Raw genomic sequence first — 57,671 nt, 5'->3', positions numbered from 1 at the left:
CACCGGTTTCAGCCAGATGACGGCCGTCGTAGATCGTTTGGGCGGCGGATCCGAGGCAGTAGGCGCCGCCGTGAATCCACACCATCACCGGTCGCGGCGTGCCGTCGGGTCGCGGGGCCCAGACGTTGATCGACAGGCAGTCCTCGTCGATTTTGAAGGCCCGATCGATCGGAACCGCCGGACTCTGGCCTTGCGGCGCGATCGGCCCGAACTCACGACAGTCGCGCACCCCGTCCCACGGCTGTGCGGGTTGTGGCGCTCGGAACCTCCGCTCACCCACCGGCGCCGCTGCGTAGGGCATGCCCTTCCACGCGAATACACCGCCATCCGGATACCCGCGGGCTTCTCCGCCTCGCGCCCGGATCACCAGAGTTCCGTCCTCGCCGAGATTTGGTCGAACGTCGGTCTCCATGTCTGAATCCCCTCCCGACCCGCGCGTGTGGCAATCAAGACCAAACCTACCAATCTCGGACGGGTGTGCGCCGAGTACACAACCCCTCGGTGTTAAGGTCGCCTAGTTCTGACACGGGGTGCTCCGCATGGGCGGGGCTGAGAACACACCCGGGAACCTGATCAGGTAATGCTGACGAAGGGATGTCATGGCTACTACGCAGCCTGCATACAATTCTGCCGAAAACTCGGTGGCCACAGCGCCGTCGACGGATCGGTTCACAGATCGACTCTGGGCCGAGACGAAGGCCCTCCGCGAGTCGATCGACTCACTGGAGTTCCTCCGCCGCCTCGGCGACGGAACATTGCCTCTCGACGCGTTCCGCACGTACATCGAGCAAGACAAGCTTTATCTCGAGGGGTATTCGAAAGCGTTGTCCCTGGTCGCGGCCCATGCCCCGGATCCGCAGTCCGCGGGCTTCTGGTCGAATTCCGCGTCCACGGCAGCGACAGTGGAATCTGCGCTTCACGACGGACTTCTCACCGGTGGAATTCTTCCAGCGGGATCGGGAAGGCTCGAGCATTCGCAGGCCTGCCTGGGATACGTCTCGTATCTGACGGCGACTGCAGCAACTGCGCCTTACCCGGTCTCCGCAGCGGCAGTACTCCCCTGCTTCTGGATCTACGCCGAGGTCGGCCGCGATCTTGCCGCTTCAGCGCGCGAGGTACTCGACGCCGATCCGTCGCATCCGTACGCACAGTGGGTCACGACCTACGACGCACCCGAATTCCACGAGTCGGTGGCGCAGGCCCGCGTACTGGTCGATGCTGCGGCCGAAGCTGCCACCGAGACAGAGCGTGAGGCGATGAGTGAAGCATTCCGCATCGCCAGCCGCTATGAGCTGATGTTCTGGGATTCCGCACTCCACCAGCAGCCTTGGCCGGCGTCGTGATGTCGTTTGCGGCGCTGCGCCGCACGCTTGCCACGTCTGCCGCGATCGCAGCCGCGTTCACAGTTCTGACCGGATGCGCCTCTGACACCGGCTCTTCCGACGGGACCATTCGGTTCGCACTCGACTGGACACCGAACACGAACCACACCGGTTTGTACGTAGCACTCCAAGAGGGCTACTTCGAGGACGCCGGCCTGGACGTCTCGATCCTGCCGTACAACAACACCTCGCCCGACACCCTGGTCGATGCCGGCAATGCCGAGTTCGGCATCAGCACACAGAGTCAGGCCACGTTCGCCCGTGCAGCCGGCGCCGCCACGACGTCCGTCATCGCGCCACTTCAGCACCGCGCCACCGGCATCGGCGTGAAGGCGGATCGTGCGGACATCACGCGCCCACGTGATCTCGACGGGAAGACGTACGCCGGGTTCGGCGATCCCGGCGAAGTCGAAACGCTGCAGCAGATCATCCGCAACGACGGCGGGACCGGGAACTTCACGACGGTCACGCTCGGAACTTCCGCGTACGAAGCCGTGTACTCGGGCCAGGCAGACTTCACCGTCTCCTACTTTGCTTGGGAAGGCCTCGAAGCGGAACGAAACGGAACTCCGATGCGGTACTTCCAGTACACCGATTACGGCTTCCCCGATGCATATTCGATCGTGATCAACGGCAACCAGCAGTGGTTGAAGGACCATCCCGACGAGGCACGCAAGTTCGTCAAAGCCGTTCAACGCGGATATCAGACTGCTGCCGACAACCCGGACCAGGCCGCGCAGGATCTCATCGACGCGAACCCCGGAGCATTCACCGACGAAGACCTCGTGCGTGAGAGTCAGCGGATGCTCGCCGCCGACTACATGAAAGACGCCAACGGTGTTGTGGGCGCCCAGAATCTCGAAACCTGGTCGGGCTACTCGGGATTCCTCTTCGAGAACGGATTGCTCGCCGGACCCGACGGGAAGCCGTTGACCCAGAAGCCGGACTGGTCGGAGTACTTCACCAATGAGTATCTCGACGCGTCCTGACGTGAGCGGACGGTTGGTCTCGACCATGCGGCGGGCGCTTCCCGCGCTCGCCGTGGTGGTGCTCCTCGTGGCGGCGTGGCAGATCTACGTCGAGATCAGTGGGATTCGGCCGCAAGTACTTCCGTCTCCGGGGCGCGTTCTGTCCCAGGGGTGGGACAACCGCGAGATCATCTCCGGCCACGCCTGGTCGACATTGCAGGTCACGTTGGTCGGCTTCACTGTTTCATTGGTGTTGGCCTGGATTCTTGCTGTGGTCGTGGACTTTTCGCCGTGGTTGTCACGCGCGCTGGTACCACTTTTCGTCGTCTCGCAGACGCTGCCGATCATCGCCATCGCGCCGCTGATGATCATCTGGTTCGGCTTCGGGCTGTTGCCGAAGGTGTTGGTGATCGCCCTTGCGACGTTCTTCCCCATGACCATCGGACTCATCGAGGGATTTGCCGCGGCCGATCGGGAAGCGGGCGCTCTCCTGCGCAGTATGGGCAGCACTCGCTGGCAGGAGTTCCGATACGTTCGCCTTCCTTCGGCAATTCCGCGATTCTTCACTGCCCTGCGCATCGGCATCACGTATGCGGTCGTGGGTGCGGTGTTCTCCGAATACGTCGGCGCTACTTCCGGTTTGGGTATCTACATGAGCACCCAGAAGAACTCCTTCCGCACCGACCTGGTGTTGGCGGCCGTACTGGTGACCGCGTTGATCAGTGTCACGCTGTACTTGCTGACGTTCGCCATCGAGCGCATCGTTGCACCATGGGCGATGAACGAAAGGTCGCGGACATGACTGACCCGATGGTCGAGGATGCAATGGTCGAAATCCAGGACCTGACCAAGAGGTTCGACACGGCCGGAGAATCGCGTCTCGTGCTCGATTCGGTGTCCTTTGGCGCCGACGCGGGCGAATTCGTGTCGGTGATCGGGCCGAGCGGCTGCGGCAAGAGCACGATCTTCAACGTCCTGGCCGGGCTCGAATCCCCGACCGCGGGTTCGGTCCGTGTGGGCACGCGCGCAACGGAATCCGAAGCAGCCGCCGAGGTGCACACCGCGTACATGCCGCAGAAGGATCTTCTGTTCCCTTGGCGCTCGGTACTGGACAACACGGCCCTCGGTTTGGAAGTGCAGGGAGTCGGCAAGAAGGAAGCACGCGAGCGCGCTCGCGAGTTGTTCCCGGCGTTCGGACTGTCCGGATTCGAGGACGCCCGGCCGTCACAGCTGTCCGGCGGCATGCGCCAGCGAGCGGCGATGCTGCGCACCGTTGTTCAGGGCAAACCTGTCCTGCTGCTCGACGAGCCGTTCGGCGCACTGGACTCGTTGACCCGCACCGAGATGCAGGCCTGGCTGCAAGACGTGTGGCAGCAGTACCGGTGGACCGTGCTGATGATCACCCACGATATTCGTGAAGCGATCTATCTGTCCGATCGCGTGGTCGTTCTGTCGGCGAGGCCGGCAACGGTCAGGTGCGTCGTCGACGTTCCCTTGCCGAGGCCACGCGAACTGGACATGATCACCTCGCCCGAGTTCGCCGACGTCGAGCGTGAACTGCTTGCCGTTCTCCACGACGAGACGCGCAAGTCGCTACACCCCTAGCGGTTACTGACAATGCGCTGAGAGCGCGCCGATTTCACCTGCCGTTCAAGAGAAAGTGCATCGCAACGGTGCAACTTCGCGTAGGATGTCGCGGCGCGTTCGCCCAAAACGCCTTAATATCAGCAAGATCCGAACGCTCGACACGCAATCCGTCAACGCTGCACAATTCTCTGTACTCTTCGGTAACGTACACTCGGTCGCCTACGAGACCAACGGCCAGAAGGTAACTGGACGGTAAAGCGGAATCGTGGAGGCACAGTCATCGCAACAGATTTGGAAAGGGACAGCGTGAGCACACTGCAGTCAGGTCAGAGCCTCGGAGTCGGCCAGGAACTCAAGTCCGACAACGGCGCATACACCCTCACCTTGCAGGACGACGGCAACCTGGTTCTGTCCGAGGGCGGACAGGCTGTTTGGGCCGCAGGCACCAACGGATCCGGCGCCAACCGCGCCGAGGTGCAGGCTGACGGAAACTTCGTCATCTACAAGGACTCCGACGCCGTGTGGGCATCGCAGACCGCAGGCAACGACGGTGCCTCCCTCTCGGTTCAGGACGATCGCAACGTCGTTCTGTCCGCCGGCGGAAATGCTCTGTGGTCTTCGGACACTGCAATCGCAGCGCCGGCCGCCGAGGCTGCCCCGGAGCCCGCTCCGGCACCCGAGCCCGAGCCTGCCCCCGCCGCTCCGGCAGCGCAGAGCTACACCGTCGAAAGCGGCGACACCCTGTGGGCGATCGCAGAGCGTTTCTACGGTGACGGCAACCAGTACCAGCGCATCGCGGATGCAAACGGCATCCCGAACCCGGATCTCATCAACGCCGGTCAGGTACTGACGATCCCCGCCTGATTCACTGCTTGACCTGGCCCTGGGTGCCGACGTCCGCGTCGACACCCAGGGCCTTTTGTGTTCTACGCCACACAGATTCGCGTCCCGCCCAGCAGGCCCTGATACTCCATTGCGGCATCTTTTCGCCTACAGTACTTCCGTACTGCTCCCGAAGGACAGGTGTGCATGAAAGACAGAACAGTCATGATCGGCGCTGTCGCAGTGGCCGCTCTTTCTCTGACATCAGGCCTCGTTTTCGGCGGAGCAGCCGGCGCATTCGGTGCCGGCGGCCCTGTGGTGAAGCCTCCCACTCTGGTCTCGTCGGTTTCCGTGGAGTCCGTCGCCGGGATCGAACCGGCCGCGTTCTACAGCTCGGTTGCAGTCCCCACGGTTGTCATCCCGCCGACGCCGACCTGGCGAATCGCCGACGAGACGACCGCTCCTCGCAATCAGCCGCTTGTGGTGACCGCGACAAGCACGAGCTCCGCCACCTCGACTACGACGGCCACCAGTACGACAACACCCGTCTCATCCACCACAACTGCGTCGGCTACCGCGACCTCGTCACCGACCGCGACGGCCACAACCACCAAGACCAGCACCACCCCCGTTGTCACGACCGGGTCCACGCCGCCCGTCGTCGAGGTCTCGCCCGTTCTCGCCGGATAACCCTCGCTCTTTCGCCCGCACACCGCCTGGCGTGACGGCGGTTACAGGCACACTTCAGTCGCCGCTCTCGAATAACCGATCTACCTGCGACTACCTTCCTCGCCGTCACGGTTCGTGGTCCGCTGCAATCCGGTCGACCGGAAAAGGACAGCAGCATTGTCGGAGCCTCGCGATACCGTATAGGTCTGAGCTTTTGCGGAAGGAGGTGGCTGATGAGCGCAATGGGCTTCGATCTCGATGTCAGTGTCGACCGGGCGTGGGCAGAATTTCAACGTCGCCTCGGCGATCACATTTCCATCATGGTCGACGGCGACGTGCTTGCCGTGGAATCGTCCACCGGCGACTTCGATCCAGCTGACGGCGCAGCGCCATGCGTTCAGTTCCTCGTGTGGGACAAGAACACAGTCCGCTGCGAGGTTCCTTCCAACGACTTCCTTCATCCACGCTATCGACTCGAAGATGCCGACGAACAAAAGTTGATCGCACTCGGCTGGAATCCGCCTTCCGAGAATCTCGAGGATCCGAACAACTCCCCCGCCTTCTGCGTCGACAAGGCACAGAACTGGGCCGATCAGCTCGCAGCGATGACTGTCGCTGCATTCCGTGATGTGTTCGGTGTGCAGCACCCGGCTTTTCTATCCAGCGATCTCACCGGCAACGAGCAGACTCCGGATTTCGATCCGTCGGTCGTCGAGTCGACAGAACTTCCGACCCTCGACCCCACCGCGGCCTACATGCCCAACGACATCGACCATCTCAAGGAGTTGGTCACTCTCGCTTTGCTTCCCATGCTCGGCACTCTTCCCGAGCGAGACAGCGACGGCGACATACCCATTCGTGTCGGTTCGACTGTCATGTTCGTCGGTCCACTTTCCGAGTCCATGGACGTGCAGTTGTTCTCGCCGCTCGTTCAGGACATCAGCAACCGCACCCGTGCAGCCGAGGTCATCGCCGATCTCAACCGCAAGTGGTCGCGCATCAAGTTCGTCTTGATCGACGACCGTCTGTCGGTGTTCCTCGAGGTGGCGGGTTCGCCATTCGTTCCCAAGCAACTCACCGATACGTGCGCCGCCCTGACGTCGTTCCTGCGTACCGTGGACGACGAGTTCGCCGCACGCGTCGGCGGAGACCTCTTCTTCGCGAACAAGAGCGGTGACTCCTCCTCACTGCAGCCCGATCTGACGGCCGAGGACCTGCCTCCCGAACTCGAGACCCTGCTGCACCTCGATCTGGACGTGGCCGAGGATCTCGACGCGGTAGCCGATGTCTGTGGTCGTGATCGCGATCTGATTCTTCAGCTCCTCCACATCAGCAACGAATGGCAGATTCAGCTGCGTAGTCAGGCTGTGGACGCCCACAGTCGCGGAGACGCCGAAGAGGCTGCGGGATACGAGGATCAGATCGGCGGGTGGGAACTCATGGTCGACCGTCTGCGCGGGGCTTTGCGACTGGTGGTCCTGCCCAATTCTCGAACCGAGACGCCGGCAAAGCCGCAACCTGAGCAGATGGGCTTGTTTGCCGATCCCTTGCAACAGAGCCTCTTCGACGATCCGTCCTGATAACACGGATCGGCTTTCCCGCTATTCGAAGTGGGATTTGAAGATCTGTCCGTGGACGCCCACGGTTCGATCGACTACCTGCGAGACCGTGAAATCGGCTGCGGCAGAAAGATACGCGTAGGCCGTCGCTCGATCCATACCGCGATCATGCTCGAGGAAGTCGAGTGCGTTGACCACCGCACGTCGCATGGCACCGTTGAGGTCACTGTTCTGCCCATCGACCGAACCGTTGGGGTCGGACAGGCCGATCGGAATCCACGCCTCCTCGGTCTCGGCGAACGGGTATCCGAAAGCCACCGATGGAGCGTCACCGGAATCCTTCTTGCACACGCTGAGTCGGAACGTGCCGCGCAGCGATCCTTCCATCGCCGTCAGCGCCGCCTCACCGTCACCCATGGCCATGTGGGGGTCACCGACGTAGAAGAGGGCGCCTTCAGCGAATACCGGCAAATAGAAGGTTGATCCGACACCGAGATGCCTGATGTCGATGTTTCCGCCGCCCAGGGTCGGAGGAATGGAGTTCGACGACGGGGATGTCGGGTCTGCATCCGCAGAATAGGCAACTCCCATCATTCCCATGAAGGGCCGCAGGGGAAACCGCACCTTCGACTGTCCGAAAGGCATCACGCCCTTGCCGTCTTCGATCGCCGTGAAAGTGGAAACACCGCCGTACTTCAACGGGTCCTTTGTTGCGCGCCCGTCTGTGGCGACCGGCGGCATGACTTCGTCCAGAGTGATTCCCGCTGGAGCGGTTCCGTCTGCTGTGACGGCGAGAGCGCCCTTGCCGTGTCTGCTCGACACAACGCCGTACGGCACGCGGGGAATGGCTTCGAGAGTCTCGATCTTGAGTACGTCTCCAGGCTGGGCGCCTTCGACGAAGACCGGGCCGGTGACGACGTGCGGTCCGTCCTTGTCGAAGTTTCGTTCGGTTCGGTTGTATTCGGCCGCAACGGCAATCGCATCCTCGAGCACGTCCTTCTCGGAAACGCCTTTGCTACCGAAGTATTCGAGAGGATTGCGCCCTTGATCCTCGAGAATTCCCTCGTGCGAGAGGGCGTCGATGGTGACGGTCTGGCCCGACTTCATCCGCATCACTTCGCGGGTGTGGACGTTGGGCACATAACCCCACATGACGTCCGACGGATCCGAACTCAGATAGTGATCGCCACTGACGTTTCCGCTGCCCGGTTGCAGAATCGGAATGCCATCGGCGAACGGTAGTGCAGAGGAGGACGATCCAGCCGGTGACGCGTTCGAGTGCGCGCATCCCGAAGCCACACCGACTACTCCTACGCCCGCACCGAGGGCAGCGACTGCCCTTATGAATCCGCGTCGGCCAAGACCTTTCGTCAGATCTTCGGCTGCGTTGCGGGCAAGAGTGTTTTCCATCGAGATTCCTCCGGAGTGCGTGACGATGTGCGACTGCGAAGAAAGCTAGACCCGATTTGTTACTCGTTCATTACCATTTCATGGCAAGGAAATACCGCTGACTGAGAATGAGTTCAGCGACGGCGAAGCCGCCAGAGCGAGGTCGTCTCTCGTGCCCGGGCAGCGTGAAGCGCATCGGTTCGGTCACTGACCTTTGCGTGCGTCGGTTTGACGTCCATGCGATCGACAACAGTGAGCCCACCGGCCGCAATCAGATCGTGCAGTTCGGATCGCGTTCGGAGACCGAGGTGTTCGGCAATGTCCGAGAGGATCAGCCACGCTTCTCCCCCGTCGTCCAGATGCGCTGCGACACCAGTCAGGAAGCCCTTCAGCATCGCTCCAGCGGGGTCGTAGACGGCGTATTCGATGGGCGAGGTGGCCTTGGCCGGAATCCAGGGAGGATTGCAGACCACCAACGGAGCGATGCCTTCGGGAAAGAGGTCTGCTTCCACCACATTCACCTGATCGCCGTAGCCAAGCCGCGACAGGTTGGTGCGCGCGCATTGCAATGCCCGGGGGTCCTGGTCGGTGGCCGTCACCGTCTGAACTCCACGCAGCGCCAGGACGGCAGCAAGAACGCCGGTGCCGGTGCCGATGTCGAAAGCCGATTCCGTCGACGGCAGTGGCGCAGACGCGACAAGATCGACATACTCCCCGCGGACGGGTGAGAACACTCCGAAGGCGGGATGCACTCGTGCGTCGAGAGCCTCGATGAAAACACCTTTGCGGTGCCACTCGTGAGCGCCGATCGCGCCGAGGATGTCACGCAACGAGCGAACCGAAGGCTCACCGGTAATCCCGAAAGCTTCGGTCAACGCGACTTGCGCGTCCGGGGCTCGCCGGAGTGGAATCGACAGATCTGCATCCAAGGGAATTAGCAGCATGCCGAGGATCTGCGCGCGGCGTCCTTGGGTCTGCCGGTGGAGATGGAAGGCTTTGGCTGGGTCGTCGGACGCTCGGCGCGGCTTGCGGTCGATGCGCGACGCGACGGCCTTCGACAGTTGGCGAGCGTTCTGAAAATCTCCGCGCCACAACAACGCCGTGCCTTCGCATGCCAAGCGATAGGCGTCGTCGGCCTTCATCGTGTCGTCGGCGACAACGATGCGCTTGGGCACCGGGGCATTGCTCGTCGAACCCCAACGGGCCGATTGCTCGACGTCGTTCTCGGTCCACACTGCGAATTGTTCAGTCATGTAAGCCCTTCCGGCGTCCGACGCATAGCGGCCGGTCTACCGGCTGATGTGGTCCAGATCTGCAAAATCTGCTCGTCTGGTGTCCACACTAGTCGGGACCGGCCGCGCTACATGACTGCGAGAGGGATGTCAGCCCTTGGCTACGCGAGCTGCCTCGGCGATCCGAGCCTCGGCGACCGCGTCAGCAGCCTCGCCGGCGAGGATTCCGTCGTTCTTCGACTTCGCGAAGATCTCGGTGACCGTGTCGAAGATCTTCTCGACCTTGAGCTTGACCTCTTCGGCCGAGTTGCCCTTCAGCTCGCCGGCAACCTGGATGAGGCCGCCGCCGTTGGCGACGTAATCGGGGGTCCAGGTGATGCCGCGGTCGCGGAGGATGTTCTCGACCTCGGGCACGGTGAGCTGGTTGTTGGCAGCGCCGCAGACAACCTCGGCCTTGATCGAGCGTGCGGTCGTGTCGGTGAGTGTTGCGCCCATCGCACACGGTGCGTAAACGTCCAGATCGGCGTCGATGATGCTGTCGACGATGCTCACCTGCGGGAAGTCAGCCTTGACACGGTCGAGCGCTGCGGCGTTGACGTCGGTCGCGAGAACGGTTGCGCCGTCTGCGAGGAGGAGCTTGATCAGCTCGTAGCCGACCTTGCCTGTGCCTTCGACACCAACAGTCTTGCCTGCGAGCGACGGAGTGCCCCAATGCGACTGTGCCGCGGCGCGCATCGACTGGAATACGCCGAGGGCCGTCATCGGAGCGCTGTCGCCGGAACCGCCGACCGTGGCGTTGCGGCCGACGACGTAGTCGGTGTTACGACCGATGATGTCGAGATCGTTGGAGTTGGTTCCGACGTCACCAGCGGTGATGTAGCGGCCGCCGAGGGTCTGGACGAATTTTGCGTAGGCGCCGAGCAATTCGTCGGTCTTGGCCGTTGCGGGGTCGCCGATGATGACAGCCTTGCCGCCGCCGAGGTCGACGCCGGCAACCGCAGCCTTGTAGGTCATGCCGCGCGAGAGGCGCAAAACGTCTGTGACTGCGGCGGATTCGTCGGAGTACGGGTAGAAGCGCGTTCCGCCGAGCGCGGGACCGAGCGTCGTGGAGTGGATGGCGACGATGGCCTTGAGGCCGCTCGCGGGATCCTGGAAGAAGCTCACCTGCTCGTGGGGGTAATCGCGCAGGTAGTCGGCGCGATCGAACACGCCCGCAGTGTCGTCATGGGAAACAACGGAGTTCACGGGCTCGGCGGTGAGAGTCATTGTGGGATAGACCTTTCCGAAGGATAAACGGGGCGCAGTCGAAATATTGGGACGAATTGGCCATTGGGTACTATTAGAGACAAATAACCCAAAGAGAATCCCGCTGAGCAATTCGTGGAACCAATGCTCTGCCTGAGTTACGATTTGGTCAATGCAAATCTCTTGAACTAGTCAATTCGATCATCCAGTGACTCATATCACTGAGGAGAGGTTCACAAAGTGCTCAGCATCGACAAGCTCGACGTCCAGTTGCTCGGACTGCTCAGCAAGGACTCGAGGATGAGTGTGGCCGAGTTGGCCAACTCGTTGGGCGTCGCCCGCAACACCGTCCAGTCGCGAATGAAGCGCATGGAATCCAACGGACTTCTCACCGGGTTTCGGCCGAATCTCAATCTCCCCGAGGTCGGTATCCCGATTCAGGCATTTGTCGGTCTGGAACTCGAGCAGGGCAAGATCAGCGCAGTCGCTCGGAGTCTGACCGAGTTGCCCGAGGTGATCGAAATTCACGCCACGACCGGTCGCGAGGATTTGCTCGTTCGCGTCGCCACCTCGACGCACGCGGCCCTGCAGAAGTTGGCCGAGCAGATCGTGTCGCTTCCAGGCGTCACGCATTCGACCACGACCATCGCTCTGACCAATCCCCTTCCGTATCGAATTCAGCCTCTCCTCGAGCACCTCACCAATGACGCCGGCTGGGGTCGTTCGACCGCCTTCCCCCGTCAGCAGGACTAGGACGGGTGGTCGCGTCGATGCTTCCCAGTGCGCTAGTTTCATGGTTATGAGTGAGATCCAGGGACAGCGCATCGCGTTCATTCAGGCGACGTGGCATCGCAACATCGTCGACCGTGCACGCGACGGATTCACCGACGCGATCGTCGAGCTCGGCTACCCCAAGGACACGGTTGATTTCTTCGAGGTACCGGGAGCTTTCGAGATCCCGCTGCATGCTCGGCGGTTGGCCAAGACCGGCCGCTACCAGGCCATCGTTGCCGCAGGTCTGGTCGTCGACGGCGGTATCTACCGGCATGACTTCGTGGCGACGGCTGTCATCGACGGTCTGATGCGCGTGCAGCTCGACACCGACGTTCCGGTCTTCTCGGTGGTCTTGACGCCGCATCACTTCCACGAGCACGCCGAGCACGTCGACTACTTCAGCACGCATTTCGTGAAGAAGGGCGCCGAGGCTGCTCGCGCGGTCGACGCCACCGTCAAGTCGTTGAAGGCCCTGCCCACCAACTAGTCGTTACCCAAGTCTCGCTGAGTCGAATGCCATCGGCTCAGCGAGATTTTTTGTGTCTATCGAGGGGTGTCGACGCTTGCCAGTGCGGAGGCATTCGAGCCCTCGACTTCGCCGTAGCGGTCGACGCATTGCTGGAAGAAGTCCCGCATCTCGGTGACCACCTGAATGTGGCTGGTCAACGACTTCTCCAACGAATCTTCACCGCCGACGGCCTTCTTGGAGAACTTCGCGGCGAGGTCCTGCCCAGACTTGAGTGTTCCCATCCCCTTCACGTCTCCGATTCGCTCACACATGAGCACCATCGCTCGCAGCTCGTCGAGCAACGAATTACAAGCACATACAATCGGTTTCGCAACATCGGGCTCGACAATCACAAGCCCCCTCGCCGTGCTCACCGCGGGAGGTTCCCGTCGAGGTGTTCTGCGACGTCTGCAACCAATTCACACGCCGACTCTTGGTGCGTGACCCCGGCCTTTGCTTCGACATTTACCCACACCGAACCCTGCGTTGCCGCAAAAGCCACGTAGCACCCATCGGCTGCTGCATCGCTTCCTCGCTGGAACCGGATACCCGCGCGATCGCCAATGGTCATTTCAACAAACTCCGCATATTCCGGGTTTCGGGTCACTTCAATCTGGGTGTATCGGTTGGAGAGAACTGACACGAAGAACCACGTTCCCGTCCATGAGCAAATTCTCCATCCAGGCTGCTCAACTCCCGCGATATCAACTTCCTCGGTAGCCGGATCAAGCCCCACTTCTTCCAACACCGAGTCCGGAATGTCCTTGCACGGATCGAACAATCCCTCTTGGCCGGATGCAGGCTCAGCCGCCCCCTCCACGACTGAGCTGCATCCTGCCGCAGCCCACACCAACACCCCAGCCATGAGCAGTCGCCCAACCCCCACCGACCCCCGCATGACACCCCCTGTTGATGTGGACCCACTGTATTGGATGCACCGGAGGCTCGATCGGTTCCCGCAATCACGAAATTCCCAGTTCAGGTTCGCCGGTTCACTCAGAGCGCATCTTCAGCGATTGACGCTCAGCTCAGCAGTCGCATACTGGAGAGGTTGACTACGACTTCGGGAAGGCACCGTGTGAGCGCACCGAAAGCCCCGGCCAAACCAGCGATCCTCAGCGTCGACGACGATCCTGGTGTTTCGCGTGCCGTCGTTCGAGACCTTCGCAAACGGTACGGAGAGAAGTACCGAATCATTCGTGCGGAGTCCGGCGACCAGGCTCTCGAAACCTTGCGTGAAATGAAACTTCGCGGCGATGCAGTCGCTGTGATCGTCGCCGATTACCGCATGCCCGGTTTGAGTGGAATCGAGTTCCTCGAACAGGCAATGGACCTGTATCCCGTAGCTCGTCGCGTTCTCCTCACCGCGTACGCCGACACCGATGCTGCGATCGACGCCATCAACGTCGTCGACCTCGACCACTACCTCCTCAAGCCTTGGGATCCGCCGGAAGAGAAGCTGTACCCCGTCATCGATGCGCTGCTCGATGCCTGGGCAAGTTCGAGTCATCACCCCGCCGAGGAAACCAAGGTGATCGGCCATCGTTGGTCCGAGCGATCATCCGACGTCCGAGAGTTCTTGGCACGCAACCAACTTGCCTATCGCTGGTACATGTCAGACGAGCCGGAAGGCCAACGACTGCTCTCGGCTGCCGGTACCGACGAACTGCGGCTTCCCGTCGTCATCGCATCCAATGGGGATGTCCTTGTCGAGCCCACTGACGCCGAACTCGCCGACAAACTCGGGTTGAGTACCACCCTCTCCGAAGACTTTTACGATCTCGTTGTCATCGGCGGCGGCCCTGCGGGTCTGGGCGCTGCTCTGTACGGCGCTTCGGAGGGACTTCGGACGGTCCTCATCGAACGGCGGGCGACTGGCGGTCAGGCCGGCCAGAGTTCACGAATCGAGAACTACCTCGGCTTCCCCGACGGAGTGTCCGGCGCACAGTTGGCCGATCGGGCGAGGCGCCAGGCAACCAAGTTCGGCGCCGAGGTCATCACCGCGCGAGACGTCACCGGTTTGGAAATCAACGGCTCGGCCCGCACAGTGCGTTTCGACGACGGTTCGTCGGTCGACGCCCATTCGGTCATCTTGGCGACCGGTGTTTCCTATCGCCAGCTTTCGGCGCCGGGACTCGATACATACACCGGCCGAGGGGTCTACTACGGATCGGCCGTCACCGAAGCCGCTCGGTGCAGCGAGCAGGATGTGTACATAGTCGGCGGCGCCAATTCGGCAGGGCAAGCTGCGGTCTATCTCTCCCGCGGAGCTAGGTCCGTCACCATTCTCATTCGCGGCAACTCGCTCGAAGCCTCGATGTCCTACTACCTGATTCAGCAGATCGAAAAGAATCCGAAGATCACCGTGCGCACGTGCACGGAGGTAGTCGGCGCTGAGGGTGACGATCACCTCGAACGAATTACACTGCGTAACAGAGCCACCGGAGAAGAAGACACTGTCGATGCTCAGTGGTTGTTCATCTTCATCGGTGCCGCTCCCCTGACCGACTGGCTCGGAGACGTGGTGGTCCGCGACGGAAATGGCTTCGTTCTTGCCGGCCCGGACCTTCCGTCCGAAGGCGTCACACCGGACGGGTGGCCGCTCGACCGCGCACCACATCATCTCGAAACCAGTATCCCCGGAGTGTTTGTCGCCGGGGACGTACACGCCGAATCGGCCAAGCGCGTCGCGTCGGCCGTCGGAGAGGGCGCGATGGCCGTGATGTTCGTCCACCGCTATCTCGCTCAACAATAGGGAGATTCGATGTCCATTCCTGAATGCAGCCCAGACTTGCTCCGCACCCTGTTCCTGTTCGAGAAGCTCACCGACGATCAGCTCGAATCACTCTGCCAGGCAGGCCATATCACCGAGATCGATCGAGGTCAGGTCTACCTCGAAGGTGAGCCTGCCACCTGCTTCTACGTCCTCATCGAGGGCGAGGTGGTGCTGTCCAAGCTGTCGGGCGGCGAAGACATCGAGATCAACAGGACCACCCAGCGCGGCGTCTACTCGGGAGGATGGACGGCGTATCTCGGCGATCGTGTACCGCAGGTCTACGCGGGGTCGATGCGAGTGACGACTCCTTCGACGTTCTTCGTCCTGGACGCCGACAAGTTCGGCAACGCGATGCGCGAGTGGTTTCCGATGGCGGTACATCTACTCGAGGGTGTCTTCTTCGGCAAGAAGAACACCCAGCAGATCATCGACCAACGAGAACGACTGCTGGCGCTTGGATCACTGTCGGCGGGATTGACTCACGAGCTCAATAATCCCGCAGCCGCAGCAGTTCGAGCGACCGCGTCTTTGCGCGAGCGTGTCGCAGGCATGCGTCACAAACTGGGAATGGTTGCATCGGGCACCTACGACCGCGATGCCCTCGTGACGCTCATGCGGCTTCAAGAGGAAGTTGCAGAGGTTGTCGCCAAGGCGCCGACGCTCACTCCCCTCGAAGCCTCGGATCGAGAGGATTCGTTGGGTGAATGGTTCGAGGATCATTCGATTCGAGAAGGTTGGGATCTGGCTCCGACCTTCGTGCAAGCTGGTCTCGACACCGCTTGGCTCGAGAATGTTGCTGCAGCCGTTGACGAGTCCGTACTCGAGGGCGCAATTCGCTGGCTGAATTACACCATCGAATCCGAACTACTGATGAACGAGATCGCCGACTCCACAACGAGAATCTCGACGCTCGTCGGTGCGGCGAAACAGTATTCTCAGATGGACCGCGCTCCCTTCCAGACCATCGATGTCCACGAATTGCTCGACAGCACGGTGATCATGTTGGGGCAAAAGATCGGAAGCGGAATCGAAGTCGTCAAGGAATACGACCTCGCGCTGCCACCGATCGACGCCTACGCCGCCGAACTCAATCAGGTGTGGACCAACCTCATCGACAATGCGGTGTCTGCCATGGACGGATCGGGAACACTCACCGTTCGGACAAGTCGCGACGGTGACCGCGTGTGCATCGAGATCTGCGACACCGGCGCCGGGATTCCCGATGACGTCATCGACAGGATCTTCGAACCCTTCTTCACGACTAAGCCTGTCGGTGAGGGAACCGGTCTCGGCCTTGATATTTCATGGCGAATTGTGGTCGGCAAGCATCGTGGTGAGCTGCGGGTCACGTCGGAGCCCGGTAACACCCGGTTCAGAGTTTTGTTGCCAATCGCGGGCCCACCGCGGGATACGCGCGACGACTAGTCGCCCTTGCACGGCCGGTAGGCAAAGCGCACGATGAAATGACCGACTTCAGTCAGCGAGAGGGTGGACCATGACCGACGGACTTCCAGCGGGGATCGATCCGAGCGTGCCGCCTAGTGGCGCGGGATGCGTTGAATGCGATGCGAGCGGCGGTTGGTGGGTGCACCTGCGTCGATGCGCGCAATGCGGTCACGTTGGGTGTTGCGACTCCTCACCGTCACAGCACGCAAGCAAGCATGCGGCCTCGACGAAGCATCCGTTCATGCAGAGCTACGAACCCGGTGAGGATTGGTTCTGGAGCTTCGAAACCAACGAGGCGTACGACGGACCTGAATTGGCGGCGCCCACTTCACATCCCGTAGATCAGCCGACCCCAGGGCCTAAGGGTCGTGTCCCAGCCGATTGGCAGCAACACATCCACTGACTCAGTTCGGTTGGTCGATCGACCTCAAAGTCGAGACGTTCGACGACTCCTGATCGAATGCGTTGTCGATGCAGGCTTGAAACTGAGCCTGCATCGCCTCCATGACCGCGATATGACTCGCCAAAACATCGACGAGCGCATCCGGGCCACCGACAGCCTTCTGCGCGAACTTGTCCCGCAACGCCTGCCCCGATGAGAGAGTCCCGAAGCCATCGACTGTTCCCAATCGCTGAGCGGGAACGAAGAGATTGCGCAACTCACCAAGCCAATCGCCGCAACAATCGCGCAGTAGTTCTGCAGTTTTCGAATCTAGTGAAAATACCTCAACCATTGCCGCCATCCTTCTCAACACAAGTATCACTTTGGTAAGTACGCCAGCAGGGCGATCGCCTGGCGGGTCGCCAATGCGCAGACTTCCTCCTGGTGTCGCTCGCCCAGAAATGCATCCACTCTTACGAACACCGCACCCTGAACAACCGGAATCGCGACCATGCATAGATTCTTTTGGATGTCAGTGACCTCGCGAAAGGTGACAGCGCCGGGAGCAACCATAGGAGCATCACGGATGTCCGTGTCCTTGGGATTTCGACGAACATCGTCAAGCGTGTGAAATGTCGACCAAACGCCCAGCGCGTACCAGTCGGATTCCCAGCTACAGATTTCGAACTCCGCTTGACGTACACCGAGCACTCCGTTGTCCTCCGTCCCGACGTCAACGCCAAGACTCGCGACAACATCGTCCGGAATTGCCGAACATGGGTCGAAGAGCCCATCTGCTCCATCTGGGCGAACTGCACGCCCCTCGACCGTCGACGAACACCCCCCAACCAACAACGCGGCCGCGACCAAGACCACTGCAACCCTCACTCCCACAGCACTCCCCCTCATTCGCGGCCCGCTCACAGTATTGGACGCTCGCCAGCACCGATCGGTTCCACGACATTGCATTCCGTTGCAACCCTTCACCCACGCCGATAATCGGCCTAGCGTCGATCTACCAGGGGATTCACAACGAAGTGAGGTGCGGATCAATGAAGGCAGCACGGTTCCACGGGCAGAAAGACATCCGGATCGAAGAGATCCCTGAGCCCGAATTGCGGCCAGGAACAGTCAAGCTGAAGGTCGCATGGTGCGGAATCTGCGGCACCGATCTCCACGAGTACCTCGAGGGACCGATCTTCATCTCCGCACCCGGACACCCGCATCCACTCTCACACGAGAATGCGCCGGTCACGATGGGCCACGAGTTCTCCGGCACCGTCGAAGAGGTCGGCGAAGGTGTCACGGACGTCGAGGTCGGCGAAAATGTTGTCGTCGAGCCGTACTTCGTCTGCAACGAGTGCGCCCCGTGCAAGGCGGGCAACTACCACCTGTGTACGAAGATGGGGTTCATCGGCTTGGCCGGCGGTGGTGGCGGACTCAGCGAGAAGGTCGTCGTCGACCGTCGCTGGATCCACAAGATCGGCAACATCCCGCTCGACGAGGCAGCTCTCATCGAACCGTTGAGCGTCGCCCATCACGCCGTCGTACGCAGTGGAGCCGAAAGCGGCAACGTCGCCATCGTGGGCGGAGCCGGACCGATCGGACTACTCGTTGCGGCAGTCCTCAAGGGTCTGGGTGTCACGACGATCGTCACCGAACTCAGCGAAGCCCGCAAAGCCAAGGCCCTCTCCAGTGGAGTCGCCGACTACGTCATCGATCCCACCACCGAAGACGTCAAAGCGCGCGTCCTCGAACTCAGCGGAGGCATCGGCGCAGACATCGGTTTCGAGTGCGCAGGCGTCAACGCAGTACTCGACACCATGCTCGACACGGTCAGGCCTGCTGGAGTTGTTGTCAACGTGTCGATTTGGGGCAAGCCCGCGACCATCGACATGCAGAAGCTGGTCCTCAAGGAGATCGATCTACGCGGAACCATCGCGTACGTCCGTGACCATGAAGCGGTCATCAAGATGGTCCAGGACGGTGTCGTCGATCTGGCGCCATTCATCACCGGTCGTATTCAGCTCGAAGAGTTGATCTCCGAAGGATTCACCACTCTGATCGAGCACAACGACACTGCGGTCAAGATTCTCGTCAGGTCGTGACCGGACGGGGCACCTCGGGACCCACCGCGGTCAGCGACCCAGGTGCCCGCCCCTTGCCCCATCCGATCTTCTCTCGGTAGCGGCCGATGTGATCGTCCTCGATCACATCGGCCGTTTCCAATGGTGTGGATTGCGGATGCACATACAACGCATCCGTCGGGCAATATGCCTCGCACATGAAGCAGGTCTGGCAATCCGATTGGCGCGCAATCACCGGGACACCCGACGGCGTCCGGTCGAAAACATCTGTGGGACAGACGTCTACGCACTTGTCGCAGCCGATGCAGTCAGGCGCAGAAACCAGCTCGATCATGACGCCACCAGTGCAGACCCGGCGGATTCAGAAGTTCGGGTCCACACCGCATCCAAACCGCCGGTAAGAACGTGATGGTGCTGCGTCACATCGAGTTCAGGATAATCGTCCCGCTTGCTCATTCCCCGAGTCTCGGTCCGCGCCAACGTCGAGTGATACATCCAGCGACCGACGGCCGTGATCGCGGCAGCCTGCCGCGCTGCCATCCGCCCTGCAGAATCCGCGCCCAGATCCGCACTCACTGCACCCCACAGCGATTCGAGCTCACCGAGCGCTGCGGATACTCGATCACCGCTGCGGAGGTAGTTCTTGTCGAAGGGAATCAGCTGCGCCTGAGCAGCTTTCACCACATAGTCGGCAGCAAACCCGGTTCGTGCCGGCTTACGCAATCCGACGGTTCCGGCTCCGCGTAGACCACTGGTAGCCCCGCGTCCGACCGACTGCGCATAGCGCGCAGCACCGGTTCCCGCCCACGAACCAGAAGACATCGCCCACGCGGCGTTGTGACTTCCCCCGCCGGTAAACCCTCCGCAGATTCGCTCTCGGGTCGCAGCGTCCCCGGCGGCAAACAGTCCTGGAACGGATGACGCGCAATCGTCGTCGACGACGTTGATTCCCCCAGTGCCGCGCACCGTGCCTTCAGCGAGCATGCCGACCTCGAATTTGTCGGTGAAGGGATCGATTCCGCGGCGATCGAATTGCAGGAAGAAGTTGGGTTGCCCCAGCCTCATTCGACGCTGCACCTCGGCGTCGGCCCGATCGATCTGCGCGAAGACCGGCTCGTTCCGCAACGTGCTGGCGATGACGGACCTCCCCTTCGCCGAACCGGCACCTTCGAGCACGCTTCCGTCTGCGTGAAAGAACGTCGCGTACGCGTAGTAAGCCGTCTTGGTGATCGTCGATCCGGCCGCCGCGATCCCGTACGCGTTCGAGAACTCCATTCCGGAGAACTCCGCTCCGACTTCCGCTGCCATCAATGCACCGTCACCGGTATCGACGTTGGTACCCAGCGCACCGGACAGAAACGCACAACCTCCGCTGGCGACCACTACCGCGCCTGCTGAGACGCGGTAGTCCTGATGTTCGTGACGCTGGTATCCGGCGACTCCGCGAACTCGGCCCTCACCGTCCACCAACAACTCCAGTGCCGGCGAATGGTCGAGGATCCGCACCCCGGCTCGACGAATCCAGGTGCGCATCCGTCGCATGTACTCAGGTCCCTGCAAGCCGGTACGGATCTGCTTGCCCGTGCTGGGGTCGACGGGGAACGGATATCTGCCCTCCACCGCGAGGAGATCCATGTTGGAGTAGGTCTGCTCGAGGACGCGGTCCATCCAATGGTGGTCGGCAAGATATCCGCCGAGCGCCTCACGACCGGCCTTCGCCCGCTCACGGGCAGTCGTATCCGGTTCGACGTACCAAACACCTGTTCCGGAGGGGGCCGTTGCGCCGCTCGTTCCGCAGTAGCCCTTGTCGACCAGGACGACGTCTGCACCGGCCTTGGCCGCGCGCAACGCTGCCCATGCGCCGGCGGGGCCACCACCGATCACCAATACATCGGTGGAGAGTTCGAGGACGTCCGTCACTGGCCAGCTCCTGTCAGAGGTCTACGCAACACTTCTGTTGCCGCAATATTCCTCGAACGAACTACCCAGCGCCACAGTCAGAATCACTGTGAACTCAACCAGTCACCGCCGCATCGACAGAGCGCTACGACGCTTCCCGCTCCTCGTCGGTGCACAACGCGGAGTACTTGGCGAAGGCTTCCTGCAAGGTCAGCGATTTACGTCGCTCGGTGATGTCGCGGGGCTTTCCCTGCACAACACATCGACGAGCATGTTCGATCACAGCTTCACGTATGACGCTGGAAATGTCCGCGCCCGTGAGCTCTTGGAGGGTCTCTAGGGCCCTCAGTTCCTCTACGTCGAATCTCACCGTTACCGATCGTCTAGCCACGCTCAGGATGTTACTTGCGGGTACACCAAATTTGGTGAGTTACATATGCGTCGAGTCGAATATCTTTGGGCGCCAAAACCTTCGAATTCCGATCTACGTGGGTAAATAGTTTCCCACTCACGGCACTCATGTAATGCAACGCACACGGCGCTAGCCAGCGTGCCGACGGACACTGTCGCTGTCTATGCTTGCGAAACACTGCCTTCGATCGGAGATATACCGCGTGAGCATCGACCACATCGTTTCCGCAGTCGACGGCGACGCTGCCGAGCGAATCAAAACGGCCCTGGCCGAGAGAGCCGCAACCTCGACGGACACGACCACGCTGGCGTTCGACGGCGTGAGCATCGAGATTCCGCCGTCGGTCGGCGACGCCGTCGTGCAGCTCCTGACCTACCTCGCTGCCGGAGACAGCGTCGCCCTCGGGCCCGTCGCAGAACTCCTCACCACCTCGCAGGCAGCAGAGATCCTCGGCGTTTCGGACACGTATGTACGCAAACTCGCCGACGCCGGGAAACTTCCGATCGAACTACGCGGCACCCACCGCAGGTTCCGCCTCGATGACGTGATGGCCTACCGCGAGCAGTTCCCCAAACGCGCCTAGCTCTTCGCGTACATTCCTTGGATCTCTTTCGAGAACCGATCGACGACGACATTGCGCTTGATCTTGAGCGTCGCTGTCATCTCACCGTCTTCCTCGGTCAGATCGCGATCGAGAATGACGAACTTCTTGATCGACTCCGCATGTGAGACAGCGGCATTGGCGTCGTCGACGGCCTTCTGCAGCTCCGCTCGAAGGTCCTTGTCGTCACGTAGTTCGGCGACGGTGGCACCAGAAGGCTTGCCGTTCTCGGCCTTCCACTTCTCGAACACCTCGGGGTCGACGGTCAGCAGCGCCGTGATGTAGGTCTTCCCGTCACCGACGACGACTGCCTGCGAGACGATGGAATGTGAACGGATACGGTCTTCCATCGGGCCGGGCGAGACGTTCTTGCCGCCCGCCGTCACCAGTAGATCCTTCTTGCGTCCCGTGATGGAAAGGTAACCGTCGCTGTCGAGTTCACCGAGATCCCCGGTGCGCATCCAGCCGTTGACAAACGACTCTTCGGTGGCCTTGTCGTTCTTCCAGTAGCCCTTGAAGACAACCCCGCCGTTGAGTTCGATCTCGCCGTCCTCGGCGATGCGAACCCCGTTGCCGCCCATCGGCTGTCCGACGGTTCCGATCTTCTGAGCACCCGGGACGTTGACGCAGTGCGCCGCAGTGGTTTCAGTGAGACCGTAACCCTCGTAGATCGGAACTCCGAGCCCACGGAAGAAGTGCCCCAGCTCAGGAGTCAGGGCGCCGCCGCCGGAGATCGCGAACCAGCATTCGCCGCCGAGAGCTTCACGAAGCTTCGAGTACACGAGCTTGTCTGCCACTGCGTGCTTCGCCTTCAAGATCAGCGAGGGACCGCCTTTGTCGAGAGCTTGGCTGTATTCCTTTGCAGTGGTTTCTGCGAAAGCGAAGATCGCGCCCGGAATCTTTCCACCGGACTCCGCCTTGCGTGCTGCGCCGTCACGGACTTTTTCGAATACCCGCGGAACACCGAGGATGGTGTTGGGCTTGTATCGCTCGAATTGGGTTGTGATGGTGGCAAAGTCGGACCAGTGGGCCTGCGACGCACCAGCTTCGAACGTCGCGAGGGACACCGCGCGGGCCAGTACGTGAGCGAGCGGCAGGAAGGTCAGGACTCGGTTTCCCGGAACCGCCACCTTGCCGATCGATGCCGTGAGAATCCCGCGCACCTCGGACAGGAAGTTGCGGTGCGTGAGGATGCATCCCTTGGGACGGCCTGTCGTGCCGGAGGTGTAGACGAGTGACGCCAGATCGTCGGCCTTGATGCCCGCGAGTCGCTTCTTCAGCTCGGTGTCGTCGACGTCGGCACCCTGTGCGGTTAGCTTCTCGACTGCTCCGTCGTCGATCTGCATGACGGCTTTGAGAGTGCTTGGCGCGTCCTGGAACAGCTGCTCGTGCGCGCCGGTTTCGACGATTGCGATGACGGCCTCGGAGTCTCCGAGGATCCAGCTGACCTGCCCCTGAGACGACGAGTCGTAGATCGGGACGGTAGCGGCGCCGGCCGCCCAGATGGCGAAGTCGAAGAGCGTCCACTCGTATCGGGTCGCCGAGAGGAGTGCGACGCGGTCGCCTGCCTGCACGCCAGCGGCGATGAGACCGTTTGCGACGCCGGTGACCTGCTCGGCGAACTCTTTGGCTGTGACGTCTACCCAAACCTCGCCCTTGGGGCGGGAGAACACCGTCAGTTCGGGCGTGCGCTCGGCGTGAGTGAAGACGGTGTGCACCACGGACTCGTTGTCGGAGATGGTGAACTGGGCTTTGGCGCTGTACTCACTCACAGGGTGTCATCTCCGTTGGTCTGCGATTCGATGCTGGTTCTGAAGCGGTGGAGTGCGCGGGCGAAGTCTGCGACCTCGGACTCGGTCCAATCGTGCAGCCTGCCGGCGACTTGGTCGAGCCGACGCGCGTCGGCGGCGTCGAGGTATTTGCGGCCAGCCTCCGTGAGGTGCAGCGGATTGCCCTGACGAACGGATCCCGGATCGGCATATACCCAGCCTGCCTCGATGCACCCGCGCACTTGGCGCGAGATGGTCGAGCGGTTGACGCCGAAGACTTCGGAGATCTCCGTGGCCTTGCATCCGTCATTGCGGCCGATGAAGGAGAGGAACGAATGCTGGGCGATCGACGGGTGGTCATCGGAATGCCGATCCCCCGTCATCAACTGCCGCGTCAGGTGCACCAGCTCGTCATGAACGGCTGGTGGACCGGTGAGCGCCATTGCTCCGTCGTGTTGCACTGGGCAACTATAACGCTGCCCCCAGTGTCCGACGCAATATGACCGCCGCCACCGACAAGAAGTCCGTCGGTGGCGGCGTGAAAAGTTAGACCAGATCCTCACCGTTGCGGCGAGCGGTTGCCCAATCCTTGAAGAATCCCTTGCTGATGACTCCCAGCACGACCAAGACCAACGCCGGCCAGATCAGAACATAAATGGTCAGTAGAGCTGTACTCATTCGTATTCCTTCCACTTGTCTCGACGGTTACTTTCTGGACGCTCCCACGGCAGGAAGCTCGTCATCGTCGAAGTCTCCCGTCCGCTGCTTGATCAGTTCGAAATCGAACGTCTCACGCTGATTGACGGACATCGCAAAGCACACGACGGTACTGACGGCATAGGCCACCAAAGATCCGCTGAGCGTTGGGTAATCGTGCAGGAAGCCGATCGCGAACGGCGCGGACAGCACGATCGCCAGGCCACCGACGATCTGCGCAACCTTCAGACCGAAGAATCCAAATACCATGAGTCCCAGCACCACTCCGATACCGATAACGGCAACGATGTCGAAGAAGAGCCCGAACATCCCATCCATCGGCACCCAACTGAATCGGACGGGCAAGAAGGCGGCAAGCGCCACCAGAACCGACACAGTGAAGGCCTTGTTGGTGACCTTTCCCCAATAGAAGCTCGCGATAACCGGGAACACCAGCGCGCCCCACAGCGCGCCGACGAACACCAACAGATCAAGAATGCTCAGTTGCAGACTTGCCAAGGAGATAGCCGCCGCCGTGGCAACTATCATCGTTACTCGGCCGATGAGCAGCATCCGTCGAGGGTTCGCATTGGCCTTGCCTGCGACGGCTTGGCCGTAAACGTCGGTCATCACGATGGACGAGAGCGCAGCAAGGTCCGAGTCTGCCGTCGATGACAGCGCGCCGATGATCATGACAAAGAAGACGGCCAGCAAAATTCCGGGCAGATACGACGCGGCCATCTGCGGAATCAGGTTGTTGACGTCACCATCCATCGGCTCGATTCCGAGGTACAGAGCGAGAACACCCAGCATTCCGACACCAATGACCGTTGCGCCGTATCCGACGGTTGCGGTGATGAAGGTGGGCTTGATCAGGTCTTCGCGGACCGCGAACAGACGTTGGGCAATGGTCTGGTTGCCGATTGCGTAGGCAAGAACTGCCGCGATGTACGGCGCGCCCTGCTCGAAGAAGGCAACGCTTGAGAAGAAGTTGCCCTGCTCAGCAGTAAGGTTGCCTGCCCCGGATTCGAAGGCTGCCGGGAACCCCGCCGCAAAGAAGATGAACGGCACCAAAACCGCTACCGCACCGAGCATTCCGATCAGCTGAACGAAGTCGGTCAAGACCGAAGCGCGGAAGCCCGACCACAGCGTGTACAGCAAAACGCCCAGCGCAACGATGAACACACCCTGGATGAAGTTGAACGGCGAAAGCAATGCGATCAGCAGACCACCGGCGAGGAAGTTCGACATCAAACTGATGAGACTGCCGACGATATTGGAGCCCGCGAGCATCAGCTGACTCGAGCGTCCGTGCCGCGCGTACATGACCTCAGCCAGTGTGTGGGCTTTCGGCGCTACTTTGCGAATTCGTTGGCCAAACGGATAAATGAAGAGAATCATCAACGCGCCCCATAAACCGTAGTGAATGGGGCCGGAGATTCCGTAGGTGTAGCCAGAAGTGGCGGATGCATACATCGACGACGCCCAAATCCAGGTGGCCGTCATACTCGCGGCCGAAACACCAAATCCTAATTTGTTTCCGGCGGTCATAAAACCGTCGGCATTTTCCTGTTTCTTACCAATACGAAGAGAAATCAGAAATGTTCCACCATAAAAGGCAACAAGCAGTGAAACAATTACCAAGGTACTGAACTGGACCATGTCGGACCCCGTCACATGCCACATCCTTCGCACATAATCGGCAGAGCAAAGCACAAAACCCCTGTTCAGGATCTTTGCGCTTCGTTTCTGCACGCCCTAGGAGCGACCGCCATACCAACACCGGTCACATATTCAATTGACTAGCAACACGCACTTCGTCTTTTCGGAAACCCAACCTCCACAAAATAAATCTTCTGCGCAAGCTTTTGACTCGACCACGCAATTCAACAACTGAGAATCGACCATAGCATGATGGCAATTTCGAACAAAAACTCCGATATTTTCCCACCCGAAAATATTCATGTTTCCGCCGCAGTAAAATCGTGCGCTTCCAGCGCATATAACAACTCCGCATCGATTGAAATCGATGCTCGATTCGATCGCATACCTACATCGACAGGACCATCCTGGCAAACCGTCGGCCCCACTCGGGATCGGCGGAAACATGCTGGTCCAGCGGATTGGAGACAATCGCCCCGATCATTCGCAAGTACACGAGAGTGTCTCGCACCATCCACGTCCAATCGTCGTCCCCGAGTCGTGTTCCGTCTGTTGTCGACCAACCCAATGCCGTGAGGCCTTCGATCATCACTTCACTACGTTCGGACTCCGACAAGCCGGCAGCCAACGTAAGGAACAGAATTCGGCCGGCTTCCTGCGCCAACTCACCCTTTCCCAACGGCATGGCCGACACGATGTGACGCCACAGCTCGCCTTCATATGCAAGCACTGACGCGCCGAGTCAAGTCAGAAGCAATGTGCCTCGGAGTTTCCGGACAAATCTCAGTGTCTTTGCGACTTCAACGAGTACTGCTAATTGCGAGTCACTCCCTGCCATGACATCGATCCCGTCACTGTCCCAATCGAGTTCGTCTCGGGCGGCCGCAACATGGTCCGAAGGAAGTGCCCCGGACGCCGTCAAAACAATCCCACCACCTCGCGCGGAGTTCAGCAGCCACAGCAGTTGGCGGGTTACTCCTTCACGCATCACCTCGAAATAGTTGTCATATCCGCCACGAAGCTCCGATTTGGCAACTGCGGCAAACAGTTTCGGCGCGGAATGAACCGACAGGCGGCGCAAGAACTTCTCGAACACCGAGCTTCCCACAGGTGGTGACTTATGCAGTGCCACTGCAATGGTGACTGCTGCATTGGACTCTGCGGGAACAAAACGTTCGGGATCGAACAGTCCGGTACTCGCCTGCACGTTCAGGAACTCGCGATACCCGATCGGACCGCCAGAATCCTCCGGCGGGCACGCTCTCTCGCCGTCGAGACAGGATGGCTCAGAAATCGGCTGGTCTTCGACAATCTGCTCGAGAACCAACGTGTGACTCCACCTTGCGCGGGCGTTGTACTCATAACGGACGTACTCCCCGACCGCGGTAACTGCCTCGTCGATCCGGACTTCGTCCTCACCAAACTCGTCTTCCTGGTATCCGTCGCGCTCGATCACCTCTGGCGCGATATACCGATCTGGGCCATTGTCCGTTGAATGATGGACACTCACCCACTGATGAGCGTGTTGATCTCCCCACCCCATCACCGCCTGCACAATCGAATGAAGTTGGTCCAGTTCGATATTCGACGGGACCGAAAACCGTCTCCAAATAGGCGGCGTGATGCAATCGAGTTCGATCCGCATGACAAAGTTCGCCACCTCCGGCCGTCGACGCTGATTCCGCATCTGCCTCGGCGTAAGGACCTTCATCTGGCTTTGCGTCGCTTGATGTGCAGGTACCAAACGCAGATGTGAAGCTCGCCGAACTCGCTGACCCGTCATGTATGGAGGCTAGATCTACCTACCGACAGCCGAGATACTCACTGCCACAAGGTTGCCCGATTTGTCGGGGCTCGCATCTCGTCGCTGGTCGGCTGTCAAGTCCAGATCAACACGGACCTACCCAGGCATCTTTGATCATCCACTGCGCGGACAATAGTGTGCGCCGATTACCGTAGACCTGACAGCTACCGTACGAAAACAGTGCCCAGCGCCTGCTCGGACTGGCACAGAACATGAGGATCCATGAGCGACCAAGACACGACCGCCGACCAGCCCCTCCACATCAACGGCGCAATTGCCTTGGTGACGGATGAGCGCGACGAGTTGGTTCGCCTGTGCGTCCAGACCCTCGCCGAACTACTGGGCAGTGAGCCTGCCACCGATGACGATGGCGACATCGTCGTGCCGGTTCACGGGTTTGTCGTCTACGTAACTGTTGCGGATGACGGCCCTCAGATCAACGTCTGGTCCTCGGTCCTGACGGGCCTCGGCAATCCCTCGCACGCTGCGACTCAACTGATCGAACTCGCGCAGGAATGGCCACGCCTGCGCTTCGCCTTCAGCGGCGACCACCTACTGGTCTCCACGATGCTCGACGCCGATCCCTTCGCTCCGCAGCATCTGCTGAACCTGATCGACGAGGTTCACGACTTCACTCACGAACTCGACGACGATTTTGCTGAATCCTTCGGCGGAGACCTCGACTGCGACGCCGATGACGACAGCTACGCCGGAGACTGCAATCCCGGCGGTTGCGGCGGTGACTGTGACTGTGCGTGCGGCGATGAAGCAGACGGCGAGCTCAGCATCAGGGCGGTCACCTCGACGCCCAGCAAGTAAGCAATACCTCACGGCTAGTTTTGCGTGCGTGCATCTCTGCGATTGCAGAGATTCGCGCACGCTTACGTTTGTCGTCGCTCCACGGGACGACCGAAAGCGACCGAATGAAAATCGACTGCGTGGCAGGAACGACGACGGAAAGATCGTCACTGCCGGTTTCGCGACTGTGCAGCGCAATGACCTTCGGCCTGGCAGCGAACTCATCCAACAGACCACGACGGGTTGGCCTGCTATTCCTTTGTGCGGCTTGGCCGATCGCTCATATCAGTCGCCGATTTAGACGCCGAACGCGCCTGAATCGCGAAAAACATTCGCCTACAGCTACTTTCGTCGGCGTAATTCAACGACGCAACGCCCCCTAGATGTCGCAGTACCAACCAGACGACTGGGATTGCGGGCGAGGCCGCCCCAAGATCAGCCTGAGTACGGCTCGCACGCAGGTCCGGTGATGTAGCCCTGCTCGCAGCCGTGCTGCGTTTGGATATCACCGCTGGTCGGCTCTTTGCCACACTTAACACCGCAGCGTTCGTATCCGTTTACGACACCATCACCGTTCCGGTCTTCGTCAGGGTCATATGGGTAACCACCTCCGGGATTCGTGTTCGCCTCCGCACGCATCTCCGCACAGGCCGGATCGGTCGTGGAGTACGAGCCATCGGTGTACACCGCAGTTCCCGGGTAATCGCAGTACCGTAGAACCCTTTCCGAAGCTTGTGTAGTTGCCGGAGGCACATAGGTGTCGCAGGATGCCTCGTAGCCAGTGGTGTTATCGGAGTACAACGCGGTACCTGACTGGTAGAGGGAGAGATCGCCGCATACGAAGGTGATCGGCGCGACCTCGGGTGTGCTACTTGGGGGAGGTACTACGGACTCAGTTGCCGGGACGGCTGTTGACGATGAGCTTGATGGGGTTGTCGACGGCAAGTCTGTGCCTGGGCCGCCGCAAGCAGAAAGACTGAACGACGAGAGCAATGCGCCAACAGCGAGGATAAGCGCTCTCTTCATGTCAGTCTCCTGTGCGTTCCCGCACGCTGTTGTGTCGAACGAGCAACTCCGGCGATCATCGCCGTTAGCATTCTCCGCATCGTGCCGCCTTCACGCGGTAGCGATTCGCTCACATTGATAATCGGCAGACGAGAAAACTCGTTACGGAGTTGCGAGTTCTCTCGCCTGTGATCGACAACATCGCGCCAGCACCGAGCCCCCGAACGACCGCCCGAACGAGAAGTTGAGCGCAGCCAGCTTTCCCGCTTCGGATTCGGCGTTCACCAGTTTTCGGTAGCACTCCTTTGTGTTGGCGGCACTCGTGACAGTGGTCGGCGTATCGACTAGTTCCGACGCTGATTGACCGATCGAGAGCCTTGACAGGAGGAAGCGAGTTGCGCGTTACTGCGTATCCGTACTGACCAATGGCCCAGTGCGCTTCATTGATCTTTGCGCAGACCGACACTGGCTCCGCAACCTGTCCGCCGGTAATCGAAGCAAGAGTGTGGTCAATTCCGTATCACTAGTAAGTGAGGCAAGTGCCTTCGCGACTTAAATGACGTTCACCAGCCACTGAAACGCGTTACGTCAGCGCTGTGAAGTCGACGAGTTCCTTTTCAATGTCAGCTAAGGGCTTCTCTCCAGTTGCTGCTTCGATGGCTCGCGGCGCCAATCCTCGATCGAGCATGAATGCCATCAGTTTCGTGATTGTCGACTTGGCTGCCTGCAGCTGAGTCAACTGCCCCGACTTCGGATCGCTGAACGCCGTCAGGCGGTTGATTCGGGCGGAGAGTTTCGTCTCCACATCCGCCAACTGGTACCAGAGCGCTTCGTCATGAGGAAGGCCGAGCATCTTGCGTGCATGCTCGGTCGATACCCGCAGGATCAACGTTGTCGAATCCGTGATCGGCTGATCGGGGGCACCGCCGCCTACCACCGCGCCCGCGGCCACCGCCGCGCCCGCTCCGGCCAAACCACCAAGCATTCCGAGACCACCGATCATCCCTCCCGGCCCGAATGCTGCAAGCCCGCCGACGATAGCGGCGCCACCTGCCGCGGCAGCCGGCGCTGCGAGCATAAGCCCGACAGGTCCGGCCGCGACCAAGGCGAGACCGACTGCGGCTGTAATTACCCTGCCCCAGGGGACGCCACCGCGACTGTCCAAGCATTTCTGGACGTCTTCGAGGGCGGTGCTCACTGTCTTTCCGAGCTGACGCACGAACCCCAATTCGACGGCGATGTCGGCGAGTGCGTCGCGGGGGGCGTTGCCAATTTCGAGTTCATACGGATCGATGATGTTCGTCAGCGCGAGCACCACCAACTCGCCGACCACTTCGTGGATCTCCCATCGATGCGGAATCATCGGCAATTGACCATTGCTCAGTTGCTGTAGTTCGACTGCGACGGGCTGTCCACTCACTGACGCGGCCTGCTCTATTTGAGCGACGATGTTGTCCTGGACGATGTCGAGTGCATGTCGGTAGCGTTCGGCCAGCGCTTTGTCTTTGAGGTTGCGGTGGACCGCATGCGCGTAGTGCAGCATCAACAACACCGAGGCCTCGTTGTCATTGAGACGAACCGCGATATCCGATGTGCGGATGGCGATTTCCTTCGAGGGGTACAGAAGATCTGCAACCAGCATGGCGAGGGCGCGATGTCCGAGATACGCCCCAGAGGCATGGGATGCGCCGTTGTCGATGACGAAATCCTGGGCGCCGGGAAAGGTGGTCGCCAGCCCCCTGCCGCCGGTGACGACGTCGCCGACATCGAGGAAGTTCGACCAGTCATCGACCCGGCCGTACGGAAACTTCTTGAGCAATCGCTCGCTGCTGTCGTGAACGGCCTGCACATTCGCCGGGCTACCGATGGTGATGAACCTGCGGACATGGACATTTTCAGGAAGGTGGTCGAGAAGATCGATCGCGATGACGCTGCCCAGGCTGTGGCCGATCAGAATGATCTCGCCAGAGGTGGGCAGATGGTCAAGGATGTGCCGCAGGATCGCTCCGCGGACCGGTTCCTCCCGAACGTACTTGCGTACTTGCTGCAGATCCAAGAGTGATAGCGATCCGATCGCGGCCTGCTGCAGTGGAGCGAGAACCTGCCCGGGCACACGATGGAAACCGAAGGTACGGACCCCGCCCTCGAGACCCAGAATCCGCTGGACTCTCGCCTGGCGCCGCTCAAAGCCGCGGCGACTGGCCGAGTCGTCGCGCGGTTTGTACGTCACCGGGGGCAGCTTCGCACCAATACCGTTTGTTGTGAGGAACGAACTGTAGTGAGGTGCGATGACCATATCCCGATTGACCGCGCCGAAACCGGCCTGTTCGAGACCGCGGTCGAGACCTTCGAGCCAACTCGATTTCGGATCGCCGTCACCGATTCCGTGCAGAAATACAATCTTCACAACCATGTCCCTCTCGAAGGTCGAACCCTGGTATCACCTAAACCATTACTGTTGTTCGCTACAAAGATTCGAAAAAGATGAGCACCGCCGAAAATCTCGAACGGATTCTCTGCGCTAACTTCGCAATACCGTACAGAGGAGGACCGACACCTCCGCGACCAGCTTGCCAAATTTCGTTCGCGACCACAGCATTAGGTCAGCCAATTATCGAGATCGGCTTCGCTCGAATGGGGTCCTCGCGATTATTTGCGGGTATGTCGCGGTATTCGTCATGCGGCTACGTCAACGATCAAGTAATCGGGGATCGCAAACCATCCACAAGCATAAACTGTGACAATGGGTCGGATCGTGCGATCCGAACCTGAACATTCCCGAACGTATATGTGACAGCGCCCGATGCGGCGGATCTGAAGGCCGATGCAGAAAATCCGTACTGAATCTCGGGCACCCCTTGAGATCTGCGACGGCGAATTCCATACCGGCTGGTTATATCCGGCTCGCGGTGCCACTGGAAGTAACCGGGTAATCAACTCGATGCAACGTGACCGCTCCGGAACTGCTCTCAGCTTGCTCACCAAGACCCACCGGCACCTGCCTGGTTGTCGCTTTGAGAGCCGAGGTTTCGGTGTACTTGAAGGCTCCGCAGTTGTCATCGTTGTCGTAACTTCAGTCGACGCGTTGTCAGTGTATGAGCCACGCTGTCAACGCCAGGGCCTCGACGCTGAGCGTCGCAGCCGGCTATTTTCGCATGGCGGTATATCGGCGAGCTCCGAGTCGTTTCGGCTGGCCCGCACTCGCCGCAATGCGGCTGGATCTCACTTCACTTTTCAGAGAACGAAATCGAGGTCAGTCGCCCACCTCGACACCGTAACCGGGACAGCAATAGCGCCAAGTCCGTGGTTATGCCCCTGACCTGCCGCCCGACGGCGCCAAACATCTGCGCGGCGGATAGATCGGCAAGAACCATCGTTCGTTCGACAGTCCAAGGCCGAGTACAGAAATGGCAAGTTTTCCGTCGGGACCCTAAACCGACTGAGACTGCTCCTAAGTCGCCGAAAGAATTGTCGCCATCGACTGCTGCTGCGGGGACAGCAAGTTGGCGACCCGCAGGTAGAGCATCGAAATCTACGCGGACACTCGGCCCACTATCACTCGCACTGCCGACGGAGAGCTTGACTGCGCCGTCCTCGTCCACGGTGTTGCTGTAGAAGACAGAATCCTGATCCGAAGCGGCTTTACTGCCTCCGCCCGGGAGGAAGACGACCATATGCCGCGCAAACTGAAGCACAAATGGCACAACCGAAATCTGACGGCTCAGGCGACGGCGGTAAAACCCTTCGCCCGATCTTTGTCGACCGACGTCCACAGTGTCGTCGACAGTTCGGCCTTCACCAGCGGGATAACCTCTTCCGCAAATCGGCGCAGGGTGTCCTTCTGCTGCTCGAAGTCGAGCACGTGATTGACCGACACCGATTGGAAATCGTGGCCGTAGCTCTCGTGATAATCGAGGATCTTCTCGGCGACTCGCTCCGAAGACCCGACCAACGCCGGCCCGCGGTCGACGGCTTCCTCGATCGTCCGGAAGCTCGTCGACTTTCCGACCGCTTTGGGATCGTGCTTGCGTTTGTCGGCCTGCGCAACGGCGCCTTCGTAGATCGGACGGAACTCTTCGATCGCCTGTTCGGTCGTGTCGGCGAGGAACAATCCGCCCGAACCCGATCCGACGTACGCCTTGGACGGGTCGTGCCCGTACGCCAGGTACTGCTCGCGGTAGTGGTCGATCAGCACTTTGTAGTTCTCACGAGGCTGGAAGGCGTTGGCGGTGACGATGGGGTCGCCCCACTTCGCCGCCAGTTCGACGGCCTCGAACGAGGTAGCCGATCCATGCCAGATACGGAACGGTCCGTCGTAGGGACGCGGTAGCGTCGTCGCGTCCTCGAGCGATGGTCGGTGAGTCCCCACCCACTTGACGTTTTCCTCGCTGATCAGCAGTTTGAGGAGTTCATAGTTCTCGGTGAGGTATTCGTACTGCTTGGCGATATCCAACCCGAGGAGCGGGTACTGAAGGACCTCGTTGCCCTTGCCGATCACGATCTCGAGGCGTCCCCGGCTCAGCTGATCGATGGTTCCGAAATCTTCGGCGACTCGAATCGGGTCGAGTAGCGACAGAACGGTGACACCCGTCGAGAGCAGGATTCTGTCTGTGGCCTGCGCAATTGCCCCCAAAACGACGGTTGGCGCCGACGAAAGAACCGGCCCGGCGTGGCGCTCACCCACCGAGAACGAATCGATACCCAGTTCTTCGGCGAGAACCGCCAGTTCGACGACACGGTTGAGCCGGTCGGACGGGGCAACTTCCTCGCCGGTCACTGGATGGGGTGGGTTGAAAATGATGTCCAGAACCTGAAAACGCATGACCCGTCTTTCTCGATAACCTCACAGCGCGCCTGTCCCTCGGAGGCTAGTGCGCGACTGCTCGACGGATCCGCGATCCGAGGAAGCGCCCAACGCAACGAATTCGCGAAATACGCTATTCAGCAGGAACTTTCGACTCAAGGAGACCATTCAGTCGATAAAACTCTCACCGATCCGAAGTCGACCGAAAACATGCCGAACTCCCGCCAGGCAGGACCTGTGTCACCGACCAATCAAGCGCACGGTAAACATGAAGTACTAAGAGTGCGTTCCCTTACTCGTTAAGAGGTACTTGTTATGAATGGTGCGGCAGCCATCGGTGATGGCATATTCCAGATTCCTGTCCCGATCACGGACAACCCGCTCGGGCACACGCTCGTCTACGCCATGGAATCCCCCGGCGGACTGATCTTGGTCGACGCTGGCTGGGGTGACGACAACGGCTGGCAGGGCCTCAACGCGGGGCTCGCCGAGATCGGGCATTCGGTGACCGACATCGAGGGCGTTGTGGTCACGCACTTCCATCCGGACCACACCGGACTGTGCGGACGGGTCCGCGAGGCGTCCGGCGCCTGGATCGCCATGCACGAGGACGACCACTACCTGTTCGATCAGATGGCCACTGCGCGTAACGAGGAGTGGATGGCGTACCAGCTCGACAACATGGAACGTGCTGGAGCGCCCGCAGCTGACCGTGATGCATTCCGACTGGCTGCCGCGGGTGAGTCTCCCGTGGGCCCCGAGTCCGCTCCCGACCGTCTTCTCGCCGACGACGAGATCATCGCACTCACCGGCCGCGGCCTCCGCGTTGTCTACACCCCCGGCCACACGCCTGGCCACGTCTGCTTCTACCTCGACGACGCCGACGTCATGTTCACCGGCGACCACGTCCTGCAGAAGACAACACCGCACGTCGGCAACTTCGTGTACCCCCTCGACGAGCGAGACGCCCTCGCCGACTTCCTCCACTCGCTCGCACGCGTGCAGAACATGAACATCACCCGCGGTCTCGGCGCTCACGGCATTCCGATCGACGACGTCGGTGGCCGCGCCGGCGAGCTGATCGAGCATCACCAGGAGCGACTCGATCACCTGCTGCAAGAGTTCGCCGACGACAAGCTCACCGTGTGGGACGTCGCGGCAAAGATGAAGTGGTACAAGCCGTGGGCCGAGATCTCCCCGATGGGCAAGACGATGGCGCTGTCCGAGGGTGCAGCTCACCTGCGCCATCTGGTTGCCCGAGAACAGGTCTCTCAGGTTCCCGGCTCCGAGCCCGCGCTCTTCTCCCGCTCGATCTGAAAGATCAGGGTCGACAAGCACTCCGCTTGTCGGCCCTGATCTCTATTCCGCTTCGGCCTGATCGACTATTCGGGTCGACGCCGATCGCGGCACCACTACCACCGGAACCGGTGAGTACCGCACGATCTTCGCTGCGCGACTGCCGAGGAAGACCCGGGCCAGTGGACCTGCCTTGCTCGAGCCGACTGTCAGAACGTCACCTCGATCCCACTCGACGCCCTCGAGCGCCTCGGCCCAGTTACGACCATGGCTGATAACCGATTCCATGACGTCGGGTATTTCGGGCAGTGCACGCACGCGCTCGAAGGCAGCGTTGGTCTCGCGCTCGACTACCTCGGCCCACTCGGAGATGATCGGTGAATCCCCCTCGGTCCCGAGTGTGGTCGTGTACTGCGCGTTTGCGCGAACTGCAAACGCCGCCAGTCTGAGTCCGGCGTCGACACGCGCAGCCACGGTCGCGGCGGCGAGCACCAGATCGTCTTGATCGGGTGTGCCCGAGTATGCGGCGGTGACGCGGCGAACCACCTCACCGGGCTTGGTTCGAAATCCCCTCGGCGCCAGGGCGACCGGAACGTCGGAGCTGTGCAGCAAGCGGGAGGTGACACTGCCGAGAGCCACGTGACCGAACACCCCGGCCGTAGACGAATCCAGGACGATCATCTTGGCTTCGTGCTCGTGAACAAGATCGAGCAGGCCACTCGACGTCGACTGCGCCTCATGCACGACATAGGTCACGTCGACGTCCGAGGGCATGTCGGCCCGCGCTTTCGCCAGCGCCGCTTCGGCTTCGGCTCGCAATTGCTGGTGGTATTCGGCGTCGACACGCGCCATTCCGGGCAGTGGCGGCGAGGGAATCACCGCGCAGATCACCAACGGTTCACCGGACGAGCGTGCCAACAGCGTTGCCAGATGGACGGTTCCGGAACTGTCACCGTCGGGTGCGTATCCCGCGAGCAGCGTCATGACTCGGACTCCGATCCCAATTCGGCGCGGTTCTTCGCCCCGAGGCGCGAGTGCTTCATTCCGTAGGCGAAGTACCAGATGATCGCGACGGTCACCCAGATGAGGAACACGTAGATCGTGACGGTTCGGAGGTCCTTGATGATCCACAGGCAGCCCAGGATCGAGAGGATCGGTGTGACCGGATAGCCGGGAACTTTGAAGCTGCGCGGCAGGTCCGGGTCACTGCGCCGCAGGATGATGACCCCGATCGAGACCACAAGGAAGGCCACCAGGGTTCCGATACTGGTCATTTCGGCGAGGAAGTTGATGGGAATGAAACCGGCCAGAATGCTGATGACGACGCAGACGATGATGGTGTTGGGCACCGGCGTCAGAGTCCGCGGGTTCACCTTGTGGAAGATCGACGGAATCATGCCGTCGCGTGACATCGCGAACAGGATGCGGGTCTGACCGTAGATGACCACGAGCGTGACGCTGCAGATCGAGATCACCGCACCGGCGGCCAGAAGTGTTCCCGGCCAGGTAGATCCGGTCACCTGTTCGAGGATGGCGGACAGTCCGGCTTCCTGACCTTCGAACGATGCGGAATCCTGTGCACCGATCGCCACGGCGACAACGGCGATGTAGATCGCGGTGACGGACACGAGTGCAATGAGGATCGCGAGAGGGAGATTGCGACGAGGGTTCTTCACTTCTTCACCGGCGGTGGACACTGCGTCGAGGCCGATATAGGAGAAGAAGATGATTCCGGCGGCGGACATGACGCCGCTGAATCCGAACGGTGCGAAGTCGGCGAAGTGATTGCTGTTCCATCCGGCGATGCCGACCACGATGAAGAGCAGCAGAATCGCGAGTTTGATCGAGACCATGATGGCGTTGGCCTTGGCCGATTCACTGGCGCCGCGAATGAGCAGAATACCGCACAGGCACACCAGGATCACTGCGGGCAGATTGATGATGCCGCCCTGCTCCGGCGCTTGTGACAACGCGTCGGGAATCTGGAACCCGAAGAGGTTGCCCAGTAACTGGTTCAAGTATTGCGACCATCCGACGGACACCGCCGCGGCCGAGACTCCGTACTCGAGAAGCAGACACGCGCCGACGGCCATGGCCGGAAGCTCTCCGAGCGTCGCGTAAGCGTAGGAATACGACGAGCCCGACGCTGGGACAGCTCCGGCCAACTCCGCGTAACAGATCGCCGTGAGTCCCGCGACGATACCGGCAACAACGAAGGAGATGATCACTGCCGGACCGGCAACCGGGACTGCCTGCGAGAGGACGAAGAAGATGCCGGTGCCAATCGTGGCGCCGATGCCGAACATGGACAACTGCGCCAAACCGATACTGCGGGTCAGCTCACCGCCGTTGGTATCTGCGCCGGTCTCCTGGTCTATCTGCAAAGCCGGCTTGCGCCGAAGTACGTGTTTGACGAGAGTAGCCATCGACGCTCCTCTAGAGTGCCTGGTAGGAAACTGTTGTATCCTCATACTGCACGTAAGTGTCCTGCGACACAACAGTTGGAGCAAAGTTGTCCAGCTCACGCCAACCGTCCGGTCTGGAATGCCCGGATCGTGAACCGCCTTCGGAGAAAACGGGGAGATCATGACCGGACCGACCATCACCGTCGACCTGCGTCGTATCGAACAGAATGCGCGCGTCCTCGTCGAAGCGTCCAATGCCAAGGGTATTGAGGTGGCGGGCGTCAGCAAATCTACATGTGGCTCCCCCAAGGTGGCGCGAGCAATGGTCCGCGGCGGCGTCGCGCAGATCGCCGACTCCCGCCTGGACAACCTGGCCCGCATTCGCCGCGACGGCATCACCGTTCCCTTGATGCTGATCCGCGCACCGTCGTTGAACGAGATCGACGACACGATCCGCTACGCGGACATCAGCCTCAACTCCGAGTTGACGACGATTGCTGCTCTGGGCAGAGCAGCACGAACGCGAGGAGTCGTCCACGACATCGTGCTGATGATCGACCTCGGAGATCTCCGCGAAGGAATCCTGCCGGCGGAGGCGTTGGACGTAGTCGCTGAAATCCTTCCCATCGAGGGCATCAGACTGATCGGAATCGGCGCGAACCTCGCGTGCGTCGGTGGCATCCAGCCGACCGTCGACAACCTGTCGAATCTGGTCTACCTAGCCGACGAAATCACGAAGCGGTTCTCGATCGAACTGCCGATCGTTTCCGGCGGCAATACGTTCTCGCTGCCACTACTCGAGACGGGCACGATGCCCGAGGGGATCAACCATCTGCGTTTGGGCGCCAGCATTGTTCTGGCCGAATCACCTACTCCCCCCGGACTGTACGAACTGCTGAACAACGATGCCTTCACTCTCACCGCGGACATCATCGAGGCCAAGGTCAAGCCGTCGCGGCCGTATGGAGTCTCAGGGGAAGACGCATTCGGCCGACGCCCCGTCTTCGACAACGAGGACAAGCCGAGTCGACGCCTGATCTTGTCCATCGGCCGCGAAGACATCTCGCCGGAAGGCTTGACCCCGATCGATCCGCGTCTGAAGGTGATCAGCGCCAGTAGCGATCACCTCCTCGTCGACGCCGGAGAAACAGGTGACGAATACCGACTGGGTGGCACGGTCGACTTCACGATCGATTACGGCGCGCTCTTGATGGCGATGACATCGCCCTACGTCGAAAAGCGCTACGTCCTGGGCACCGAACCGATCGATGCCAATGCGACCGTCGAATTGATCGACCTCGAAACTACCGGGCTGGCAAGCCATCTCCTCGATCACGGTCTACGCGAGGACATGTCCGGAATCGGTTTCAACTGCATTCAAGCCGAGAACGCCGCCGCGGATCTCACAACGCTGCCGCTGTGGCTCACTACCGAGGCCTGGCAGAACACCAGAATTCCGATTGCCACCGAACCCGGAACCGATTTGGGTGCAATCATTTTCGCCTCCCACGGCGATATCGAACAACTGCTGTCGTCGGCGGCGGATCTGCACGGCCCCAGTTTGGAGAACACCGTCTTGGTGGGCGTCAAGAACGCCACGGTCGATCACAAGCGCGCACTCGACGAGTACGGGGTATTGCTGGTGACGATCGACGAGATCGATCGCCATGGCATGGCGGCCTTGATGCCTCGCGTTCTCGCCGCGGCGGGACAGGGTGTGAACGGCGTCCACGTCCACTTCGACATGGACATCATCGACGGGCGTGTTCTCGGCGTCGACGACACGACACATCTGGGCGGCCTCACATTCCGAGAAGCGCACCTCGCCGCCGAATTCATCAGCGAGACCGGCCTGACGAGATCGATTTCGATCGGCAGCGTTGCGGGAGCGGATTCCGATCCTCTCGGCCGTCAGGCGACCTTCGTCGACGGACTGGTTGCATCGCTGCTCGGGCGCAAGGTGGTCAAAGCCTGACGTTGTCGGCAGCCCTTGCGAGAATCGTTCGATGATCACGCGGAGCTCCGGTCAGCACGTATTCATCGCACTCGGCACGCCGTGGCTCGATGCCGTGGTCGCGTTTCTCGAACCCCGTGCCCGTGTCGATCCCTGGATCATGCGCGGAAAGATGGCCATCGGCGACCTGCTGATCACTGTTCTCGACACCACTCCTCGCACGCTGCTCTGCATCGAGACCGTGGCTGCGCCGTTCGACGGCACGTCGCCGATTGAAGTCGATGAACGCCCGTACGAACTCCACGGTTTGCCCACCGTTCCCGAACTCGAACAACGATGGTCCATCACGTTTCCCACGGACCCGGGGCCGGTCGACGACGCACTGGCGAACCGGATTCTCACGGCCGGCCAGTCACACTATGCGCACTACTTCGGCGACATCGACACGCTGGATCCGACGTCCACAGCTGCCCACGCCCGAACGTTGATGAACGAGCGGGGAAACTGCACAGGTTGCCGCTCACCGCTGCCGTTGCGAATGTTCAACAGCGGTGATCGCCTTCACTTTCATTCCGCATCACGGATCTTCAGGCAGGCTGAACCTGGTGACGACTACCCAGCCGTCCTGTGCCGCAAGTGCACCGGAAGGATGGCCACGTCTGGGCACACCAACTTCATCGACTACATGCTGGCGAAAAATCCACCGTGCCCACACTGCGGTGCACACAGAACCGCTCAGTGTGCCCCGGGGATGCCGGTCCATCCGTTCGATCACCTACCGTGGCTCGCCGCAACTGGCTGCGTCGTGGGACCGGACACCCCGGAATGGACGTGCCGAGCGTGCAGTCACTCATGGGGACAGATGTTCCCGCCGGATCACCCGCAGCACGACTGATCAGTTCGCGGCGAAGCCGGGAAGCCGATCGATGTCCGCGATGATCGAATACTCCGCGGCGTCACCCTGGAGGATTCGACTCTGCTCGCCGTGGACGTCGACGGGGACGTCGCCGGCCAATGTCACTCGGTGCACACTGCGCGCCTGAGTCCCGTAGTCGGCGATACCGTAATGCTGAGTCGCCTGGTTGTCCCAGATCGCCAGGTCGCCGGCCGACCAGTTCCATCGAACAGTGTTTTCCAACTTGATGATTCGTGCCTGCAGGATCTGGTAAAGAGCTACCGACTCCGACGGCTTGAGCCCGACGAACTCCTTGAAGAAGTGACCGAGCAGGAGGGTCTTCTCCCCCGTCGCCGGATGGATACGCACCACCGGGTGTTCGGTCTCGTAGATCTCACGGGTGAATTCGGCGTAGTAGGCCTGGCGCTGCGCGTCTACCGGGTTCGCCTGATCGACAACCTCGGCATAGTCGTAGGCATTGGTGTGAACGGCCCGCAAATTCTCGACCAAGACCTTGAGTGAAGACGGCAGTTGGTCGTACGCGGCGGTGGTCGACGCCCACGTGGTCGCTCCGCCGTACTCGGGAATGGTCGTCGCTCGCAGAATCGAGGCTTTCGGGATGCGGTCGACGAACGTCACGTCCGTGTGCCAACTGTTGGCGGCTCGGTCGAGCACCAACAGCTTGTCGCCCCTGGACTTCACCGTCGGATGCGGGGTGGTCTGGGTGCCGAGGGTTCCGGCGAATTCGTACTGCGACGTGTCGTCGAGATGATGCTGCCCACGGAAGAACACAACCTTGTGCGCTGCCAGCGCATAGTTGATCGCGTAAGCGGTCTCTTCGGACAAGTCCCCGGAGAGATGGACGCCGTCGATGCGGGCGCCGATCAGCTCGCCTACTTTGTGGACGGTGATTCCGCCGGCAGCGTAGATCTGCTCCGGGGTCTGGGTGACACGTTCGAGTTCGGTGACGGACATGGCGATCTCCTGTGAGTCGGTCAAGCCTACGGGCGCGGCAGTCGTCATGGCGCCGCCTACTGTGAACACTCAATCATTTACGCTGCGGGCTCGAATACGGTTGAACTCGAGGTGATCTCAAAGTTCACCGCTCCCTCGCCGGAGAATACTGCCGCTCACTGGGACGAGGCCGTCGTCGTTGTCGTCATGAGCTGTAGCGTGCGATCTGCCGCACCCACGTCTACGGAGGACAGCATGCAACCCGAGGGCCCTGCCGAACAGATTCGTTCAACGCTCGCTCGCATCGCGCATCTTGCCGATACCGGCTCGGTCGAGGATTACGTGGAGCAGTTCACCCGCGAGGCCGAATGGAACATGCCGGCCAACCCCGATCGCGGTATCCCCGCACAGGTACGACGTGGCCGCGAAGAAATTGCTGCTGGAGTAGTCGAGCGTCGAGCCGCCGGCATACAAGGCCCGGGCACATTCACACGCCACATCACCACGGCGATCGCCGTGGACGTGACCTCGGAAACGACAGCCCGCGCGGATGCGGTGTGGACGTTCTACGTCGACACAGCCACGTCGCCCGAACTCAGCGGCGTCGGGAGCTACGCGGACGAGTTCGAACTCGAAGACGGGCGGTGGCGACTGTCGCGACGAGTGATCTCGCGCGGCTGACGGTCAGTCTTCTTCGCCGGTGATCGCCTCACACCAGTCTTCGACCTGATCGATCCCCTCTTCCGTCCATTCCGGGCTCATGTCTTCGAGTGCATCGAAGACAACCTCGCAGGTCAGCATCTCCGGTGAACCCTCCGACCCCGCTGCCTCGGTTCGCTCCGCAGACGCTGTCGCAACTGGGCCGGCGGCCAGCGCAACCGCCATCGCGCCTGTTCCGACCATCGCTTTCACACGCATCGGTTCTCCTCCTTCACTCTCGCTTCGGTCCTCGGGGTACCCGACTCGCCCCGCGCTACCCATCCCCGTCACTCATGTCCGACTTTCGGCGCCGACGGCATAGACTGAGCTCGTCGCCACCACGCTCTCGCAGCGTCGGGGGCGACAGATACACAGCTGGATCAGAATCGGAAGGCATCCCATTACAGAATCTCCCGCTCCGCACGACATCTACTTCGTACCTCCGGAGCAGGACAGCCCCAATCCTGTGGAGCCGGCGTCGGCCGCGTCACGCGCACGGATGGGCGAGCTACCCGAGACCGTCCGATTCAAGAATCGTTTTGCCCTCGCGATCACGACCACCACGCCGCTCGAAGCGATGGTCGAAGATCTCCTCTTCATCCGCGACATCCTCGACGCCGCAGGAATCGAGTATCTACTCGTCCGCGGAAACGACGAGCGCCCGGTCATCGCGGTCAGCTGGACGGAACGCAAGAACCTGCGGCAGGCACTTGTCGAGGGATGCGCAAACGCACCCTTCTATTCCAAAACCGTCGACGCGAAGAAGAGTCCAGCGCTCCTTGTCGCGGACGGTGCCCTGTCGAAAACCAACAAGTCACGGATCTTCCGCTTGTTCCGTCCGAGGGTTCACGTCGCAAGCGGTATGAACTACGGCGCGAACATCGGCGTTCAGATCGAATTGTGGTCGATTTCCGACGAAGAAATCGTCCTACCCGTCGAGAACTCACTGACACGACGAACCGTCCTCCCCGAAGAAGCTGTCCGAGGAACCGTCGAGCGATTCGGCCGGATCTGGCCGACCATCGAGAACATGTTCGCCGATCATGCCTCCGATATCAGCTTCGATATCGATCTTGTCTTTTCCTGGGTCGACGGTTCTTCCAAAGAGTTTCAGGCTCAGCGCGCCAAGCGCATGCAGAACTACATCGTCGGCGAGGGCGACGAATCAGAAGCGCGCTTCCGTCAGATCGACGAGCTCAAATACGCACTTAGATCTATCCACATGTACGCGCCGTGGATCCGGCGGATCTTCGTCGCAACCGATTCCGATCGTCCGGACTGGCTTGCCGACGATCCGCGAGTCACGTTCATGCCCAGCGAAAAGTTCTTCGCCGATCCAAGTGTGTTGCCCACCCACAATTCTCAAGCTGTCGAGTGCCAGCTGCACCATATTCCGGGTCTGGCAGAGCATTTCCTCTACTCCAATGACGACATGTTCTTCGGTCGCCCCGTCGGCCCTGACATGTTCTTCTCCCCCGGTGGGATCAGCATGTTCATCGAGGCCGACACCAGAATCGGATTGGGACACAACGACAACGACCGCAGCGGGTTCGAGAATGCGGCCCGCGTCAACCGCCGTCTGCTGCAGGACCGCTTCGGTCTGATGACCACCAGACATCTGGAGCACGCAGCGACGCCACTACGCAAGAGCGTGATGGCCGAGATGGAACGCGAGTTCGCCGAAGACTTCGCGGCCACTGCAGCAAGCACCTTCCGCGCGAGTTCCAATATCTCGGTGACCAATTCGCTGTACCACTACTACACGCTCATGAGTGGACGGTCGGTGGTGCAGAAGTCCGCCGCCGTCAAATACGTCGACACGACGGTCAAGGCCGGTTTGCGCGACATGGACTCACTGCTCGCCAAGCGCTCCATGGACTTCTTCTGCCTCAACGACGGCAGCGCTCCGGAGATCGATCTGGAACTTCGGACACGCAAGATCACGGAGTTCCTGGAGAGCTACTACCCCATCCCGGCGCCCTGGGAAGCCTAGACGAAACAAGGGCCCAGCCGATTTCGGCTGGGCCCTTGCTACTTCGGTCGATCAGCGTGCTGTCACATGCTCCCGTTGCACCGGAATGGGCAGACCGAGATTGTCACGCAACGTCGTTCCTTCGTAGTCACTGCGGAGAACACCTCGATCCTGCAGCAGCGGCACCACGTCGTCGACGAACTCGTCGAGGCCGGTCGGCACGAGGTGCGACCCGAGGATGAATCCGTCCGAACCGTCGTTGCTGACAAACGAATCTATTTTCTCGGCAACCTGCTGCGGTGTACCCACGATCGGTCCACGCTCGAACTGATCGATCACCACTTCGCGCAGATTCAACTTCTTGCTCTCGGCGACCGCGCGCAATTTTGCCACGGTCGCGAAACGATCCTGGTGAATGAAGGCGCGCCCCTGGATGATCGGCGGAGCCTCGGGGTCTGGTGCGATATCGGGTAGGGGCCCTTCGGGGTCGTACTTCGACAGATCGAGATTCCAGATCTGTTCGAGCAGAACCAAAGCGGTCTGGCCGGTGACCTGCTGGTCGCGAATCTCTCGGTACTTCTCGATCGCATCTGCCTCCGAGGTGCCGAGAACAAAACTCGCCGACGGCAGGATCTTGATGTCACCCGGGTCACGTCCGGCCGCAACGGCACGTGCTTTGATATCGCGATAGAAATCGGCCGCCTCGGGCAATTGACCATACGGTGAGAAGATCGCGTCGGCATTGCCAGCAGCAAAATCGCGCCCCTGCGGCGACACCCCGGCCTGCAGAATAACCGGGCGCCCTTGCGGACTGCGCGGCACCGTGAATCGGCCGTTCACGTCGAAATGTGATCCATGGAAAGCAAATTCACCGGCATCCGGTCGCGCGAGAAAGCGCCCTGATCCCTTGTCGGCCACGATGTCGTCGCTTCGCCACGAATCCCAGAGTTGACGCACCAGCGCTACGGTCTCCTCCGCACGCTCGTATCGTTGCGCACGATCCAGGTATCCGCCGCGACGAAAGTTCTGGCCGGTGAATGCGTCGAACGAGGTGACGACGTTCCAGGCGGCACGTCCTCCGGACAACTGATCGAGCGTCGCGAATTGTCTTGCCAGCTCGTAAGGCTCGTTGAACGTGGCGTTGATGGTGCCTGCCAAACCGAGGTGTTCGGTCACTGCTGCCAACGATGCGAGCACGGTGAAGGTGTCCGGCCTACCGATGATGTCCTGATCGAAAATCTGTCCTGCACGCTCACGAAGGGCAAGGCCTTCGGCGAGGAAGAAGAAGTCGAACTTCCCACGCTCGGCGGTTCGAGCGGTGTGTTCGAAGGTATCGAACTCGATCTGGCTGCCCGCCTGCGGATCCCACCATGCAGTGTGATGATTGACGCCGCCGAGGTAGGCACCCAGGATGACCTGCTTACGCTTCTGAGAACTCATGAAAATGTATTCCTCGTCTGTCAGGCGGCCGGAGTACCGGCGGCGTAGCGGTTGGGAACGTCGATGGGTAGGCCAAGCAGTCGGCGAAGATTCGTCTCCGGATACTCGGTGCGGAATACGCTGCGTCGCTGCAATTCAGGTACCAGCTCACCTGCGATCGCGTCGAGGTCGTCCACGACGACGCCCGGCCGCAACCGGAAGCCGTCGATTCCCAACTGCTGCCACCGGAGCAGAAGATCTGCCAACTCAGCCGCGGTGCCGGTGAAGGTCAGCGCGTCCGAACGGTATTCGGCGCCGGCCTGCGCGTCGAGGCGAGCGAGCCGTTCCTTTCCGGTTTCTTCCGGAGCATCGAAGAATACGACGATGTCGGTGAAGACCCGAAGCGGTTCGCCGGTGCGCTGCACGTGTTCTTCGGCTGCTCGCACTTCACCCAGGATTGCCGTGACCTGCTCGTCGTCGAACGGCGTCACGAACACCAGATCGGCCGTCCGCGCCGCCAGCTCGTACGCGACCCGCTGATGAGCCAATGCGGTGACGACGGGATGCCCCTGCGGCGGGCGCGGAGTCACCGACGGTCCACGGACCGAGAGGTACTTTCCCTCGAAGTCGATGTAGTGCAGCTTGTCCCGGTCGATGAATCGGCGCTGCTCCACATCACGGATCTCGGCGTCGTCCTCCCAACTGTCCCAGAGTCTCCGGACGACGTCGGCTGCCTCCGCAGCTTCGTCGAACAGCGCGCGCACGAAGTCCGAGAGGACGCCTGAAACGATCGACTGACGGTCGGCATCGGTGAGCGCTGGGATGTCGCGGCGCCCGAACTGTGCTGCCTCGGATTCCGACGCCGAAACCTTCACCTGCCATCCGGCGCGACCGCGCGAGGTGTAGTCCAGCGTGGCAACGGCTTTGGACACGTGGAACGGTTCGGTGTGAATGGTGGTGATGGTCGGGATCAACCCGATGTTGCTCGTGATCGGTGCCAGTCGGGCGGCCACGAGATGTGCGTCGAGCCGAGCGCGCACCCGGTCAACCGCGTCGTCGACAGGCTCGAGTGGGTTGGCCGGCACCGAGAGACTGTCCTCGATGGTGACGAAATCGAGCAGACCACGCTCGGCGGTCGTCACCACGTCAGTCCAGTACGACGCGCTGAACAGCTCACTCGGGCGCGAGTGCGGCTCTCGCCAGGCCGCTGGGTGCCAACCGGCACCGTCCAGCGCTACGGCGAGATGCAGCGGAGCAAGATGAGAAGAAGGGGTCGAGGTCATCGGCGCATACTCCTGTTCGAGAACTACTCGGGAGCGCACAGTGCCGACCGCAGAAACCGTCAGCACCCGACTGACGGTTCTCGTGGCGACTGCCGCTTGCGACACGCACCGCGCGTATCGCCAGGTGTGATTCCGGGGCACCCCATCGGCATGAAGGGTTGCCGTCCAGCTAGCCGGTCCTTGTTGCTGGAGCTCTGCACCTACCTCGACGATAGTGAGTACGCGACCGCCCGGCAATCACCCGGAACTGCGCGTGGGTGCCGGAAACCGCCTGCCACCTCAGATGATCGAGCGTGCCGCCTTTTCGCTCTCGAGGATTCGAATGCCGGCAGCACTGAGTCTCCGGGCACCCTCGGCCGCATCGACGGGCTCACCGACCGTCACGTGCGCACCGAGTGGAACGACCGAATGAACAATTGTCTCGTCGTACACGTGCACCAGATTGCACCCCTGAGCACCGTCACGACCACGCTGACCACCGACTTCCACGTTCAAGTCCTGGGTGTAACACGTCGACGACGCCACGGAAACCGGAATGCCGGCGAACGTCGCCGTCGTCGAATAGTGCAGATGCCCAGCAAGAATCGCCCGGACGTCGCTGCCACGCAAGACGTCTGCCAACCGGGACTGATCGCGCAACTCCACCAGAACCGCGAGATCCTGAATGCACGGAACCGGCGGATGATGCAGCGCCAGAATTGTTCCGTCGGGCGCCGACACCGCCAATTCTGCTCGTAACCAATCCAATTGACGATCCGAGATCTCACCGTAGTGATGACCGGGAACCGACGAATCCAAGGTGATCACCCGCAGTCCGTCAAGGTCGTAGACGTTGTCGACGGGATGATCGGTGGCGTCCTCGCCCAACAGCAGAGATCTGAAAGTAGAGCGGTCGTCGTGATTGCCCATCGCCCAGACGACCTGCGCATCGATCTCGGCCGCCACAGGTTCCACGATGGCTTTCAATTCCGCGTATGCGTCGGGGTGTCCCTGGTCGGTCAGGTCGCCGGTGAATATCAGTGCATCCGGGCGTGCGCCCGAGGCCACGATCCCGCTGAGCACTTCCCGCAATCTCGTCGACGCATCCACGGCGTCGTACAACTCCCCCTGAGCCACCAGATGCGTGTCACTGAGGTGCACCAGGAAATGCTTCGGACGCGGGTACTCGGCATTCCGAACGCTCATCGGTCTCTCGCTTCCGCTTGCCGACGCTTAGGCGCCGGTGCGGCACCTACTGATCGTCGAGACTAGTCAACCGACCAACAGTGACTGATCGGGGCACACCCGACGAACACGAAGCGAACTCCCGCGGCGACCCTCGGGATCGAGTAGTTGAAGCTGCGAGTAGTGTGTGGACAGTGTTGTTCCTGACCAGTCGGCGTTACGTCGACCTTCGCCTGCAGGCGAGCGCAATGTGTACGCGCTCGCTCTGACCTGACGCGTACCAGGAAACATTTCTTCGAATCTGCCCGGCCTCTGGTGCCGCGCTGCGTTTCGCTCCCTTGATTTTCGAAAGGCATAGTCATGCCCAGCTCCACCTCCACCGGCGTGCCGGAAAAGTCCACGTCCCGTTTTCCGTCCTGGGCGACGGCATTCGGACCGCAGATCGTCGCCGGTCTCGTACTCGGTGTCATCATCGGTCTCGTCGCCCGGGCAATGCCTGATGCAGCCGACGGCAACGTCAACTGGTTGGTCGGCACCGTGCAGACCATCGGTTCGAGTTACGTCAAGCTGCTCACCGTTGCGGTGATCCCGCTGGTGTTCACCGCCATTGTCAGCTCCATCGCCAATCTGCGCCAGGTCGCCAACGCCGCTCGCCTGGCCGTGCAGACCTTGCTCTGGTTCGCGATCACCGCTTTCATCGCTGTGATCATCGGCATCATCGTCGGCCTGATCACCGATCCCGGTTCACGGACCGACGTCGCCGCCGAAGCCGCGAAGGAACCCAAGAGTTCCGGCTCGTGGTGGGCGTTCATCACCGGACTGGTTCCGAACAACTTCCTGGGGTTGGGTGCAAAGACTTCCGTCGCCGAAGGCGTGGCGACTACATCGCTGAGCTTCAACGTCCTGCAACTGCTCGTCATCGCCGGCGCAATCGGCATTGCTGCACTCAAGATCGGTCCCAAGGCTGCTCCGTTCCTCGAGTTCAACGCATCGCTTCTCGCGATCGTTCAGAAGGTCCTGTGGTGGATCATCCGACTCGCCCCGATCGGCACCGCTGCGCTGATCGCCAACGCTGTCGCCACCTACGGCTGGGATGCAATCGGCTCGCTGGGCGTCTTCACCGCCGCCATCTACATCGGTCTGGCCATTGTCTTCTTCGTGGTCTACCCCATCCTGATTGCCGCACACGGTCTCTCGGTTCGAAGCTTCTTCTCCGGTGTCTGGCCCGCAACTCAACTCGGGTTCGTCTCGCGCTCGTCGATCGGCACCCTGCCGCTGACCGAACGCGTCACCGAACGCAACCTCGGTGTTCCGCGTGAGTACGCCTCGTTCGCCGTTCCGCTCGGTGCCACCACGAAGATGGACGGTTGCGCCGCAATCTATCCCGCGATCGCGGCAATCTTCGTCGCCGGCTTCTACGACGTTCCGCTGACCTTCACCGATTACCTGCTGATCGTCGTCGTTTCGGTCATCGGCTCGGCAGCAACGGCCGGAACTACGGGTGCGACAGTCATGCTCACACTCACACTCTCCACCCTGGGTCTTCCCTTGGCCGGCGTCGGACTGCTCCTCGCAGTCGAACCGATCGTCGACATGGGCCGCACCGCAGTCAACGTCACTGGCCAGGCACTGGTCCCGGTCATCGTCGCAAAGCGTGAGGGAATCCTCGACAAGGAGCGCTTCGACGCTCCCCGCAACGGTGATCCCTTCGCCGAGGAACTTGTCGACGCGTAATCCTCGATGACAACAGCAGCGTCCCCGCACCTGAGCAATACGGTGCGGGGACGCTGCTTTTCACCCCAGATTTCACCCTTACCGAAATAAACCATTTGGTCGTTATGACCAGTATGCTCAGCCGGCACAGCCCTCAGAAGTGGAAGGGCTGCCCAGTTGAACACGAGGTCACATGAAGCTCCGCCGTCTGGCATTCAGCGTCGCAGGTTGCGCCGCAATCACTCTGGTTGCCGCACCCGCCGCTCAGGCATCCACGGTTTTCGATTTCCTACCGATCGAGATCGCACGCATGATTCCGACTGGCTCTGCCGACGCAGTCCAGCCGTTCCTTCCCCCGGTCTTCGCACCGCCGGCGCCGCCCGCTCCGCAAGCGCCCCAGAACCAGCCGGCGCCGCAGAACACTCCCGCACCAGCGCGGTACTACCAGAACTGCACAGCCGTTCGTAATGCCGGCGCAGCTCCGTTGTACCGGGGCCAGAACGGATACGCCCCGCATCTCGACCGGGACAACGACGGCATCGCCTGCGAGTGATCCAACGCTCGGGTTGTGGTGCATCCACAACCCGAGCACTGTTGTCGAACCGTCAGACGCCCAATGCCCGGGACAGAGTCGGCCACGCCTTCGGCAGTCGTTCACGCCAATACGCCCACGCGTGCGTGCCGTTCGGCTCGTAATCCACCTGCGCCGGAATCTTCAGCTCCTGCAACCGAGCGTCGAACATCTTGGTGCAGGCGTGGGCGGCAACCTCGATGCCGCCGCCGATCACCAGACGCTCGAGCAGTTCAGGAGTCTGCAGAGTCTCGTCGGACCCGGGACGACCATTGGCCGTCGACACGTAGATTTCCTTGCCACGCAACTTCTCTGCGTTGATCAACGAATCGTGTGCCTCCCACTCCGGGCCCCCTGGCACACCCCAGATGTTGGCCGGATCTCCGCTTCGAGAAGAAATCGTGGCCTGGACGGCAGTTCGGCCGAGCGGATCCATCGTGGAATAACAGCCGCTGAACACGGCAACGCCGCGATACATGTCCGGAAAGCGTTGGGCGAGCATCATTGCACCCATCGCGCCCATGGAATTGCCGGCAATCGCGTTGATTCCGTTGGTCTCGAGTCGCGCGTCGATCAGCGGTGGCAACTCCTCGGTGATGAAGGTTTCCCACTTGTGCAGTCCCAGCCGCGGATCCGGATTCTCCCAGTCCGAGTACAGGCTCGCGATTCCGCCATTAAGCATCACGACGTTGACGTTCTTGTCGGCGAAGAACGCCGGGGCGCCGCCGATCGTCATCCATCCGCTGCTCTTCTCTCCGGCGTCGACGCCCTCGAGCATGTACAGCGCCGGGCGCGGAACCGAATTGTCCGCGGGTAGCAAGATCTCGACGCCGACCTCGCGTCGAAGTGCGGGCGACGCCACCGTCAGCCTGATCGCCTGTGGTGCGGTCACCTTCTCGCCGACGATGGCCGGGACGACGATGTCGTCGCGCAGGTCCGGTTTGGGGCCCGGATCCTCCTGAAGTGGTCCCGGGATCGTCGACCCCGAGCTCACGCTTCCCTCGACGCTGCCCAGACTTCCCGAGCTTCCCGAACTACCCGAGCTTCCGGAACTCGGCGCTGCCGTCGACAGTCCGCCCAATTGCAAAGAAAGTGCACAGACGGCCAAACACACCGCACCTGTGCGCGCAGATCGAATCCACGCACGCCGCTCAGTCCTCATGAAACTCCCAAACCAGTCAAAGATGTTTCCGTGAACATACCGTGCAGTTCGGACTTTCTTGGACAAACGACCACGACAAGATCTGTCGGTCGCCGCTACTAGGCTGGCCCCCGTGCAACCGGATTCAGTCAGGGCCCTCGACCTCGACCGAATTCGCGCTGTCGTGGGCACAACCACCTACGAACGCGGACTTGTCTACCTGGGGGAGAATGCAGTCGAATCCATCGGATGGAACGACACCGCTGACATCTTGACCGGCGCTGTATCGGGAACTGCGCGAGAGCCGTACACCTGCACGATTTCGGTAAGTCGCAGCGCGGCCGGTACAGCAACGTTCACGCGTGGCCTCTGCACGTGTCCCGTGCGGATGAACTGCAAGCACGTAGTCGCGTTGGTGCTCGCAGCGGTTGCGGAGGCGAACAAGACTCCACAACACCTCGGATGGGACAGCTCGCTCGAGGAGTTGCTCCGACCAGACCTGGCCGGCCGCACTACACGTGGACTTGGCATTCAATTCACCACCCGAACCAAGGGCGCATCGACAAGGCTCATCATCAAACCCGTACAACCAGGAGCGAGAGGGTGGATCTCCGGCGGGCTCGCCTGGAACAAACTCGGAAGCACTTTTCAGTTCCCCGCAGATCACCTCCGGGTTCTACGCGACATACATCTCCTCCACAGCGCCGGCAACTACTACCGAAATCAAAATGCCGCGGAAATCGATCTTGCCGGGTTCGCGAGCCCGCAACTCTGGTCGCTTCTTCGTGAGGCCATCAGCGTCGGCGTTTCACTCGTTCACTCGAAAGCCGGCCTCGGCAACATCTCCCTACTCTACGACGCCAACATCTGCCTCGACGTCCACGGAGCGGAAAACAACAACCTCCGTCTCACTCCCCGAATTCAGACCGATGGGCACATCGTGACTCATTCCGACTGGGGACTGGTCGGCACGCCGGCACATGGCGTCTTCGCGCTCGACGCCGCCAACGCGATCACTCTCGCACCACTGCACACGCCGATAACTCACCAATTGAGGCAGTTGATCGACTCCGGAAAATCGGTCGACATACCCGCCGAGCATCGGGATGCATTCACGTCGCGGTTCGTGTTCAAACTCGGAAACCTCGCTCCCGTCATATCTTCCGACGGTGCTTACAACCCACCGACTGTGTCCGGTCCTCGGCTACAACTGATGGCCACTTACGCGGACAACCACCGCATCGACATCGAATCGGCATGGAAGTACACCGTCGATGCCGACGAACTGATCATTTCTACCGCGGACACAACCACCGACGAGTCCGAGATCCGCAACCACGTTGCCGAAGATGCCATTGCCAAGAGCCTCGGTGCTGCCGCGGCGAAGGCCACTCTCGCGGGAACTTTGACCGGCCTCGATTCCATGCAGTTCACACTCGACCTCCTGCCCCAACTCGAAGCGCACGACGCCATCGACCTCACGGTTGCAGGAACCCCCGCCGACTACCGGCCTGCAGACGACGCTGTCGTGATCGGCCTCAGCACATCAGCCCCCGACGGGGACAGCGGATCCGACTGGTTCGACCTCGATATCACCGTCGATGTTGCGGGACAAAGCGTTCCGTTCACAACACTGTTCTCTGCTCTGAGCAAGGGCGAGACTCACATACTGCTACCGGACGGCGCCTTCTTTCGGCTCGACGCACCTGAACTACTCGGCCTGCACCGTCTCATCACCGAAGCGCGGTCGCTACTCGATCGGCCCACCGGCAAACTCGGGATCAGCAAATTTCAGGCCGGACTGTGGGAAGAATTGACGGCGCTCGGAAGGGTCGAACATCAAGAAGCAGCTTGGAAGAAGCAGATCGCAGGATTGCTCGGCAGTTCGGGCATCGATCCCGTCGAAGTCCCGGACACGTTGACGGCAACGCTACGTCCCTATCAGGTCGACGGATTCCGTTGGCTCAATTTCCTGCGCCAGCACAGCCTGGGCGGCATACTCGCCGACGACATGGGCCTGGGCAAGACACTGCAGACCCTCGCAATGATCTGCGCTGCAAGGCAATCGAATCCAGCCGCGCCTCCCTTTCTGATCGTCGCACCCACCAGCGTCGTATCCAACTGGAAGTCCGAAGTGGCGAAGTTCGCACCGACCCTCCACACCGCTGTCATCACGGACACGCTGCGCCGCAGAAAAACCGATCTGGCCGCACTCGTCGGCGGGGCGGACATCGTCGTGACGTCGTACGCTCTCTTTCGCCTCGACACCGATGCGTATTCCGCCGGCCGCTGGTCCGGACTGGTACTCGACGAAGCCCAATTCGCCAAGAACCACAAGTCCAAGGTCCACCAGTGCGCGAGGGCGGTGAACGCACCGTTCAAACTCGCGATCACCGGTACACCCATGGAAAACAATCTTCTGGAGTTGTGGTCGCTCCTCGCAATCACTGCACCAGGACTGTTTCCCAGCCCCACCACCTTCACCGACGTCTACCGCACTCCCATCGAAAAAGACGGTGATACAGAACGATTGGCGCAACTGCGACGACGCGTCAAACCGCTGATGGTGCGGCGCACCAAGGAACAGGTGGCCGCAGACTTGCCGCCCAAGCAGGAGCAGGTACTCGAGATCGAGTTGCATCCGAGCCATCGCGCGATCTACGACACCCACCTGCAACGCGAACGGCAGAAGATTCTCGGACTGCTCGACGACGTCGACAAGAACCGATTCACGATCCTGCAATCGCTGACGCTGCTACGCCAACTCAGTCTCGACGTCTCGCTGGTCGACGAGGAAAGCGGACCCGTCCCATCGGCCAAGGTCGAGGCTCTCGTCGAGCAATTGGACGACGTCATTGCCGGCGGACACCGTGCGTTGATCTTCAGCCAATTCACCGGGTTCCTCGGTTCTGTCCGCAACCGACTCGACGAGGAAAGAATTCCGTACAGCTATCTCGACGGTTCGACGCGCAATCGCGGTGAAGTGTTGGAGGAGTTCAAGTCTGGTGCAGTCCCCGTCTTCCTGATCAGCCTCAAGGCTGGTGGCTTCGGCCTCAATCTCACCGAGGCCGACTACTGCTTCATTCTCGACCCCTGGTGGAACCCGGCCGCCGAGGCACAAGCGGTCGACCGTACTCACCGCATCGGGCAGACACGAAACGTCATGGTCTACCGCCTCATTGCCAAAGACACCATCGAAGAGAAGGTCATGGCGCTCAAAGCCAAGAAGTCGGCATTGTTCTCGAATGTCATGGACGCCGAAGGCACACTGGGCACCGGACTCGACGCCGAGGATCTTCGCGCGCTGTTCGAGTGAGGTGCCTATTCGGTCGAACCGCACCTACCCGCTCACGGTAATGTGAGTCGCGAACGGACAACACAGAACTCCCGAACGAAGAAATCCACTTCGTTCGAACGAGAGGAACCTGAATGGGCGTCACACTTGCCAAGGGCGGCAACGTATCTCTGTCGAAGGCCGCACCCAATCTGACCAAGGTCGCAGTCGGTCTCGGCTGGGATGCACGCAGCACCAGTGGTGCCGACTTCGACCTCGACGCCAGCGCGTTGGTCACCGGCCCGGAACGCAAGGTCCTTTCCGACCTTCACTTCGTCTTCTACAACAACCTTCGCTCGCCCGACGGATCCATCGAGCACACCGGCGACAACCTCACCGGTGAAGGTGACGGCGACGACGAGGTCATCAACGTCGACCTCCCGGCTGTACCGCCCAACGTCACCAACATCTTCTTCCCCGTCTCGATTCACGACGCCGATGCGCGACTCCAGTCCTTCGGACAGGTCACCAACGCCTACATCCGCGTCGTAGATCTGTCGAACGGCTCCGAACTGGCACGCTACGACCTCTCCGAAGATGCATCCACCGAGACAGCCATGCTTTTCGGTGAGCTCTACCGCCACAATGGCGAATGGAAGTTCCGTGCAGTCGGACAGGGATACGCATCGGGACTGGCCGGAATCGCCCGCGACTACGGCGTGAACATCTGATCTCTATCGGTACACGAAACGGGGTTCGATTCGGCATTGCCGGATCGAGCCCCGTTTCGGTTGTCTGCGTCGACGCGCGAGTTAACGCCGCAGGATCGCCCTCGCGAGGTGAACAGCCCAGGGCGAGTCCGCTTTGCTGCCGAACTTCCCCAGCTCGTACCCCGTAGCGCCGATCAATCCGAGCACCTCTACGGTGCTCCCGGACGTGTCACGTCTGGAAGTCTGAGCTCCAGCCATCAGGATGCTCGACGACCGAATCGACTCCAGCGCTCCCGCGACGAAACGATGACGATCCGCCGGCGACATGCCGGCGGCTACGGCAAGGAGGACGAGGAGTTCCACCGCTCTCTGCGAGCCGCCGGGCGCAACCGGAACTCCCTCGACGATCACCGACCACGTCATTGACGCGTCCCGCTCTGCCGACTGTCCCCGCTTCGTCAGAACAATCTGCCCTTTGTGCTTTCGCACCAGGCCGAACTTCTTGAGCACTGCGAAGAGTGATCGCCCTTGGGGAAGGTTTACAGGTCCCAGTTCAGGTTCGTCGAGCATCGCGTCGACCGTCGTGAAGAAATCATCGGCACCGATCCCTTCGACACCGATCAGAGCCAGAACCGCTTGAATGCGTTGGCCCGCCTCGACGTGGACCAACTCCCCGATTGCCGACTGATCGTCAATGCCTGCTCGGGCGAGGACCGCATGCAGTTCCGGGACTCGCGAGGGTCCCAGGCATTCGACGAGCTTCGCAATGTCGTACGACGCAGCGATCTCGTCCGGTCTAGGACTATGCAGTCGATTATTGACCTCAGCGATCTCGAATCGTGTCGGCTCGAAATCAGTTTGTGGCCATTCGAGGGTCCATTCATGGGAGCGCAGCTTCTCCGAAGCGAGAACACCGAGGAGTTGCTCGTACTCGTCAGGTCCGACGCATTCCTCCGGCGGACAAGCACCGCGACCCGCGGCACACACAACTTGGAACCCGTCGGGCAGTACTTCGGAAGATTCAAGTGTCAGCGTGTGGCGCCAGTTCCCGAAGCGTCCGTAGCGATAACTGATTTCATCGCCAGGCGAGACCATGACCTCGTCCAGGCGTACCGCGGACTCTACGATCGCCGCTCGGCCGGCCCGACGCTGCTCGGCGTTGCTCCCGGAAGCTACGTACTCTTCGACCTCGCCGGGAAATCGGCTGCCGGACTTGGACCACGCGTGCGATTGACGGTCACTCCACCCCATTGCCCGTTGAACCACCGAATGCAGGTCATCCAGATTCAGATCCGACGCGACGAGGATTCGTCGCCAGATCTGAGTGGAAACATTGTCGACACTGATACGTATCGCGTATTGCGCCGGTACCGCGCGCCTCTTCGAACGCAACGATCGCGCAATCTGAATGCCCCCACGCCCTCCGCCAGCTTCTAGTACAAACCTTTGCAGTTCTTCAGGTTCCGTCGGAACGAGTCGCAAATGCGACACCCTCGAGCTGCTCAACCCCACCATGAGACTCAGCCTAGGCCAAAGTGCTAGGGACGAAGGCACAAAATCGGAGAGTACTTCGGACTTATGAGACGGTTCACAATCTATACCTTGGCTAACAAATCGCTACGTGCGTCGGCGACGGCATCTTCCTCGTCCAAACCCTGCCCTGATGGTGAACGGCACGTTCGGTCGATCTGAGGCGACGAAAGTGCCGTTCACTCGATGCGGGGATGCTCCCCCTTCGATCGTGCGAACGGTGCGTTGGGTCGATCTGAGGCGACGAAAGTGCCGTTCGCTCGAAGTCGGGGCCGGCGAAGGTACTTTCAGGTGATGGTGGGGTGTTTTGGGTACGAGAAAGCCCCCCAACCAGTACTGGTTGGGGGGCTTCTCTAATGTGTGTTCGGCGGTGTCCTACTCTCCCACACCCTGTCGAGTGCAGTACCATCGGCGC

The 57,671-nt window shown here is 60.9% G+C and carries 52 protein-coding genes and 2 riboswitches (1 of these 54 running past the window's edge); of the genes, 24 read left to right on the top strand and 28 right to left on the bottom strand.

Features of this window, described 5'->3' with window-relative positions; genetic code table 11:
- A protein-coding gene (locus tag M1L53_RS23505; protein WP_007726092.1) for a carboxylesterase/lipase family protein crosses the window boundary here: on the bottom strand, nucleotides 1–412 show its start. 1,157 nt of this gene lie to the left of the window's left edge; the window shows 412 of its 1,569 coding nt (coding positions 1–412); its start codon is at nucleotides 410–412; its stop codon lies beyond the left edge, outside the window.
- 104 nt (nucleotides 413–516) lie between these two features.
- Nucleotides 517–612: riboswitch (TPP riboswitch) on the top strand.
- Here M1L53_RS23505 and M1L53_RS23500 point away from each other — a divergent pair.
- From M1L53_RS23500 to M1L53_RS23470, 7 genes are all read left to right on the top strand, one after another.
- Nucleotides 600–1,343 carry a TenA family protein gene (locus M1L53_RS23500; RefSeq protein WP_007726090.1) on the top strand — a complete coding sequence of 248 codons (744 nt, stop codon included), beginning with the start codon at nucleotides 600–602 and terminating at the stop codon, nucleotides 1,341–1,343. (Overlaps the previous riboswitch by 13 nt.)
- A complete protein-coding gene (locus tag M1L53_RS23495; protein WP_030536827.1) occupies nucleotides 1,343–2,371 on the top strand; it encodes an ABC transporter substrate-binding protein in 1,029 nt (342 codons plus the stop codon). Before M1L53_RS23500 ends, M1L53_RS23495 begins: the two co-directional genes overlap by 1 nt.
- Complete coding sequence (locus tag M1L53_RS23490; protein WP_003941393.1) at nucleotides 2,349–3,152, top strand: ABC transporter permease; 804 nt, start codon at nucleotides 2,349–2,351, stop codon at nucleotides 3,150–3,152. The genes M1L53_RS23495 and M1L53_RS23490 overlap by 23 nt, the downstream gene beginning before the upstream one ends.
- A gap of 8 nt (nucleotides 3,153–3,160) precedes the next feature.
- Nucleotides 3,161–3,955, top strand: coding sequence for an ABC transporter ATP-binding protein (locus tag M1L53_RS23485; protein ID WP_039972652.1), 795 nt, complete (start codon nucleotides 3,161–3,163; stop codon nucleotides 3,953–3,955).
- A gap of 288 nt (nucleotides 3,956–4,243) precedes the next feature.
- Nucleotides 4,244–4,801: a LysM peptidoglycan-binding domain-containing protein gene (locus M1L53_RS23480; protein WP_003941373.1), complete on the top strand. Its 558-nt coding sequence runs from the start codon at nucleotides 4,244–4,246 to the stop codon at nucleotides 4,799–4,801.
- Between the two features lie 165 nt (nucleotides 4,802–4,966).
- Entirely contained in the window at nucleotides 4,967–5,449 is a 483-nt protein-coding gene (locus tag M1L53_RS23475; protein WP_003941346.1) for a hypothetical protein, read from the top strand.
- A gap of 212 nt (nucleotides 5,450–5,661) precedes the next feature.
- A complete protein-coding gene (locus M1L53_RS23470) occupies nucleotides 5,662–7,008 on the top strand; it encodes a T3SS (YopN, CesT) and YbjN peptide-binding chaperone 1 (RefSeq protein WP_054187315.1) in 1,347 nt (448 codons plus the stop codon).
- Between the two features lie 21 nt (nucleotides 7,009–7,029).
- On the opposite strand, the gene M1L53_RS23465 is transcribed toward M1L53_RS23470, so the two are convergent.
- The 3 genes from M1L53_RS23465 to M1L53_RS23455 all read right to left on the bottom strand — a co-directional run bounded on the left by M1L53_RS23465 (nucleotide 7,030) and on the right by M1L53_RS23455 (nucleotide 10,874).
- A complete protein-coding gene (locus M1L53_RS23465; protein ID WP_261949272.1) occupies nucleotides 7,030–8,397 on the bottom strand; it encodes an acetamidase/formamidase family protein in 1,368 nt (455 codons plus the stop codon).
- Between the two features lie 113 nt (nucleotides 8,398–8,510).
- Entirely contained in the window at nucleotides 8,511–9,629 is a 1,119-nt protein-coding gene (locus M1L53_RS23460; RefSeq protein WP_007726077.1) for a class I SAM-dependent methyltransferase, read from the bottom strand.
- Nucleotides 9,630–9,758: 129 nt separating this feature from the next.
- Nucleotides 9,759–10,874, bottom strand: a complete 1,116-nt coding sequence (locus M1L53_RS23455) for a Glu/Leu/Phe/Val dehydrogenase (RefSeq protein WP_054187314.1) — start codon at nucleotides 10,872–10,874, stop codon at nucleotides 9,759–9,761.
- A gap of 219 nt (nucleotides 10,875–11,093) precedes the next feature.
- Here M1L53_RS23455 and M1L53_RS23450 point away from each other — a divergent pair, with 219 nt between their 5' ends.
- Nucleotides 11,094–11,606: an Lrp/AsnC family transcriptional regulator gene (locus M1L53_RS23450; RefSeq protein ID WP_003941343.1), complete on the top strand. Its 513-nt coding sequence runs from the start codon at nucleotides 11,094–11,096 to the stop codon at nucleotides 11,604–11,606.
- Between the two features lie 46 nt (nucleotides 11,607–11,652).
- Nucleotides 11,653–12,114 carry a 6,7-dimethyl-8-ribityllumazine synthase gene (locus M1L53_RS23445; protein WP_007726074.1) on the top strand — a complete coding sequence of 154 codons (462 nt, stop codon included), beginning with the start codon at nucleotides 11,653–11,655 and terminating at the stop codon, nucleotides 12,112–12,114.
- 56 nt (nucleotides 12,115–12,170) lie between these two features.
- Here the strand turns inward: M1L53_RS23445 and M1L53_RS23440 are convergent, their stop codons facing one another.
- Both M1L53_RS23440 and M1L53_RS23435 read right to left on the bottom strand, forming a co-directional pair.
- A complete protein-coding gene (locus M1L53_RS23440; RefSeq protein WP_228401155.1) occupies nucleotides 12,171–12,377 on the bottom strand; it encodes a hypothetical protein in 207 nt (68 codons plus the stop codon).
- Between the two features lie 128 nt (nucleotides 12,378–12,505).
- Nucleotides 12,506–13,000 carry a DUF3558 domain-containing protein gene (locus M1L53_RS23435; RefSeq protein WP_075833809.1) on the bottom strand — a complete coding sequence of 165 codons (495 nt, stop codon included), beginning with the start codon at nucleotides 12,998–13,000 and terminating at the stop codon, nucleotides 12,506–12,508.
- A 213-nt stretch (nucleotides 13,001–13,213) separates the two neighbouring features.
- Here M1L53_RS23435 and M1L53_RS23430 point away from each other — a divergent pair, with 213 nt between their 5' ends.
- The 3 genes from M1L53_RS23430 (at nucleotide 13,214) to M1L53_RS23420 (ending at nucleotide 16,760) form a co-directional block, all read left to right on the top strand.
- A complete protein-coding gene (locus M1L53_RS23430; RefSeq protein ID WP_054187313.1) occupies nucleotides 13,214–14,890 on the top strand; it encodes an FAD-dependent oxidoreductase in 1,677 nt (558 codons plus the stop codon).
- Nucleotides 14,891–14,899: 9 nt separating this feature from the next.
- Nucleotides 14,900–16,336 (top strand): ATP-binding protein, encoded by a 1,437-nt coding sequence (locus M1L53_RS23425; protein ID WP_054187312.1) that lies wholly within the window; start codon nucleotides 14,900–14,902, stop codon nucleotides 16,334–16,336.
- Nucleotides 16,337–16,406: 70 nt separating this feature from the next.
- Nucleotides 16,407–16,760, top strand: a complete 354-nt coding sequence (locus M1L53_RS23420; protein WP_003941317.1) for a UBP-type zinc finger domain-containing protein — start codon at nucleotides 16,407–16,409, stop codon at nucleotides 16,758–16,760.
- A gap of 1 nt (nucleotide 16,761) precedes the next feature.
- On the opposite strand, the gene M1L53_RS23415 is transcribed toward M1L53_RS23420, so the two are convergent.
- Together M1L53_RS23415 and M1L53_RS23410 are read right to left on the bottom strand one after the other, a co-directional pair.
- The gene (locus M1L53_RS23415) at nucleotides 16,762–17,091 is read right to left on the bottom strand and encodes a hypothetical protein (protein ID WP_054187311.1); all 330 of its coding nucleotides are present in this window, start codon (nucleotides 17,089–17,091) and stop codon (nucleotides 16,762–16,764) included.
- 26 nt (nucleotides 17,092–17,117) lie between these two features.
- Nucleotides 17,118–17,648, bottom strand: coding sequence for a DUF3558 domain-containing protein (locus tag M1L53_RS23410; RefSeq protein ID WP_232319015.1), 531 nt, complete (start codon nucleotides 17,646–17,648; stop codon nucleotides 17,118–17,120).
- 143 nt (nucleotides 17,649–17,791) lie between these two features.
- Here M1L53_RS23410 and M1L53_RS23405 point away from each other — a divergent pair, with 143 nt between their 5' ends.
- On the top strand, nucleotides 17,792–18,847 hold the full coding sequence (locus M1L53_RS23405) for a 2,3-butanediol dehydrogenase (protein ID WP_003941279.1): 1,056 nt from the start codon (nucleotides 17,792–17,794) through the stop codon (nucleotides 18,845–18,847).
- Here the strand turns inward: M1L53_RS23405 and M1L53_RS23400 are convergent.
- The 3 genes from M1L53_RS23400 to M1L53_RS23390 all read right to left on the bottom strand — a co-directional run bounded on the left by M1L53_RS23400 (nucleotide 18,837) and on the right by M1L53_RS23390 (nucleotide 21,116).
- Complete coding sequence (locus tag M1L53_RS23400; RefSeq protein WP_007726052.1) at nucleotides 18,837–19,160, bottom strand: ferredoxin family protein; 324 nt, start codon at nucleotides 19,158–19,160, stop codon at nucleotides 18,837–18,839. The two genes, M1L53_RS23405 and M1L53_RS23400, sit on opposite strands and share 11 nt — an antisense overlap.
- A complete protein-coding gene (locus M1L53_RS23395) occupies nucleotides 19,157–20,746 on the bottom strand; it encodes an FAD-dependent oxidoreductase (RefSeq protein WP_054187309.1) in 1,590 nt (529 codons plus the stop codon). The genes M1L53_RS23400 and M1L53_RS23395 overlap by 4 nt, the downstream gene beginning before the upstream one ends.
- A 124-nt stretch (nucleotides 20,747–20,870) precedes the next feature.
- Nucleotides 20,871–21,116, bottom strand: coding sequence for a hypothetical protein (locus M1L53_RS23390; protein WP_223257939.1), 246 nt, complete (start codon nucleotides 21,114–21,116; stop codon nucleotides 20,871–20,873).
- 223 nt (nucleotides 21,117–21,339) lie between these two features.
- Between M1L53_RS23390 and M1L53_RS23385 the strand changes: the two genes are divergently transcribed.
- Nucleotides 21,340–21,720 carry a helix-turn-helix domain-containing protein gene (locus tag M1L53_RS23385; RefSeq protein ID WP_050655368.1) on the top strand — a complete coding sequence of 127 codons (381 nt, stop codon included), beginning with the start codon at nucleotides 21,340–21,342 and terminating at the stop codon, nucleotides 21,718–21,720.
- Here M1L53_RS23385 and M1L53_RS23380 read toward each other — a convergent pair.
- From M1L53_RS23380 to M1L53_RS23355, 6 genes are all read right to left on the bottom strand, one after another.
- A complete protein-coding gene (locus M1L53_RS23380; RefSeq protein ID WP_050655369.1) occupies nucleotides 21,717–23,510 on the bottom strand; it encodes a long-chain fatty acid--CoA ligase in 1,794 nt (597 codons plus the stop codon). The genes M1L53_RS23385 and M1L53_RS23380 overlap by 4 nt on opposite strands.
- The gene (locus tag M1L53_RS23375; RefSeq protein WP_080726576.1) at nucleotides 23,507–23,968 is read right to left on the bottom strand and encodes a MarR family winged helix-turn-helix transcriptional regulator; all 462 of its coding nucleotides are present in this window, start codon (nucleotides 23,966–23,968) and stop codon (nucleotides 23,507–23,509) included. The genes M1L53_RS23380 and M1L53_RS23375 overlap by 4 nt, the downstream gene beginning before the upstream one ends.
- A gap of 85 nt (nucleotides 23,969–24,053) precedes the next feature.
- Nucleotides 24,054–24,185 (bottom strand): putative transporter small subunit, encoded by a 132-nt coding sequence (locus M1L53_RS23370; RefSeq protein ID WP_003941363.1) that lies wholly within the window; start codon nucleotides 24,183–24,185, stop codon nucleotides 24,054–24,056.
- Nucleotides 24,186–24,212: 27 nt separating this feature from the next.
- On the bottom strand, nucleotides 24,213–25,865 hold the full coding sequence (locus tag M1L53_RS23365; protein WP_185744510.1) for a sodium:solute symporter family protein: 1,653 nt from the start codon (nucleotides 25,863–25,865) through the stop codon (nucleotides 24,213–24,215).
- 388 nt (nucleotides 25,866–26,253) lie between these two features.
- Nucleotides 26,254–26,550, bottom strand: coding sequence for a hypothetical protein (locus tag M1L53_RS23360; RefSeq protein ID WP_232319014.1), 297 nt, complete (start codon nucleotides 26,548–26,550; stop codon nucleotides 26,254–26,256).
- Nucleotides 26,551–26,607: 57 nt separating this feature from the next.
- Entirely contained in the window at nucleotides 26,608–27,510 is a 903-nt protein-coding gene (locus M1L53_RS23355; protein WP_232319013.1) for a plasmid pRiA4b ORF-3 family protein, read from the bottom strand.
- A 381-nt stretch (nucleotides 27,511–27,891) separates the two neighbouring features.
- Here M1L53_RS23355 and M1L53_RS23350 point away from each other — a divergent pair, with 381 nt between their 5' ends.
- Nucleotides 27,892–28,488, top strand: a complete 597-nt coding sequence (locus M1L53_RS23350; RefSeq protein WP_054187307.1) for a T3SS (YopN, CesT) and YbjN peptide-binding chaperone 1 — start codon at nucleotides 27,892–27,894, stop codon at nucleotides 28,486–28,488.
- A gap of 1,567 nt (nucleotides 28,489–30,055) precedes the next feature.
- Here the strand turns inward: M1L53_RS23350 and M1L53_RS23345 are convergent.
- Both M1L53_RS23345 and M1L53_RS23340 read right to left on the bottom strand, forming a co-directional pair.
- Nucleotides 30,056–31,879, bottom strand: a complete 1,824-nt coding sequence (locus M1L53_RS23345) for an alpha/beta hydrolase (protein WP_185744467.1) — start codon at nucleotides 31,877–31,879, stop codon at nucleotides 30,056–30,058.
- 1,314 nt (nucleotides 31,880–33,193) lie between these two features.
- Nucleotides 33,194–34,294 carry an LLM class flavin-dependent oxidoreductase gene (locus M1L53_RS23340; protein WP_054187306.1) on the bottom strand — a complete coding sequence of 367 codons (1,101 nt, stop codon included), beginning with the start codon at nucleotides 34,292–34,294 and terminating at the stop codon, nucleotides 33,194–33,196.
- A gap of 297 nt (nucleotides 34,295–34,591) precedes the next feature.
- Here M1L53_RS23340 and M1L53_RS23335 point away from each other — a divergent pair, with 297 nt between their 5' ends.
- Entirely contained in the window at nucleotides 34,592–35,593 is a 1,002-nt protein-coding gene (locus M1L53_RS23335; protein WP_054187305.1) for an MBL fold metallo-hydrolase, read from the top strand.
- 42 nt (nucleotides 35,594–35,635) lie between these two features.
- Here the strand turns inward: M1L53_RS23335 and M1L53_RS23330 are convergent, their stop codons facing one another.
- Entirely contained in the window at nucleotides 35,636–36,556 is a 921-nt protein-coding gene (locus M1L53_RS23330) for a universal stress protein (protein ID WP_054187304.1), read from the bottom strand.
- Complete coding sequence (locus tag M1L53_RS23325) at nucleotides 36,553–37,998, bottom strand: amino acid permease (protein WP_054187303.1); 1,446 nt, start codon at nucleotides 37,996–37,998, stop codon at nucleotides 36,553–36,555. The genes M1L53_RS23330 and M1L53_RS23325 overlap by 4 nt, the downstream gene beginning before the upstream one ends.
- A 160-nt stretch (nucleotides 37,999–38,158) precedes the next feature.
- Between M1L53_RS23325 and M1L53_RS23320 the strand changes: the two genes are divergently transcribed.
- Together M1L53_RS23320 and M1L53_RS23315 are read left to right on the top strand one after the other, a co-directional pair.
- The gene (locus M1L53_RS23320; RefSeq protein WP_054187302.1) at nucleotides 38,159–39,952 is read left to right on the top strand and encodes an alanine racemase; all 1,794 of its coding nucleotides are present in this window, start codon (nucleotides 38,159–38,161) and stop codon (nucleotides 39,950–39,952) included.
- Between the two features lie 31 nt (nucleotides 39,953–39,983).
- Complete coding sequence (locus M1L53_RS23315) at nucleotides 39,984–40,826, top strand: hypothetical protein (RefSeq protein ID WP_054187301.1); 843 nt, start codon at nucleotides 39,984–39,986, stop codon at nucleotides 40,824–40,826.
- On the opposite strand, the gene M1L53_RS23310 is transcribed toward M1L53_RS23315, so the two are convergent.
- Complete coding sequence (locus M1L53_RS23310) at nucleotides 40,827–41,801, bottom strand: TauD/TfdA family dioxygenase (RefSeq protein WP_003940665.1); 975 nt, start codon at nucleotides 41,799–41,801, stop codon at nucleotides 40,827–40,829.
- A 111-nt stretch (nucleotides 41,802–41,912) separates the two neighbouring features.
- Between M1L53_RS23310 and M1L53_RS23305 the strand changes: the two genes are divergently transcribed.
- Nucleotides 41,913–42,461 (top strand): nuclear transport factor 2 family protein, encoded by a 549-nt coding sequence (locus M1L53_RS23305; RefSeq protein WP_232319012.1) that lies wholly within the window; start codon nucleotides 41,913–41,915, stop codon nucleotides 42,459–42,461.
- 3 nt (nucleotides 42,462–42,464) lie between these two features.
- Here the strand turns inward: M1L53_RS23305 and M1L53_RS23300 are convergent, their stop codons facing one another.
- Nucleotides 42,465–42,698, bottom strand: a complete 234-nt coding sequence (locus M1L53_RS23300; protein ID WP_007729258.1) for a hypothetical protein — start codon at nucleotides 42,696–42,698, stop codon at nucleotides 42,465–42,467.
- Between the two features lie 280 nt (nucleotides 42,699–42,978).
- Here M1L53_RS23300 and M1L53_RS23295 point away from each other — a divergent pair, with 280 nt between their 5' ends.
- The gene (locus M1L53_RS23295) at nucleotides 42,979–44,472 is read left to right on the top strand and encodes a stealth family protein (protein WP_020970156.1); all 1,494 of its coding nucleotides are present in this window, start codon (nucleotides 42,979–42,981) and stop codon (nucleotides 44,470–44,472) included.
- A 51-nt stretch (nucleotides 44,473–44,523) separates the two neighbouring features.
- Here the strand turns inward: M1L53_RS23295 and M1L53_RS23290 are convergent, their stop codons facing one another.
- The 3 genes from M1L53_RS23290 to M1L53_RS23280 form a co-directional block, all read right to left on the bottom strand.
- The gene (locus M1L53_RS23290) at nucleotides 44,524–45,891 is read right to left on the bottom strand and encodes an NtaA/DmoA family FMN-dependent monooxygenase (protein ID WP_054187300.1); all 1,368 of its coding nucleotides are present in this window, start codon (nucleotides 45,889–45,891) and stop codon (nucleotides 44,524–44,526) included.
- 20 nt (nucleotides 45,892–45,911) lie between these two features.
- Nucleotides 45,912–47,258 (bottom strand): LLM class flavin-dependent oxidoreductase, encoded by a 1,347-nt coding sequence (locus M1L53_RS23285; RefSeq protein WP_054187299.1) that lies wholly within the window; start codon nucleotides 47,256–47,258, stop codon nucleotides 45,912–45,914.
- A riboswitch (SAM riboswitch) is annotated at nucleotides 47,241–47,354 on the bottom strand. Its footprint overlaps the gene before it by 18 nt.
- A 78-nt stretch (nucleotides 47,355–47,432) precedes the next feature.
- Nucleotides 47,433–48,338: a phosphodiesterase gene (locus tag M1L53_RS23280; RefSeq protein ID WP_054187298.1), complete on the bottom strand. Its 906-nt coding sequence runs from the start codon at nucleotides 48,336–48,338 to the stop codon at nucleotides 47,433–47,435.
- 339 nt (nucleotides 48,339–48,677) lie between these two features.
- Between M1L53_RS23280 and M1L53_RS23275 the strand changes: the two genes are divergently transcribed.
- Together M1L53_RS23275 and M1L53_RS23270 are read left to right on the top strand one after the other, a co-directional pair.
- Nucleotides 48,678–50,051 carry a dicarboxylate/amino acid:cation symporter gene (locus M1L53_RS23275; protein ID WP_003940669.1) on the top strand — a complete coding sequence of 458 codons (1,374 nt, stop codon included), beginning with the start codon at nucleotides 48,678–48,680 and terminating at the stop codon, nucleotides 50,049–50,051.
- 172 nt (nucleotides 50,052–50,223) lie between these two features.
- Nucleotides 50,224–50,583: an excalibur calcium-binding domain-containing protein gene (locus M1L53_RS23270; protein WP_003940648.1), complete on the top strand. Its 360-nt coding sequence runs from the start codon at nucleotides 50,224–50,226 to the stop codon at nucleotides 50,581–50,583.
- Between the two features lie 52 nt (nucleotides 50,584–50,635).
- Here the strand turns inward: M1L53_RS23270 and M1L53_RS23265 are convergent, their stop codons facing one another.
- Nucleotides 50,636–51,763, bottom strand: coding sequence for an alpha/beta hydrolase family protein (locus M1L53_RS23265; RefSeq protein WP_031333643.1), 1,128 nt, complete (start codon nucleotides 51,761–51,763; stop codon nucleotides 50,636–50,638).
- Nucleotides 51,764–51,875: 112 nt separating this feature from the next.
- Here M1L53_RS23265 and M1L53_RS23260 point away from each other — a divergent pair, with 112 nt between their 5' ends.
- Both M1L53_RS23260 and M1L53_RS23255 read left to right on the top strand, forming a co-directional pair.
- The gene (locus M1L53_RS23260; protein WP_054187296.1) at nucleotides 51,876–55,058 is read left to right on the top strand and encodes a DEAD/DEAH box helicase; all 3,183 of its coding nucleotides are present in this window, start codon (nucleotides 51,876–51,878) and stop codon (nucleotides 55,056–55,058) included.
- A 113-nt stretch (nucleotides 55,059–55,171) separates the two neighbouring features.
- A complete protein-coding gene (locus tag M1L53_RS23255; protein WP_003940660.1) occupies nucleotides 55,172–55,747 on the top strand; it encodes a TerD family protein in 576 nt (191 codons plus the stop codon).
- 81 nt (nucleotides 55,748–55,828) lie between these two features.
- On the opposite strand, the gene M1L53_RS23250 is transcribed toward M1L53_RS23255, so the two are convergent.
- The gene (locus M1L53_RS23250; protein ID WP_223304601.1) at nucleotides 55,829–57,118 is read right to left on the bottom strand and encodes a plasmid pRiA4b ORF-3 family protein; all 1,290 of its coding nucleotides are present in this window, start codon (nucleotides 57,116–57,118) and stop codon (nucleotides 55,829–55,831) included.
- Between the last annotated feature and the right edge of the window lie 553 nt (nucleotides 57,119–57,671).

This window comes from Rhodococcus sp. T9N (genome assembly GCF_024436645.1).
In the GTDB taxonomy this organism is placed as follows: Bacteria; Actinomycetota; Actinomycetes; order Mycobacteriales; family Mycobacteriaceae; genus Rhodococcus_F; species Rhodococcus_F qingshengii.
The sequence above is the reverse complement of the archived record's forward strand: the minus strand, read 5'-3'. Positions and strand labels throughout refer to the sequence as shown.

Bases quoted from the DNA above. Each gene is read 5' to 3' on its own strand.
- M1L53_RS23500 (WP_007726090.1), top strand. From the start codon at position 600: ATGGCTACTACGCAGCCTGCATACAATTCTGCCGAAAACTCGGTGGCC.
- M1L53_RS23495 (WP_030536827.1), top strand. From the start codon at position 1,343: ATGTCGTTTGCGGCGCTGCGCCGCACGCTTGCCACGTCTGCCGCGATC.
- M1L53_RS23490 (WP_003941393.1), top strand. From the start codon at position 2,349: ATGAGTATCTCGACGCGTCCTGACGTGAGCGGACGGTTGGTCTCGACC.
- M1L53_RS23485 (WP_039972652.1), top strand. From the start codon at position 3,161: ATGGTCGAGGATGCAATGGTCGAAATCCAGGACCTGACCAAGAGGTTC.
- M1L53_RS23475 (WP_003941346.1), top strand. From the start codon at position 4,967: ATGAAAGACAGAACAGTCATGATCGGCGCTGTCGCAGTGGCCGCTCTT.
- M1L53_RS23470 (WP_054187315.1), top strand. From the start codon at position 5,662: ATGAGCGCAATGGGCTTCGATCTCGATGTCAGTGTCGACCGGGCGTGG.
- M1L53_RS23465 (WP_261949272.1), bottom strand. From the start codon at position 8,397: ATGGAAAACACTCTTGCCCGCAACGCAGCCGAAGATCTGACGAAAGGT.
- M1L53_RS23460 (WP_007726077.1), bottom strand. From the start codon at position 9,629: ATGACTGAACAATTCGCAGTGTGGACCGAGAACGACGTCGAGCAATCG.
- M1L53_RS23455 (WP_054187314.1), bottom strand. From the start codon at position 10,874: ATGACTCTCACCGCCGAGCCCGTGAACTCCGTTGTTTCCCATGACGAC.
- M1L53_RS23445 (WP_007726074.1), top strand. From the start codon at position 11,653: ATGAGTGAGATCCAGGGACAGCGCATCGCGTTCATTCAGGCGACGTGG.
- M1L53_RS23440 (WP_228401155.1), bottom strand. From the start codon at position 12,377: ATGGGAACACTCAAGTCTGGGCAGGACCTCGCCGCGAAGTTCTCCAAG.
- M1L53_RS23435 (WP_075833809.1), bottom strand. From the start codon at position 13,000: ATGGCTGGGGTGTTGGTGTGGGCTGCGGCAGGATGCAGCTCAGTCGTG.
- M1L53_RS23425 (WP_054187312.1), top strand. From the start codon at position 14,900: ATGTCCATTCCTGAATGCAGCCCAGACTTGCTCCGCACCCTGTTCCTG.
- M1L53_RS23420 (WP_003941317.1), top strand. From the start codon at position 16,407: ATGACCGACGGACTTCCAGCGGGGATCGATCCGAGCGTGCCGCCTAGT.
- M1L53_RS23415 (WP_054187311.1), bottom strand. From the start codon at position 17,091: ATGGTTGAGGTATTTTCACTAGATTCGAAAACTGCAGAACTACTGCGC.
- M1L53_RS23410 (WP_232319015.1), bottom strand. From the start codon at position 17,648: ATGAGGGGGAGTGCTGTGGGAGTGAGGGTTGCAGTGGTCTTGGTCGCG.
- M1L53_RS23405 (WP_003941279.1), top strand. From the start codon at position 17,792: ATGAAGGCAGCACGGTTCCACGGGCAGAAAGACATCCGGATCGAAGAG.
- M1L53_RS23400 (WP_007726052.1), bottom strand. From the start codon at position 19,160: ATGATCGAGCTGGTTTCTGCGCCTGACTGCATCGGCTGCGACAAGTGC.
- M1L53_RS23370 (WP_003941363.1), bottom strand. From the start codon at position 24,185: ATGAGTACAGCTCTACTGACCATTTATGTTCTGATCTGGCCGGCGTTG.
- M1L53_RS23365 (WP_185744510.1), bottom strand. From the start codon at position 25,865: ATGGTCCAGTTCAGTACCTTGGTAATTGTTTCACTGCTTGTTGCCTTT.
- M1L53_RS23360 (WP_232319014.1), bottom strand. From the start codon at position 26,550: ATGCCGTTGGGAAAGGGTGAGTTGGCGCAGGAAGCCGGCCGAATTCTG.
- M1L53_RS23355 (WP_232319013.1), bottom strand. From the start codon at position 27,510: ATGCGGATCGAACTCGATTGCATCACGCCGCCTATTTGGAGACGGTTT.
- M1L53_RS23350 (WP_054187307.1), top strand. From the start codon at position 27,892: ATGAGCGACCAAGACACGACCGCCGACCAGCCCCTCCACATCAACGGC.
- M1L53_RS23340 (WP_054187306.1), bottom strand. From the start codon at position 34,294: ATGCGTTTTCAGGTTCTGGACATCATTTTCAACCCACCCCATCCAGTG.
- M1L53_RS23335 (WP_054187305.1), top strand. From the start codon at position 34,592: ATGAATGGTGCGGCAGCCATCGGTGATGGCATATTCCAGATTCCTGTC.
- M1L53_RS23330 (WP_054187304.1), bottom strand. From the start codon at position 36,556: ATGACGCTGCTCGCGGGATACGCACCCGACGGTGACAGTTCCGGAACC.
- M1L53_RS23325 (WP_054187303.1), bottom strand. From the start codon at position 37,998: ATGGCTACTCTCGTCAAACACGTACTTCGGCGCAAGCCGGCTTTGCAG.
- M1L53_RS23320 (WP_054187302.1), top strand. From the start codon at position 38,159: ATGACCGGACCGACCATCACCGTCGACCTGCGTCGTATCGAACAGAAT.
- M1L53_RS23315 (WP_054187301.1), top strand. From the start codon at position 39,984: ATGATCACGCGGAGCTCCGGTCAGCACGTATTCATCGCACTCGGCACG.
- M1L53_RS23310 (WP_003940665.1), bottom strand. From the start codon at position 41,801: ATGTCCGTCACCGAACTCGAACGTGTCACCCAGACCCCGGAGCAGATC.
- M1L53_RS23300 (WP_007729258.1), bottom strand. From the start codon at position 42,698: ATGCGTGTGAAAGCGATGGTCGGAACAGGCGCGATGGCGGTTGCGCTG.
- M1L53_RS23295 (WP_020970156.1), top strand. From the start codon at position 42,979: ATGGGCGAGCTACCCGAGACCGTCCGATTCAAGAATCGTTTTGCCCTC.
- M1L53_RS23290 (WP_054187300.1), bottom strand. From the start codon at position 45,891: ATGAGTTCTCAGAAGCGTAAGCAGGTCATCCTGGGTGCCTACCTCGGC.
- M1L53_RS23280 (WP_054187298.1), bottom strand. From the start codon at position 48,338: ATGAGCGTTCGGAATGCCGAGTACCCGCGTCCGAAGCATTTCCTGGTG.
- M1L53_RS23275 (WP_003940669.1), top strand. From the start codon at position 48,678: ATGCCCAGCTCCACCTCCACCGGCGTGCCGGAAAAGTCCACGTCCCGT.
- M1L53_RS23270 (WP_003940648.1), top strand. From the start codon at position 50,224: ATGAAGCTCCGCCGTCTGGCATTCAGCGTCGCAGGTTGCGCCGCAATC.
- M1L53_RS23265 (WP_031333643.1), bottom strand. From the start codon at position 51,763: ATGAGGACTGAGCGGCGTGCGTGGATTCGATCTGCGCGCACAGGTGCG.
- M1L53_RS23255 (WP_003940660.1), top strand. From the start codon at position 55,172: ATGGGCGTCACACTTGCCAAGGGCGGCAACGTATCTCTGTCGAAGGCC.